49 protein-coding genes (1 of these 49 running past the window's edge) are annotated in these 57,671 nt (G+C 39.2%); 25 read left to right on the top strand and 24 right to left on the bottom strand.

Annotated features, from left to right (window positions below; translation table 11 throughout):
* Positions 1-1,051, top strand: partial view of a hypothetical protein gene (locus tag AC2JBO_RS08270; protein ID WP_496953152.1) — the 3' portion only. It extends 650 nt beyond the left edge of the window; the window shows 1,051 of its 1,701 coding nt (coding positions 651-1,701); its start codon lies off the left edge, out of view; it ends in the stop codon at positions 1,049-1,051.
* Between the two features lie 299 nt (positions 1,052-1,350).
* On the opposite strand, the gene AC2JBO_RS08265 is transcribed toward AC2JBO_RS08270, so the two are convergent.
* On the bottom strand, positions 1,351-1,935 hold the full coding sequence (locus AC2JBO_RS08265; protein ID WP_496953151.1) for a DUF1517 domain-containing protein: 585 nt from the start codon (positions 1,933-1,935) through the stop codon (positions 1,351-1,353).
* A gap of 16 nt (positions 1,936-1,951) precedes the next feature.
* On the bottom strand, positions 1,952-3,517 hold the full coding sequence (locus tag AC2JBO_RS08260) for a pentapeptide repeat-containing protein (protein ID WP_496953150.1): 1,566 nt from the start codon (positions 3,515-3,517) through the stop codon (positions 1,952-1,954).
* Between the two features lie 133 nt (positions 3,518-3,650).
* On the opposite strand from AC2JBO_RS08260, the gene AC2JBO_RS08255 reads away from it, so the two are divergent.
* Entirely contained in the window at positions 3,651-4,487 is an 837-nt protein-coding gene (locus AC2JBO_RS08255; RefSeq protein ID WP_496953161.1) for a prephenate/arogenate dehydrogenase, read from the top strand.
* Between the two features lie 60 nt (positions 4,488-4,547).
* Positions 4,548-5,135 carry a Uma2 family endonuclease gene (locus AC2JBO_RS08250; RefSeq protein ID WP_496953149.1) on the top strand — a complete coding sequence of 196 codons (588 nt, stop codon included), beginning with the start codon at positions 4,548-4,550 and terminating at the stop codon, positions 5,133-5,135.
* Positions 5,136-5,177: 42 nt separating this feature from the next.
* Here the strand turns inward: AC2JBO_RS08250 and AC2JBO_RS08245 are convergent, their stop codons facing one another.
* Positions 5,178-7,361 carry a PAS domain S-box protein gene (locus AC2JBO_RS08245; protein ID WP_496953148.1) on the bottom strand — a complete coding sequence of 728 codons (2,184 nt, stop codon included), beginning with the start codon at positions 7,359-7,361 and terminating at the stop codon, positions 5,178-5,180.
* Positions 7,362-7,665: 304 nt separating this feature from the next.
* On the opposite strand from AC2JBO_RS08245, the gene AC2JBO_RS08240 reads away from it, so the two are divergent.
* Positions 7,666-8,916, top strand: coding sequence for an HhoA/HhoB/HtrA family serine endopeptidase (locus tag AC2JBO_RS08240; RefSeq protein ID WP_496953147.1), 1,251 nt, complete (start codon positions 7,666-7,668; stop codon positions 8,914-8,916).
* A 251-nt stretch (positions 8,917-9,167) separates the two neighbouring features.
* On the opposite strand, the gene AC2JBO_RS08235 is transcribed toward AC2JBO_RS08240, so the two are convergent.
* The 3 genes from AC2JBO_RS08235 to AC2JBO_RS08225 all read right to left on the bottom strand — a co-directional run bounded on the left by AC2JBO_RS08235 (position 9,168) and on the right by AC2JBO_RS08225 (position 12,364).
* Entirely contained in the window at positions 9,168-9,443 is a 276-nt protein-coding gene (locus tag AC2JBO_RS08235) for a hypothetical protein (protein ID WP_496953146.1), read from the bottom strand.
* A 1,087-nt stretch (positions 9,444-10,530) separates the two neighbouring features.
* A complete protein-coding gene (locus AC2JBO_RS08230) occupies positions 10,531-11,634 on the bottom strand; it encodes a sensor histidine kinase (RefSeq protein ID WP_496953145.1) in 1,104 nt (367 codons plus the stop codon).
* A 22-nt stretch (positions 11,635-11,656) separates the two neighbouring features.
* Entirely contained in the window at positions 11,657-12,364 is a 708-nt protein-coding gene (locus AC2JBO_RS08225) for a response regulator transcription factor (RefSeq protein ID WP_496953144.1), read from the bottom strand.
* A gap of 240 nt (positions 12,365-12,604) precedes the next feature.
* Between AC2JBO_RS08225 and AC2JBO_RS08220 the strand changes: the two genes are divergently transcribed.
* Positions 12,605-12,763: a hypothetical protein gene (locus tag AC2JBO_RS08220; RefSeq protein WP_496953143.1), complete on the top strand. Its 159-nt coding sequence runs from the start codon at positions 12,605-12,607 to the stop codon at positions 12,761-12,763.
* 29 nt (positions 12,764-12,792) lie between these two features.
* Here the strand turns inward: AC2JBO_RS08220 and AC2JBO_RS08215 are convergent, their stop codons facing one another.
* The 5 genes from AC2JBO_RS08215 to AC2JBO_RS08195 all read right to left on the bottom strand — a co-directional run bounded on the left by AC2JBO_RS08215 (position 12,793) and on the right by AC2JBO_RS08195 (position 15,473).
* Positions 12,793-13,662: a polyphosphate kinase 2 family protein gene (locus tag AC2JBO_RS08215; protein ID WP_496953142.1), complete on the bottom strand. Its 870-nt coding sequence runs from the start codon at positions 13,660-13,662 to the stop codon at positions 12,793-12,795.
* The gene (locus AC2JBO_RS08210; RefSeq protein ID WP_496953141.1) at positions 13,659-13,811 is read right to left on the bottom strand and encodes a hypothetical protein; all 153 of its coding nucleotides are present in this window, start codon (positions 13,809-13,811) and stop codon (positions 13,659-13,661) included. Before AC2JBO_RS08210 ends, AC2JBO_RS08215 begins: the two co-directional genes overlap by 4 nt.
* Positions 13,812-14,106: 295 nt before the next feature.
* A complete protein-coding gene (locus AC2JBO_RS08205) occupies positions 14,107-14,538 on the bottom strand; it encodes a DUF2262 domain-containing protein (protein WP_496953140.1) in 432 nt (143 codons plus the stop codon).
* Positions 14,539-14,779: 241 nt separating this feature from the next.
* On the bottom strand, positions 14,780-14,905 hold the full coding sequence (locus AC2JBO_RS08200) for a DUF6887 family protein (protein WP_496953139.1): 126 nt from the start codon (positions 14,903-14,905) through the stop codon (positions 14,780-14,782).
* 40 nt (positions 14,906-14,945) lie between these two features.
* Positions 14,946-15,473, bottom strand: a complete 528-nt coding sequence (locus tag AC2JBO_RS08195) for a phosphoribosyltransferase (RefSeq protein WP_496953138.1) — start codon at positions 15,471-15,473, stop codon at positions 14,946-14,948.
* Between the two features lie 70 nt (positions 15,474-15,543).
* Here AC2JBO_RS08195 and AC2JBO_RS08190 point away from each other — a divergent pair, with 70 nt between their 5' ends.
* The 5 genes from AC2JBO_RS08190 to AC2JBO_RS08170 all read left to right on the top strand — a co-directional run bounded on the left by AC2JBO_RS08190 (position 15,544) and on the right by AC2JBO_RS08170 (position 19,018).
* A complete protein-coding gene (locus AC2JBO_RS08190) occupies positions 15,544-16,989 on the top strand; it encodes an MFS transporter (protein WP_496953137.1) in 1,446 nt (481 codons plus the stop codon).
* Between the two features lie 3 nt (positions 16,990-16,992).
* Positions 16,993-17,478, top strand: a complete 486-nt coding sequence (locus AC2JBO_RS08185) for a methyltransferase domain-containing protein (protein WP_496953136.1) — start codon at positions 16,993-16,995, stop codon at positions 17,476-17,478.
* Complete coding sequence (locus AC2JBO_RS08180; RefSeq protein ID WP_496953135.1) at positions 17,453-17,590, top strand: hypothetical protein; 138 nt, start codon at positions 17,453-17,455, stop codon at positions 17,588-17,590. The genes AC2JBO_RS08185 and AC2JBO_RS08180 overlap by 26 nt, the downstream gene beginning before the upstream one ends.
* 141 nt (positions 17,591-17,731) lie before the next feature.
* Complete coding sequence (locus tag AC2JBO_RS08175) at positions 17,732-18,412, top strand: HEAT repeat domain-containing protein (protein WP_496953134.1); 681 nt, start codon at positions 17,732-17,734, stop codon at positions 18,410-18,412.
* A 54-nt stretch (positions 18,413-18,466) separates the two neighbouring features.
* A complete protein-coding gene (locus AC2JBO_RS08170; RefSeq protein ID WP_496953133.1) occupies positions 18,467-19,018 on the top strand; it encodes a phycobiliprotein lyase in 552 nt (183 codons plus the stop codon).
* A 230-nt stretch (positions 19,019-19,248) separates the two neighbouring features.
* Here AC2JBO_RS08170 and AC2JBO_RS08165 read toward each other — a convergent pair whose 3' ends face one another.
* A complete protein-coding gene (locus AC2JBO_RS08165) occupies positions 19,249-20,037 on the bottom strand; it encodes a DUF4058 family protein (RefSeq protein ID WP_496953132.1) in 789 nt (262 codons plus the stop codon).
* A gap of 95 nt (positions 20,038-20,132) precedes the next feature.
* Complete coding sequence (locus AC2JBO_RS08160) at positions 20,133-21,611, bottom strand: site-2 protease family protein (RefSeq protein ID WP_496953131.1); 1,479 nt, start codon at positions 21,609-21,611, stop codon at positions 20,133-20,135.
* Positions 21,612-21,798: 187 nt separating this feature from the next.
* Here AC2JBO_RS08160 and AC2JBO_RS08155 point away from each other — a divergent pair, with 187 nt between their 5' ends.
* Positions 21,799-22,506 (top strand): MBL fold metallo-hydrolase, encoded by a 708-nt coding sequence (locus AC2JBO_RS08155; protein ID WP_496953160.1) that lies wholly within the window; start codon positions 21,799-21,801, stop codon positions 22,504-22,506.
* Between the two features lie 146 nt (positions 22,507-22,652).
* On the opposite strand, the gene ctpA is transcribed toward AC2JBO_RS08155, so the two are convergent.
* The gene (ctpA, locus tag AC2JBO_RS08150; RefSeq protein WP_496953130.1) at positions 22,653-23,888 is read right to left on the bottom strand and encodes a carboxyl-terminal processing protease CtpA; all 1,236 of its coding nucleotides are present in this window, start codon (positions 23,886-23,888) and stop codon (positions 22,653-22,655) included.
* A 376-nt stretch (positions 23,889-24,264) separates the two neighbouring features.
* Between ctpA and petB the strand changes: the two genes are divergently transcribed.
* The 5 genes from petB to AC2JBO_RS08125 all read left to right on the top strand — a co-directional run bounded on the left by petB (position 24,265) and on the right by AC2JBO_RS08125 (position 27,969).
* Positions 24,265-24,912, top strand: a complete 648-nt coding sequence (petB, locus tag AC2JBO_RS08145) for a cytochrome b6 (RefSeq protein WP_496953129.1) — start codon at positions 24,265-24,267, stop codon at positions 24,910-24,912.
* Positions 24,913-24,954: 42 nt separating this feature from the next.
* Positions 24,955-25,437, top strand: a complete 483-nt coding sequence (petD, locus tag AC2JBO_RS08140; RefSeq protein ID WP_496953128.1) for a cytochrome b6-f complex subunit IV — start codon at positions 24,955-24,957, stop codon at positions 25,435-25,437.
* A gap of 244 nt (positions 25,438-25,681) precedes the next feature.
* Positions 25,682-26,122: an ATP-binding protein gene (locus AC2JBO_RS08135; protein WP_496953127.1), complete on the top strand. Its 441-nt coding sequence runs from the start codon at positions 25,682-25,684 to the stop codon at positions 26,120-26,122.
* 238 nt (positions 26,123-26,360) lie between these two features.
* Positions 26,361-27,518, top strand: a complete 1,158-nt coding sequence (locus AC2JBO_RS08130; RefSeq protein ID WP_496953126.1) for a glycosyltransferase — start codon at positions 26,361-26,363, stop codon at positions 27,516-27,518.
* 76 nt (positions 27,519-27,594) lie between these two features.
* Positions 27,595-27,969, top strand: a complete 375-nt coding sequence (locus AC2JBO_RS08125) for a hypothetical protein (RefSeq protein ID WP_496953125.1) — start codon at positions 27,595-27,597, stop codon at positions 27,967-27,969.
* Between the two features lie 79 nt (positions 27,970-28,048).
* Here AC2JBO_RS08125 and AC2JBO_RS08120 read toward each other — a convergent pair whose 3' ends face one another.
* A complete protein-coding gene (locus AC2JBO_RS08120) occupies positions 28,049-28,480 on the bottom strand; it encodes a hypothetical protein (RefSeq protein ID WP_496953124.1) in 432 nt (143 codons plus the stop codon).
* Between the two features lie 222 nt (positions 28,481-28,702).
* Here AC2JBO_RS08120 and AC2JBO_RS08115 point away from each other — a divergent pair, with 222 nt between their 5' ends.
* The 4 genes from AC2JBO_RS08115 (at position 28,703) to AC2JBO_RS08100 (ending at position 37,101) form a co-directional block, all read left to right on the top strand.
* Positions 28,703-30,847: a pentapeptide repeat-containing protein gene (locus AC2JBO_RS08115; RefSeq protein ID WP_496953123.1), complete on the top strand. Its 2,145-nt coding sequence runs from the start codon at positions 28,703-28,705 to the stop codon at positions 30,845-30,847.
* Between the two features lie 90 nt (positions 30,848-30,937).
* Entirely contained in the window at positions 30,938-31,432 is a 495-nt protein-coding gene (locus AC2JBO_RS08110) for a porin family protein (RefSeq protein WP_496953122.1), read from the top strand.
* Positions 31,433-31,782: 350 nt separating this feature from the next.
* Positions 31,783-36,102 carry an ATP-binding protein gene (locus AC2JBO_RS08105; protein ID WP_496953121.1) on the top strand — a complete coding sequence of 1,440 codons (4,320 nt, stop codon included), beginning with the start codon at positions 31,783-31,785 and terminating at the stop codon, positions 36,100-36,102.
* 534 nt (positions 36,103-36,636) lie between these two features.
* Positions 36,637-37,101: a hypothetical protein gene (locus tag AC2JBO_RS08100; RefSeq protein ID WP_496953120.1), complete on the top strand. Its 465-nt coding sequence runs from the start codon at positions 36,637-36,639 to the stop codon at positions 37,099-37,101.
* Between the two features lie 76 nt (positions 37,102-37,177).
* Here the strand turns inward: AC2JBO_RS08100 and AC2JBO_RS08095 are convergent, their stop codons facing one another.
* The 4 genes from AC2JBO_RS08095 to AC2JBO_RS08080 all read right to left on the bottom strand — a co-directional run bounded on the left by AC2JBO_RS08095 (position 37,178) and on the right by AC2JBO_RS08080 (position 43,420).
* Complete coding sequence (locus AC2JBO_RS08095) at positions 37,178-37,390, bottom strand: CAB/ELIP/HLIP family chlorophyll-binding protein (protein ID WP_496953119.1); 213 nt, start codon at positions 37,388-37,390, stop codon at positions 37,178-37,180.
* 242 nt (positions 37,391-37,632) lie between these two features.
* Positions 37,633-39,222: an FAD-dependent oxidoreductase gene (locus AC2JBO_RS08090; RefSeq protein ID WP_496953118.1), complete on the bottom strand. Its 1,590-nt coding sequence runs from the start codon at positions 39,220-39,222 to the stop codon at positions 37,633-37,635.
* Positions 39,223-39,782: 560 nt separating this feature from the next.
* Complete coding sequence (locus AC2JBO_RS08085) at positions 39,783-41,141, bottom strand: DUF2252 domain-containing protein (protein ID WP_496953117.1); 1,359 nt, start codon at positions 41,139-41,141, stop codon at positions 39,783-39,785.
* A 695-nt stretch (positions 41,142-41,836) separates the two neighbouring features.
* Entirely contained in the window at positions 41,837-43,420 is a 1,584-nt protein-coding gene (locus tag AC2JBO_RS08080; protein ID WP_496953116.1) for an FAD-dependent oxidoreductase, read from the bottom strand.
* A gap of 513 nt (positions 43,421-43,933) precedes the next feature.
* Between AC2JBO_RS08080 and AC2JBO_RS08075 the strand changes: the two genes are divergently transcribed.
* The 3 genes from AC2JBO_RS08075 (at position 43,934) to AC2JBO_RS08065 (ending at position 45,776) form a co-directional block, all read left to right on the top strand.
* Positions 43,934-44,560, top strand: a complete 627-nt coding sequence (locus AC2JBO_RS08075) for a glycosyltransferase (RefSeq protein ID WP_496953115.1) — start codon at positions 43,934-43,936, stop codon at positions 44,558-44,560.
* Between the two features lie 21 nt (positions 44,561-44,581).
* Complete coding sequence (locus AC2JBO_RS08070; protein WP_496953159.1) at positions 44,582-44,950, top strand: glycosyltransferase; 369 nt, start codon at positions 44,582-44,584, stop codon at positions 44,948-44,950.
* A gap of 61 nt (positions 44,951-45,011) precedes the next feature.
* A complete protein-coding gene (locus AC2JBO_RS08065) occupies positions 45,012-45,776 on the top strand; it encodes an Rpn family recombination-promoting nuclease/putative transposase (protein WP_496953114.1) in 765 nt (254 codons plus the stop codon).
* Between the two features lie 205 nt (positions 45,777-45,981).
* On the opposite strand, the gene AC2JBO_RS08060 is transcribed toward AC2JBO_RS08065, so the two are convergent.
* Positions 45,982-46,671 (bottom strand): methyltransferase, encoded by a 690-nt coding sequence (locus AC2JBO_RS08060; RefSeq protein ID WP_496953113.1) that lies wholly within the window; start codon positions 46,669-46,671, stop codon positions 45,982-45,984.
* Between the two features lie 399 nt (positions 46,672-47,070).
* Between AC2JBO_RS08060 and AC2JBO_RS08055 the strand changes: the two genes are divergently transcribed.
* The gene (locus AC2JBO_RS08055; protein WP_496953112.1) at positions 47,071-52,551 is read left to right on the top strand and encodes an ATP-binding sensor histidine kinase; all 5,481 of its coding nucleotides are present in this window, start codon (positions 47,071-47,073) and stop codon (positions 52,549-52,551) included.
* A 403-nt stretch (positions 52,552-52,954) separates the two neighbouring features.
* Positions 52,955-54,247: an aminotransferase class I/II-fold pyridoxal phosphate-dependent enzyme gene (locus AC2JBO_RS08050; RefSeq protein WP_496953111.1), complete on the top strand. Its 1,293-nt coding sequence runs from the start codon at positions 52,955-52,957 to the stop codon at positions 54,245-54,247.
* A gap of 34 nt (positions 54,248-54,281) precedes the next feature.
* Here the strand turns inward: AC2JBO_RS08050 and AC2JBO_RS08045 are convergent, their stop codons facing one another.
* From AC2JBO_RS08045 to AC2JBO_RS08030, 4 genes are all read right to left on the bottom strand, one after another.
* The gene (locus tag AC2JBO_RS08045; RefSeq protein ID WP_496953110.1) at positions 54,282-54,959 is read right to left on the bottom strand and encodes an ATP synthase subunit B family protein; all 678 of its coding nucleotides are present in this window, start codon (positions 54,957-54,959) and stop codon (positions 54,282-54,284) included.
* Entirely contained in the window at positions 54,842-55,420 is a 579-nt protein-coding gene (gene coaD, locus AC2JBO_RS08040) for a pantetheine-phosphate adenylyltransferase (RefSeq protein WP_496953109.1), read from the bottom strand. The genes AC2JBO_RS08045 and coaD overlap by 118 nt, the downstream gene beginning before the upstream one ends.
* A gap of 265 nt (positions 55,421-55,685) precedes the next feature.
* Complete coding sequence (locus AC2JBO_RS08035) at positions 55,686-57,275, bottom strand: GH3 auxin-responsive promoter family protein (RefSeq protein ID WP_496953108.1); 1,590 nt, start codon at positions 57,273-57,275, stop codon at positions 55,686-55,688.
* A 101-nt stretch (positions 57,276-57,376) separates the two neighbouring features.
* Positions 57,377-57,671: enolase C-terminal domain-like protein (locus tag AC2JBO_RS08030; protein ID WP_496953107.1), on the bottom strand; the 295-nt coding region annotated here is incomplete at its 5' end.

Genomic DNA, 57,671 nt, shown 5'->3' with positions numbered 1-57,671 from the left:
ATTTGCAGTAGCAGTTTTGTTAGCTTTGGTTACAGTTACACCTTATGCTCTACAGTCTTCACAGTTTGGTCCAACTATTACCGCAGCAATAGCGAAAACGATGCCAGACTACTTTCGAGGTGGTAGGGTTAGTTATTACAACTCCAGCCTTATAAGTTTTTGGCTTGACGGTAGAGATAGCGGTCTTTTTGCTTTGCTCAACCCAGTTCAACTATTTATTGGGCTTTTATTACCAATAATTTTGGTATACAAATCAAAATTTGGCGCCAGTTTAAAAATAACGAAACATGTAAAAGTGCTGTTACAGGTTGTGATAGCATCTACGGGGATGTTTTTCATTGCCCACGCTTTATCATTCAAACTACACTTTCCCAGTCGGTACACTCACCATACCTTTAAAATGGTACTCGCACTTGCAGCAGGGATAGTACTAGTTGTGGTACTAAATACAGCTTTGACTAGACTTACCCAAACTAATTACAAGCGAATTTTGGTGATTGTGACAAGTGTAATAGTAGGCGCCGCACTAATTTTATATCCAATCACTTTGAAAAGCTTTCCCAAAACATCATATGTAGTAGGTAGTGTACCAACGCTGTATGAATTTTTGTCGAACCTACCACCAGATAGTTTGGTTGCATCGTTAGCTGAGGAAGCAGACAATATTCCAGCGTTTGCCAAACAACCAGTTTTAGTAGGTAAAGAATATGCTTTACCTTTCCATACAAAGTATTACGCTGAGTTTAGTTTGCGGATGAGTGACCTGATAAATGCTCAGTATAGTCAGGATATTAATCAGGTAGTCAACTTTATAGATAAATATGGTGTTAAATACTGGCTTTTAGAGCGTGATGCTTTTCAGCCGGATTATATAACTAAAAAGACTTGGATTCAACAGTATCAACCAGCGGCAAAAGTAGCTATAGCAAAGCTTTTACAAGGAAGTGATATTGTTTTGCCGAAGTTGATCAAATCTTGTACTGTACTGGAAAGTGAGAATTTGTTTTTACTGAAAGCTGAATGTCTCTTGCAACGGATACAACGGATGTAACGGATAATTTATTGGTTACAAACAATTTAGAAGCGCGATTCATGTCAATAGTGGTTCGTATCAATAGTTTTGGGTTGTTCTCTCTTCTTAATTCTTTCTTTGCGCTCTTTGCGTTCTTTGCGGTTCGTTTTTTATACTCCTCAAAACTTTTAAGGCAAACCACTAATTATTTAAAATCAACTATCCGTTACATCCGTTACATCCGTTGCAAGTATTCTCTGTGTCTGTGTGGTAAAAAGAATCACTTCACTGTACAGGCTTTCCGGCCTGTGCCACGGGTATAAAATATCAGGTGTAAATTACAAAGGAATTAATTCGGGGTAATGCTGTAAAATTTGGTCACTAGTAAGTTCATCACCGAACTGCGCGGGAGAGAAGTGAACTTGCGCCGCTTTTAACTTACCTTTGTGATATACACTAATCAAAGCTTTCAAACCTTCTTTTAAAGCTTGGATATTGGATAAGTCGGTTTCCAGTTCCGGAACTTCTCCTTCAAAAGCCGCTGTTAGCATGACTATTACATTAGATGTAGCAGGCGCCGACAAAGGTTGATTTGGATTATTTGGCATCGTAAAATCTGATTCACTAAGGTAACGCTGGGCAGAGTCGGTAAATAACTCGTTGACATAATCGGAAGCTTCACCCTCACTCCAAAAAACATCACCTTCGTTAGCTGCGGATGTCCAATAATCATCGTATTGCAGCAAACTTTCACAAATTCTGGCTAACCCTTCCCCTGTCGTCTCCATGTCACCATCATCATCCAATACATCACGCGCGACACTGTTGAGTACACCTAAAAAGGTGGCAACGTCTGACCCAGATAAATGTATAAACAAGCGACAAACTACATAACGAGTTTTGCCCAACATTCTGTTAAACATAATTACTCCTCATTGCTTACTGTTCTATATAATGAAATCCTTTAATAAAATCAATTACTGTACTTACGGAGAAAGGTATAACTTTTACAGCTTCATCATATTTATCTTCGTAAACAGCATCACTAACGTCTGAACGATTAATTAAACGCTTACCGAAATTAGGATGCTCGTGGACTATCAGATTTTGCGAACTCGAATTTGTCAAAATTATCTGTGTCGGCGCCTGAAAGAAGGAGAGCCGCTCTGTGAGTGCGAGAATATTTTTGACCCTTTTAATTGTATCAGCTTGGGAAACAGCTTCTTCTAACTGTTGATAAAAACTCTGAATACGATGGAATGGAATTGAGGCATCGTTGGATGTATCATCGCTTTTCATCATCTCGACGACTGTAACAAGATTTCGCTGGGTGCTTTTGGCATCCTGAAACGGCAAAATTACAAAGCAAGCTGTAGATAATAATGCCTCATCGCTGTCTAATTGGAAAGTGAAAACTGTCCGGCGCCTACTAATCTCCGTACTGGGTGGTTGTTTGAGCTTGATAAATTCCTGGGCTATTTGGAAGTAAGCACCAGATATAGCGAAGTTCGCTTCGTGGTCGAGTGGTTTATCTACAATAATACGAATAGTTGGCGAAGTCGCGTTGAAAAAATCGCGCGACCCTTCAGGCGTAAAATATTGAATAATCGAAGAGTCCCCTGTGGAACTTAAATCAATCCATTCGCACGTTATTCCGTCTGTTTTTAATCCAAATCTTGCTGTAGCATAAAGTTTTGCGCCTGTCAATGTTGCACCCGTTAAGTCGGCACCTACCCATTCAGCTTTAATCAATTTTGCTTGGGTTAAGTTGGCATGAACCAAGCTAGCTCCCGTCAAATTCGCGTTACTAAGATTAGTACCACTAAGGTTTGCCCCACTCAATTTGGCACCGCTCAAATCTGCCCAACTTAGGTCTGCACCCGTTAAATCTACCCAACGAAGGTTGGCGCCACTGAGATTTGCACCACAAAGATTCGCTTTACTGAGGTTAGCTTGCTTTAATTCGGCATCACGAAGATTGGCGCCACTTAAGTCAGTGCGGGATAAGTCTGTATTAATCAAATTGGCTTGTTCTAAATTAGCCCCGGTTAAAAAACCACCTTTGAGGGTAACATGACTTAAATTTGCTCGATTTAAATTTGCTTGTCGTAATGTCGCTTCGCGTAGGTCAGCATGTTTGAGGTTAGCTTGCACTAGGTCTGTATGGCTAAGATTTGCACGAATTAATTCAGCACGAATTAGCGAAGCTTTACGAAGTATCGCATGGCTGAGGTCAGCGCGAATCATATTTGCCACATTTAAACTAGCACCTTTTAAGTCGGTTCCCATTAAATGGGCGCCGCTGAGTCTTGCAACATTTAACTTGGCATACCTCAAATTAGCAGTATTCAAATTGGCGCCTGATAAATTAACGACACTCAAGTTTGCTTGGCTAAGGTTGACACCATTAAGCTTTGCTCCACTTAAGTTTGCTTCACCAAGATCAATGCCACTAAAATCTCGTACCCCCTTAGCATATTTTTGTAGGAACTCCTCTGCCTTCATTCGCGCTACCCCTGTGCCAGTTTAGTAAATTGAAAAAATGAAGTTCGTGTATATTGGGCGCCAACATAAAGCATATGATTACCGAAGCGGCCTTACTACGAAACAACGCTCGAACAAACGTTTTAATATAATTATGAATATTGGTATTTTGGGACTTGGGCTAATTGGTGGCTCCTTGGGTTTAGATTTACGAGCTTGCGGACATCATGTAATTGGTGTTAGCCAACGCGCTTCAACCATCAAAAAAGCAGTTGCCATCGGCAGTGTTGACGAAGCTTCCGTTGACATCAATGTACTTGGTGCCGCAGAGGTGGTATTTATATGTACGCCTCTTGGACTTATTGTGCCCAGTATTGAGCAGTTGATAACGATATTGCCGCAAACTACTGTTATAACTGATGTCGGTTCAGTAAAAACACCGATAGTTAAAGCAGTATCACCGTTATGGCAAAACTTTGTTGGTGGACATCCAATGGCTGGAACCGCCGAGAGCGGTATTGAGGCAGCTTTGAGAAATTTGTTCGTACACAGACCGTATGTAATAACGCCAACACCCACAACACCTGTATCCGGGGTTGAGTTAGTATCCGAATTAGTAAAACAATTAGATTCTAATATTTACTACTGTGCGCCAGAACAGCATGACCGAGCGGTCAGTTGGATTTCTCATTTACCTGTAATGGTAAGTGCTTCGCTGATAGCGTCTTGTATGAAAGAAACTGATTTACAGGTTTTAGAATTAGCACAAAATCTAGCTTCTTCAGGTTTTAAAGATACAAGTCGTGTTGGTGGTGGTAATCCGGAATTAGGTCTAATGATGGCTAAATATAATCGCGAAGCTTTGTTAAAATCAATGAAGCAGTATCGTCATAACCTTGACGAAATAATTCATTTAATCGAACAAGAAAATTGGGATAATTTAGAGAATATATTAAAATCTACTCAAAAAGGGCGCCCAAATTTTCTATAAAACCAAATATCCGTAGGTTAGGCATCCGCCTGACCGTAAGCAATTAGTAGAGGTTAAAAAATGGTGTTACAAACAGAGAAACGCTATTACACTCCAGAAGAATATTTAGAACTGGAAGAACAAGCCGAGTTTAGGAGTGAATATATTAATGGAGAAATAATACCAATGACCGGAGGTACAACTAATCATAACAAGATAGCTGGTAATTTTTATAAAAAGTTTCCAACAGAAATCAATGGGCAAGATTATGATACATATATTAATGATGTGAGGTTATGGATACCTAGTTATGGTTTATATACCTACCCTGATGTTATTGTTATTAAAGGTAGACCAATATATTACGGAACCGGAACAACAACTATTACCAACCCTTCAATTCTCGTGGAAGTTTTATCAAATTCCACAAAAAGCTATGACCGAACAGATAAATTTAAATACTATCGCTCCATTCCTGAATTCCAAGAGTATATTCTGATTGAGCAGTATAGCTTCTCAATTGAACAGTATACTAAAAAATCTTCACGAGAATGGTTGTTTAAAGAATACGAAGGAGAAGATAGCATTTTAACACTTAATTCTGTATCATTTGAAATAAGCCTCAAAGATATTTACGAGCGAGTTGATTTTGATTTAATCGAAGAGTAATTACGTAGAGACGTGATAAATCACGTCTCAAAACTTGATATATTATTCTTGCGATAATGGAATTTTAATTACAAATGTAGTTCCCTCTCCCGGCGCCGAGAGACATTGTATAGAGCCATTATGCTTCTCGGTGATAATTTGATAGCAAATAGATAAACCCATACCTGTACCTTTACCTACTGGTTTAGTAGTGAAAAAAGGGTCAAATATCTTAGCTTGTATTTCTTTGGGAATACCAACACCATTATCGCTTATACAAATTGTGATATTATTATCGTTTGTAAGTTCAGTTGTAATATAAATTCTTGGCTTATTACTAATTATATTGTCTGGAAACGGATTACTAATTAAAGATTTATCAAAAGCATCTATTGCGTTAGTCAAAATATTCATAAACACCTGATTCAATTGTCCCGCATAACACTCAATCAAAGGTAAATTAGCATATTCCTTAACAACTTCAATCGGAGAACGATTTTTTTGCTTGAGACGATGCTCTAATATCATTAAAGAACTATCAATACCTTCGTGAATATTAACTTTTTTATACTCCGCTTCGTCCATCCGGGAAAAGTTACGTAGAGAAAGAACTATTTTTTTGATGCGGTTTGCCCCAATTTTCATTGAATCAAGTAGTTTGGGCAAATCCTCCATAATAAACTCTAATTCAATAGCTTGTATTTTAGCCAACATTTCATCGTTTGGATTTAAATTCTTTGTTAGATATTCTTGATAAAGCGCGATTAAATTAAATAAATCTTTGATATATACATGCGCTGGTTCAATGTTACTATAAATAAAACTAATCGGATTATTGATCTCGTGTGCAATACCTGCTACTAGCTGACCCAAAGATGACATTTTTTCAGTATGAATGAATTGGCTTTGTGTCCGCTGTATCTCGTTCAGAGCTTGTTCTAAATCTTTTGCTTGCTGTTTAATTTTAAATTGCGTCAGTTTTTGATCTGTAATATCAATAAATATCCCATTATACAGCGAGCGTCTAGGTTTTGATTCGCTTTTACTTACCTGTATCGCTGGTTCAGATTGACCGCAAATCCATTTTACAACACCGGAACGAGTAATAATTCGGAATTCACAAAACCAAGGTGCATTTTGATGTACAGCGGTATTAATAGAAAATATTAATGAAGTAAAATCTTCTGGATGAATCAAAGGTATAATAGGATTGGCGCCTTCTACAAGGTCTGAATCATCTAAATCAAATAGTATTTTAGCTTTGGAACTTAAATAATTAAAGTGCGATTTTCCAGTCATCAAGTCAATCTCATACTGATAAATCGCTCCCGGCACCAAACTGTTAATATTAATCAGACGTTGTGAGCTTTCCCTCAATGCTATTTCAGCTTGTTTACGCTCGCTAATATCCCGCACAACCGTCAATAAATGAGGTTTGCCGTTATAAATACATCGACCCGCTTTTACTTCTACATCAAATGTAGTACCGTCAAAGCGTACATCTACAGCTTGGCAAGTATAATCATTACCATTTTTTACAGACTCTACAAGTTCCTCAAACTTTTGCTGCGAGTCAGTATGAATGTACGCTGTCGATGGCAATTTAATAAACTCCTCGTAAGCATAACCGTGCATCTTACAAGTTGCAGGATTTACTTCTACCAGACTTTTTGTCTCCATATCATAGATAAGTATCCCATCTGTGACAGCTTCAAAAATATTACGGTACTCTAAAGCTTTATGTTGTAATGCCTTTTTCGTTGCCATCTCAACCGTGACATCGCGCGATACTCCCACAGTCATGGCAACTTCTCCATCTGAATTGAAGATAGCTGATTTCGTTGTACTTAGCACACGTACTTTTTGGTCATGTCTTAACGCTCGTTCTTTGGGAATAACTAGAGTTTGTCCGGTCTCAAACACATAAGCATCATCTTGAATATATTTTTGCGTATGCTCTGGCTCACTAAACGGTACATCAGTACAACCTTGTAGTTCTTCAGGTGTGATGCCGTAGAATTCACAAAATGCTTTATTCGCCCATATTATTTGAGAATTGGCGCCTTTGACCAAAACCAAATCACTGATTGCGTCTAATAGTTGGCGATAATAAAAATCATTTTCGCGTAATTTTTCCGTGTTGTCCTGCTTTTCTAGGATTAGTTGCGCTTGCTGTGCCGTGAGTGTTTCTAAGTCGGAAACGCGCGCACTCAAAGTCAGAAGTTCTTGAAGCAGTTCGGAAGACATAATAACACACCCAAAGATTTTTTGCCGTAGAAGCTTATTCCTAGAGTGCCCAAGTTTTAATAAAAATACACATCTGAGGAGTTTTTACACAAATCTTTATAGTGTACGTGTAGGAGGAAGAGAAAAAGTTGTTTCAAATAGTGAAACGAGACGAGGAGCAAGGGTAAATATGACGTATGGTAGAAACGCCAATTTCTATGCTCATTCATACACTCTTAATACCCGTGCAACAAAAACTCCACAACGGGTATCTAGATTGGAAGTACGCTCTCTGAATTATCTTTTACACAATCTCTTACACCAAATGTTAAACAAAGAACCGCGCGACGAATATAATAAAGAGTCTCAGTCTGATATTGTAAATTCTAAAGCTCGTAATTCTAGACCTTGGGGGAGAGCTGCGTTTAATTTATCGCTGGTTTTACTAGGGTCGGGAATGACTTTAGCGGGTGGTTACATAGCTGGCAACCAACAAAAGGACACATCAAGTCTAGTAGCTAGTCCGGCAACAGCTGCATCTGCGGCAATTGGCGAAACAAATTTTGTTACCGGTGTTGTCAATAAAGTTGGACCAGCAGTTGTCAGGATTGATTCTTCACGCACCGTTAAAGCTTCGCTACCTGATGAATTCAACGACCCGTTTTTCCGTCGCTTTTTTGGCGCCCAAGGTAATATACCACAACAGAAGCGAGTTGAGCGCGGTACTGGTTCAGGATTTATTTTAAGTGCAGATGGTCGGATTTTGACGAATGCTCACGTAATTGATGGTGCCGACACAGTAAAGGTAACGCTCAAAGACGGACGTAGTTTCCAAGGTAGGGTTCTTGGTAAAGACGAATTAACTGATGTTGCTGTTGTTAAGATTCAGGCAAGTAATTTACCAACGGTAGCGATTGGAAATTCTGAACAATTACAACCGGGTGAATCAGCTATTGCAATCGGTAATCCCCTCGGTTTAGATAATACTGTAACTACAGGGGTAATTAGCGCTACTGGTCGTAGCAGTAACTTAATTGGCGCCCAAGACAAGCGCGTCAGCTATATTCAAACCGATGCTGCAATTAACCCAGGAAATTCGGGGGGGCCTTTACTCAACTCGAAGGGTGAAGTTATTGGTATGAATACTGCAATTATTCAAGGAGCGCAAGGCTTAGGGTTTGCAATTCCAATCAACACAGCGCAGCGCATCTCAAATCAATTAATTACAACAGGCAAAGTGCAGCATCCTTACTTGGGTATCCAAATGCAGGCCTTAAATCCTGATGTGAAGGAAAATATTAACTCTGACCCCAATAGTGGCTTAAACGTTGACACTGATAAAGGCGTTTTGATTCGTCGCGTAGTTCCCAACTCTCCCGCAGCACAAGCAGGAGTTCGTGCGGGTGATGTTATTCAGCAACTCAACGGTAAACCCGTTGCTGATGCTGATAGTATTCAAAAAGCCGTTGAAGATACTCAAATAGGCGCCGACTTACGTGTGCAAATACGTCGTAACGGTCAGAATATAACTATTTCCGTCCGTCCGGGAGCTTTTCCAACTCAACCACAGCAATAACACACTGTGTAATTACCTACGTATTATTAGGGCTGTTGCCGTGGCATTGATTGCTATCGACAACAGCCCTTATTATTTGAAGAAGTAAGCAAATTAATAGGGTAAATTAACCTGGTAGCATTTTTTGAAGCGTGCTTAACTGAACTCAATTTACCTTTAGGATTTACCAAAATATCCACAACTACAAAGTTGTTTAACGCAATTTTGTGCAAGAATATTACGGGTTAGTCATAATATAATAGTACTAATATTTAATTTAGATACAGTGACAAGCTGATAGCAAGAACGGCGCCTGCGACAGGAACAGCGGTGCCAAACTCTAGTTTGCGCTTTTTGAAAATTTCTATCAAAGCCATCGGAATAATTAGTGGCCAGAGAATAGTGGTAATAAAGCACATGACTAAAGACAAGAAAGTATCTTCGGGAGAAGAACTCGGATGACGTAACGAAAATATTATCCAATTAAATAAAAAGCAGAAAGTTACTAGCAGGTAACTAGCAACAAATATGAATTCAGTTTTGTTCACTGTGGAATCTCCTTAAATCGCCTTGCTTTACACAATTCGGTCAAGTGGTTAGATGCTCAAACTAATCAGTTACAAAGAGATGAGGTTAGCGTTTGAAGCATTTGCGCCGTATAGCACAATATATGCTTACTTATAAAACAAATGGTAATAGGATTCTTTAGACTAAGAAATCAGTACATACACTTATTTTAAAAATACTATAGCTTAACTACTAATTATACTTCTGGTATTTTGGTAACTTTATCAAATTTTTAGCCAAAATTTATAACTAACAACTGTAAATCTTACCTTATGTCTATTTTATGACAGAATAATACTAAATTTACGTTCTGTAAGGCTTTAGAACCTCAAACAGTTTATATTCGCTTCATATTTAGCCTTCCAAATTCAGTATAATTTGTTTAATCTAGACAGAATTTATGAGTAATATTATTTAGTTAATCAATATCCTATTCGTCACAATTTTAACCAAACCGGACGAAAATAAAGGTAAAACTTGTGCTTTGACAGAGTATTATGAATGGTTTTTACTGCATTAAAATAAATTAGTAATTCTTATATGTGTATGTCTTGGTTTTTCTTATCAATTATACAATTTAATGATTATGATAATCATTGTTTTAACAGGCACCTGCTTGCATATATATTTTTATCCGTGTAAAAAAATAATACTACCAAGCAATTAGCTTGATAGTACTATCAAAATTTAGCATAAATTTTTATGTTAAAGAATTATAAAAGCAAGTGAAAAAACCTTATAAAATTCAATAGTAAGTACTGTATAAACTTATTCCTGGGGGTTGTGAGGGAATAAGTAGGCAATAGCAGCCCAACCGGATATAGTTAGTAAACTGACCAGAAATGCAGCTAGAAACATAGTAAACATATCAAGGGTCGCATGGTTAGGGTATGGAAAGTAAGTGCAAGAACTCACTCATTGTGTATTCTTGAGAGAAATGAGCTAACAGAAAAACGAGTGTGTTTACACTATATTTCCAAGCTACCAATCGAATATGACATGGCTATGACTAGTCTGTGTCAATAACTTGTTAATAGGGAAAATGGGGATCGCCGTATAAAAACATTACTATGCTAGAAGCAAAGAAAAGCGAAATGTGCTGCCAATACCTAATTCACTCTCAACTTCAATTTTACCCCCTTGTAATTCAACTAAACGACGGGTGATAGCTAGCCCAATTCCTGTTCCACCTGAGTTACGATTACGTGATTTATCCGCGCGCCAAAAGCGTTCAAACACATGAGATATATCTTGGTCAGAAATTCCTACTCCTGTATCTACGACTGCAATCCAGAGTTCTTTGTCATACCAAACACGTATAGATATTGAGCCAAACTGGGTATAACGAATTGCATTGCCTATTAAGTTTATTAATATTTGTTCGGTGCGGTCAATATCAGCTAGTACAAGTGGTATCTGGGGGGAGCACTCTAATAGTAAAACTGGACCATCATCAAGCAGTTGGTCAGCAAATTTTTGGACTAATGACTCAAGTAATGGATATAAATCGACAGGTTTTATATTTGTAGGCAAATAACCAGCTTCAGCCTTTGAGAGTTCCTGCAAATCGTTAACTAATCTTTCTAGGCGCCTAGTTTCTCTAATCAACTGGTTGTAAACTTGTTGCGAGGATTCGAGATGTCCGTCTGCCAGTTCTTCTAAATATCCACGTACTACAGTCAGCGGAGTTCTAAGTTCATGCGTCATGTCGCCAACCAAGTCACGGCGCCGAACCTCAACATCTTGGATACTTGCTGCCATACGATTAAAACTACTTCCCAAACGGCTAAATTCAGGAATATCCGATAAAGGTAGTCTTGCATCAAACTGTCCAGCAGCAAATTTCTGGGTAATTGACTCCATCTCTTTGAGTTGCTGCATAATTCGTAGTGAAACCCAATAACTTAATCCTCCAGCAGCAGAAGCGCCAACTAGCACCGACCAAAAAGTGCTGCTTCGCCAAGCAGACTCAAAAGAGTGAACTAAATCACTGCGAATATCGTTTAACTCAAATCCTTCGTTCTCTAACCTTTCAAGATGCTCCCCAAAAAAGTGCGGTGATGAAATTCTGCTAATTACAACAGAACTTAGTACACCGACTATCATTACTACAAGGTGCGATAGAAATAGACGTGATGCCAAAGGCAAAGATTTTCGTTTACGCACTATCATTGTTTAATTAAAATTTAATGTTTTAAACGAGTGTGTCTTCAAATTTATACCCAACACCAACAACAGTCTTAATGAAAGTTGGAGTTGCTGGGTCTGGTTCGATTTTCTTTCGCAAGCGTGCGACATGGGTATCTACAACTCGCTCATCCCCAAAGAAGTTATCGCCCCAAAGTTTATCAATCAACTGGCTACGATTCCAAACGCGACCGGGATTACTCAGGAAAGTACTTAAAAGATTAAATTCTAAAGTCGTTAAATCTAACTCTTCGGTTGTTTGCGAATCAAGCAAGCGGCTAGCGGTGCGCTGTTCTGTATCAACAATAAAATGGTTTGTACGGTATCCTTGTAATTGCTTAGTTTGACGCATACTGCGACGCAAAAGTGCCCTCACACGCGCGACAAGTTCTCTGGGACTAAAAGGTTTCGCCATATAATCATCGGCGCCAGTAGATAGACCAATTACACGGTCGATCTCTTCACCTTTTGCGGTCAACATCATTATGTATGGGTCTTTGGCGCCGGGTTTCTGTCGAATACGCGCGCAAACTTCAAGACCATCAAGTCCGGGAAGCATTAAGTCCAGAATAATTAAATCAGGTGGTTGTTCTGTGAACATTCGTAACGCGGTTATGCCATCACGACTGACACGACAAGAAAACCCTTCTTTTTCGAGAGTCAATTGGATTAACTGAGCAATTTCAGCTTCGTCCTCAACGATTAAAATATCCATTCTTTGTTTAAGGCAAGGAAAACAACGCAGCGTCCAGAATTGCTAGCCATTGTAATCCAAAAACACAAAATAGTCGCGTACAAACAGTAGTTTGTGTTTTTACTTTGAAGATTATGTAGTTTTGTTGCAAGAATTTAAAGAATTTAAGTTTTTTCGTGTGGTTTATAGAAAGTAGCGGTTAGCTTTGTATAAAGAAAATTTTCCTTGACTTTGTTTCCACTTTAATAAAGCAATAAAACCATGAACTACTGTCCTTGCTGTTCCGACCGTCTTCTGCGACACATCCGAAAAACTGAAGTTTACTGGTTTTGTAGCAACTGCCGTCAAGTGATGCCTGTACTAATTTGGAAAAAACATGCGGCATCACTCGAAACTGCCAAAAGCATAAGTACTAACTAACGCGACGCAAAGCAGCACAAGAATGTAATTTAATCAACTTCACTTTCTAAAACAGCTTTAGCATTCAGAAGTTGTTGACGGTGTTCATTGCTAGGAGTTGGATACTGTAAGTCAAGTTGTTTAAGTTTGTTAGAAATAATCTCGGCGACAGCGAGACGTGCAAACCACTTATGATTACTTGGGATAATGTACCAAGGCGCCCACTCTGTACTAGTATGGTTGAATGCGTCTTCATAAGCTTCCATATAATCATCCCAATGTACACGTTCCTCGACATCGCTCATTGAGAACTTCCAATTTTTTTCAGGCAGTTCAATTCGTCGCAAAAACCGCTTTTTTTGTTCAGACTTTGAGATATTGAGGAAAAATTTCAGAATAACAGTACCATTGTTTGTCAAGTACTTTTCATAATTATTAATATCCTCAAACCGCTGCTTCCATATTTTTTTGCCATGTGGTGAATGAGGCAAACGCTCGTTTTGCAACATAGAAGAATGAACACGAACGATTAACACTTCTTCATAATACGAACGATTAAAAATACCAATTCGACCACGTTCGGGTAGAGCTTTAGTACTACGCCATAAAAAATCATGGTCTAATTCTTCTGTACTTGGAGACTTAAAGCTGTAAACTTGACATCCTTGAGGATTAATTCCTGACATCACATGTTTTATCGTGCTATCCTTCCCTGCTGCGTCCATCGCTTGGAATATAATCAATAAAGCATATTTATCATGAGCATAGAGAACATCTTGGTATTTTCCCATCCGCTCAATACCTGCTCGTAGTTTTTCCGCAGCATCAGCTTTATCAACGTAACTACCAGTGTATTTAGGGTCATAGTCTTTAAAATAAAATTTGGCACCTGGTTTAACAATAAAATTATCGTGTTTCATGTTATACCTTCCATTGGGTCTGGTCTACATATGCCTAGTTCTTGTAACTTGATTCTTACATCATCCCACTCGGCGCCGCAGTAATAGTACCTTTTATCGAGAATGTCGGCGATATAATAACCTTGCTTACCACCATTGATACGAAACAACTCAATAGCAATCTTTTTAGCCGAAGTGCCAAAAGCTGCAAGCAGCGCTTCGTGAGATAACCAAGGTGCATTAAATATAGCGGTTATTAGTCACATGAGGTACAAATTTAAATAGTAAATTTCTTGTGGAGCGGGCATCCTTGCCCGCCCTTATGTACTTCATTAGAATAGGAAGCGCTATAAGTTTAAAAATGGTTTACCCTTAGTAAATGTAGAGACGCGATATATCGCGTCTCTACAACGTGGGATTTTTTATTCATTTTGCATTTACCAATTATATAAATTTATATAGCTATTAAATGCTAGCGTAGACAAAATTATTATCTTTATCTATAGTTATAGCGATTTGATGGCCTGCGAATAAATCGCTGTCATTGTAGTAAAATGTAATTTCACCGTTTAGATAAAATACCAAACAGTCTAAGACTATTAGTTCTTTGAAAACTTCAGATGAAACTGGTTCTTCATCTTCTTCTAACCAAGAATTATTTTTAAGTTTTAAAAGCTGCTCAACAGCGTATTGTTTTGTAATTTTAATATAGTGTGTTAAATAAGAAATAACATCTCCTGCTTTCTTTAAGGACTCTTCAGTTGAACTTTCATCGTCTAACTCAAGAATAAGCTGAATAGATACTTCCCCTAAAATAATTTCTCCTTCATAGCAATCAAATTCAGTATCATAAGACAAATTACCAAGAACTGGGTTGTTAATTTGAAAATTACTCATTGATTTAAAAAATAATTTTATTGGCTATTTTTTTGCTGTTTTACTTTTTCCTAAATTATTTTTTAACTTCTTCAATTTCAGCCTGAGATGTTGGAAATGGGAATAGTTCTTGCGATGCCTCATATCATGTCCGGGAACATAACCAACCATAATAAAATCAATTGTAGAGACGCGATTGTAGAGACGTGATTGTAGAGACGCGATTAATCGCGTCTCTACGTAACGTGGTAATTATGGGTAATCAACCGGACATGATATCACTTGTAAAATGGTCAACAAAGGCATAAAATGCGGCTTGGTCATCTTGATGACTGATTAAGTAAGCTCTAAGTTCTTTTTTGGTCATGCTGTCAAAGTCAGGTTTCATTATAAAATCTCCAGTGACCCACAAGAATGGTTGGTTATGTTTAGATTGCATTAGCTACTTTTGTATATTTAGTAGCTAAATCTGCTGGCGCCATCAATTCGTAGGGTTCAAATGGTTGGTGAATCCACGGATTGTCTGCTAAATAGTCAACGTAATAATCTGGTTGAATTACTGAGCAGGCTTTATACCAAAGTACGGCGGTACGAATATCTTCGATTTGAGTTTTGCTATATTGTTGAAGCCAAGGAACAGTTTCTTTGAGGGTAACGCCGGAATCAACTAAATCATCAACTAGTAGAATCCGCGAACCAAGGGTATCAGTTGTCATTGCTATATGCTGCGAAAAGACTAAGTTACCCCTTTCTTGCTTGCCCACGCCGCTGTAAGATGATGTAGCGAAAATTGCTAGTGGCTTGTCGTAGATACGTGAGAGGATATCTCCAACTCGCAGTCCTCCGCGCGCTAGACAAATAATTTGGTTGAATTCCCACCCAGACTGATATATCGAAACTGCGAGTTGTTCGATTTTTTGGTGATAATCTGACCAAGAAACGTAAAGGTCTGGCATAAACAACCTGTTAAGAGCTAATAATACTTAATTGCGAGCTTTGACTATCTTATTATGAGTGCGAAGATTTATGAAGGATTCTGATTTGGATAATACAAGGAGCAACGCTAGCGAAAAACTGAATTTTAGTACTAAGCTGGCTTATGGTGCCGGAGATTTGGGTCCCGCGATTACTGCGAATATCTCGGTTTTTTTCTTACTGGTTTTTTTTACTAACGTCGCGGGTATCCCAGCAGGGATGGCTGGTAGTATTTTAATGATAGGGAAAATCTGGGATGCTATAAATGACCCGTTTGTTGGATACTTAACGGATAAGACCAAATCAAGACGTTGGGGGCGCCGTTTACCTTGGTTGCTTTATGGCGCCATTCCGTTTGGAATATTTTTCTTTCTACAATGGATAGTACCACAATTTGGTAGCGGTCAAAATAATACTTGGGGTTTGTTTTGGTATTACGTGGCAATAGGAATCCTTTCGCAGGTGTTTTACACAGTCGTGAATTTGCCGTACACCGCGATGACACCCGAACTAACCCAAGACTACGACGAACGTACAGGGTTAAATAGTTTTCGATTTACATTTTCGATTGGCGGTAGTATTTTCTCACTAATATTGGCAAAAATCATTTTTGGCGCCATTCCAGACCGTCAGCAGCAGTATATTATCTTGGCTGCGATATGTGGAGTAATTTCTGTCGCGTCTTTATATTGGTGTGTGTTTGGAACGCGCAAACGAGTTTTGGCTTTTGAAGCAAAGCGCATTCAAACCGAAGAACACTCAACAATTCCAATTAAAGAACAACTTAAAATCGTTTTTAGCAATATTCCTTTTTTATATGTAATTGGTATATATCTTTTTTCTTGGCTTGCAGTACAAATTACCGCTAGCGTTATTCCCTATTTTGTTGTTAACTGTATGGGTTTGAAAGACTCTGATGTACCAACGGTAATGATAGGGGTACAGGGTACAGCTTTATTGATGTTGTTCGTTTGGGGTGCTTTGAGTAAGCGTGTAGGTAAAAAAATCGTTTACTTTGCGGGAATGTCTTTGTGGATATTAGCAGCAGCAGGATTATATTTTTTAAAGCCTGGTCAAATTGGGTTAATGTACGTTCTAGCTGTAATGGCAGGGTTTGGTGTTTCCACAGCATATCTAATTCCCTGGTCAATGATACCTGATGTGATTGAACTCGATGAACTGCAAACAGGACAGCGACGCGAGGGAATTTTCTACGGTTTTATGGTGCTACTGCAAAAATTTGGTTTAGCATTAGGTTTATTTATTGTTGGTTTGTCGCTTGAAGCGTCTGGTTTTCAACAAGTAACTGCTGGAAGCGGCGCCTTACCTATTCAACCAGAGTCAGCATTACAAGCTATACGCATTGCGGTTGGTCCCATACCATTGATTGCATTGATTTTAGGTTTAGTTTTAACTTACTTCTACCCCATCACGCGCGAAATGCACGCCGAAATGTTATTGAAGTTAAAACAACGGCAAGAAACAAAAGAGAATTAAAATATGCCAAACCCCGAATATTGGGAGCATAAGTACCAAGAACAAAATACCCGTTGGGATATTGGACAAGCGGCGCCGCCATTTGTTAGTTTGCTATCGGAAGCAGAGGCACCTACACCAGGACGTATTGCAGTACTAGGATGCGGTCGTGGGTATGACGCAGTGCTATTTGCTAAACATGGTTTTGAAGTTATTGGTTTTGACTTTGCGACTTCTGCAATTACAGAAGCTACCGAACTCGCGCGCGTCACAAATTGTGACATTAAGTTTTTACAGCGCGATATTTTTGATTTACCTGCCGAATTTGCAAATTACTTTGACTATATCCTTGAACATACCTGTTTTTGTGCCATTGATATAGAAATGCGCCAAAACTATGTACAAGTTGCCAGTTCCATACTTAAATTACATGGTCGGTTAATAGGGTTATTTTTTACACATACTCGTTCAGGTAGCCCTCCATATGGCGCCACGAAGAGAGGAAATTAACTCATACTTCCAAGCTAATTTTAAGATAAATTCTCTAACTCCAGTCGCAAACTCAGTACCATCGCGTCAAGGAGAGGAGCATTTAGGACTGTTTAAGCTATTCAAGCAATAGCGCACGCACTTAGTGAGGTTATCTCTCTATAGGAGGCGCAAAAACACACCTTTTCTAAAATGAAACAAATTGCAATAATACTTAATATTCTAGAATATTAGAATATTAAGTAACAAGTAGCAAAAGCGCTGTAAACAATAGATGGCTACTCCCAGTTTAGATGAATTATCCGCCCAGCTAGAAAGTTCTAGTCTGCGCGACCGCATGGTTGCCCTTGCAAATTTGCGCGATGTTGAGCCAGAGGAAGCAGTACCCCTAATTAAGAAGGTGTTGAACGATGAATCGCTGCAAATCCGAGCGATGGCAGTTTTTGCCCTTGGTATCAAGCAAACTGCTGAATCGTATCCGATTTTGGTCAATATAATTGAAAATGACCCTGATTATAGTATTCGTGCTGATGCAGCTGGCGCCTTGGGGTACTTAGAAGACAAACGCGCGTTTGAAGTTTTAGTGCGGGTTTTTTATGAGGAAACGAATTGGTTAGTAAGATTTAGTGCAGCCGTATCACTGGGAAATTTGAAAGACCCGCGCGCGCGAGAAGCATTAATAAGTGCGCTTGATGGTCCAGAAGTAGTGCTACAACAAGCGGCAATAGCTGCTCTTGGTGAAATAAAAGATGTGACATCAGTAGACCATATTCTTCGCTTTGCCCAAGCAGAAGATTGGTTAGTACGTCAGCGACTTGCAGAAGCTTTAGGAAATTTGCCAAGTCCAAAAAGTGTTTCAGCGTTGAAATATCTTGAGAAAGATAGTCATTACCATGTTTCTGAATCTGCGAGAATTTCGCTCAAAAGGTTAGAAGAATCAGGTTATCAAGTTTAGTAAAATATCGTTGTAATGTTCGCAGGGTTTCACTTAAATAGAGTGTGATAAACAATGAATATTCAAGACTTTTTTGAGTTAAGCGTTGGAAAATGGTTTGCCCATCGTACCGTTCAAGATTTAGCAGCTAACAAAGCAAACGAAGCTAAATCAGAGATTGTTGTAGAAAAATTACCAGCTACTCATCCAGATGTCGTCAAACTTTGCGAAGATTTTCAAGTTAAATCAAATTCCTCTGTTGTTGCAGCAAAGGTTAATTGGAACGACACAACTAAATTAAATCAAAAAAATGTCGGTTCAACAGTACTAGTTCTAGTTCCTAGTAACAATCCTGATGAGGGTCAGCTTTTACGTCAGATAAGCAATGAGAACAAACCATTACAAGGTCACTATAAACTAGGTGAAGACGAAGCGCTATTATTAACCGTCGAATCTGAGACAGCTTCCTACGAAGAACGTCTATGGTTTGCCAGCGATAATTTAAGGATGCGCGTAAACGTAGTTAAACAAGCTGGTAGTGTAAATACTACTTCTTTGACTACCGAGATACGTATGGGTGTCCCCCCTGTAAAAGCTCCTGAAACAGCCACTTCCGCATCAAGTTAACAAAGTATATTGTAATCCCCCCAACCCCCCGCCTGGAAGGGGGGCTAAAAATAGTTTTATTTCCCTTTAAAAATAGTCTTATTCCCCCCTTCCACGCGGCTACGGTGTACACACATCTCAAAAAAATCCCGAATTTATAATCCTCTCACCCTATAAGGGTAAAGGAGATTTATGTGTACACGGTAGCTTATTAAGGGGGGGGATTCATAAGGAACTCAATATTTTTACTTTTACCTTAAACCTTGCTGTCGCAATAAATCATCTGCCCAAATTTCATCAACATCTGATAGTTCAGGTACTGGCTTTTGTGTATAATCTATCGCCATATCTAAACCGGCTCGGTCATAAACTTCTTGTATTATTGTTTGTAAATCTAATAATGGTTCGGTATCACCTTGACGCAGTGGTAAGTAAAAAGCTGGTATTGGTTCAGTTATTCCAAAAGGGTATAATTCAGCTTTCGGACGGTAATCACTACGACTTACCAAAATGCGGTAGCTACTGTTAATAAATTGACCTAATATAGGCATAGGTTTTCCACCTCGTAGCAAGTCAATTTCAACAAGGTGAGTCTCACTGCTTAGTACTTTTTGGCGTTTGCTTTCATAAGCTTTTCTTCCATCACCCGCGCGTTTATTCTTAGGAGAGAGAATTTCTATAGTTGTAACAACCTCACCTGTTCCAACTTCTCGTACTTCTAAGTATCCTTCTCTTTCTTCCTCTGGTATTGGAATTGTTACAGTTACAGGTTTTGCTGGAGGTGAGACAACTGCAACAGTCGAGGCACCTTGATTGTTAGAATCAGTTGTAGAACGTCCCACCGACACATCCGGTACTCCAACTAAAACTGTTTCTTCTCCAACCGTTTGATAAACCCGCTTTTCTATAGCTACGCGATATTTAGGACGTAGCTGGGGTACTAAGCTATAAGCAATGAGTGTAATTAACCCGTGATGGACTTCTGCCCAGAGGTCGGGGTTTTCGAGGTATGGATTCATTCCAGGGAATGGAGAAAGCATAGTTATAGTACTCTCATGAAAATTAAGCGTTCAACTGGCGCCACTTAAAACAATCTTAGCAATTCCCTTAATTCCTAAAGAATATTACATAGAACTTAAAGCCCTAAAAGACGTGCGAAGACATTGGGTAACGGTAAAACGATTAAAACTAATAGCGCAATTGAGGCAATACCTAAAATATCGCGTTGATTGTTAAGTTCAGTGACATCATTTAACGCTGGTTCATCAATCAAGGGCATAAATAGTAATATTACTGCCCATAGGAAAAATCCTGGCTGCACCAACGAAAGTAATAGAAGTAAAAAGCGTGCGATTTGACCGATAATAATAGCATTGCGCTGTCCAAATACTGCGTGGACAATATGACCACCATCAAGCTGACCTACTGGCATTAAATTTAACGCTGTCACTACTAAACCCAATAACCCAGCAAATGCAACTGGATGTAAGTCTATAGCTGTCTTAGCTGTTAATTGACTACCCAAAACTAATTTTGATATCAGCGCTAAAAGTATCGAATACTTAGGATTGAGAGCATCTGAATTTAGTAATCCAGCTCCAGCTTTTTCTGTTATCGGAATAACTTGTGAATGTGCTAATCCCCAAGCTAATACAGGCAAAGTCGCAATAAACCCAGCAATCGGACCAGCGATACTGATATCAAATAATGCTTTGCGGTTGGGAACTGGACTTCGCATCTGAATAAAGGCGCCGAAAGTTCCCAAGAAAAGCGGCATTGGAATAAAATATGGAAGCGTTGCGCGAATTTTATAACGTTTTGCCGTAATGTAATGACCGAGTTCGTGGATACCTAAAATCGTTAATAATGCTAAAGCGTAAGGCAAACCTTGTTGTAATACACCTAAATTTTCTCGCAATTGTTGCGCTTCGACTCCAGCAATTCTTGTTCCAACTAAAGTTGTTGTCATTAGCGTTGCAAAAAGTAATCCCAACGCTAACCCAGGTCGCGTTAATTTCTCGGAACTACTCTGATATTTAGCTAACTGAGTATTAGGGACTAGTACAAATATTGGTTTACCGTTAAAACCTTCTTGAAGCATTACTAAAAAACGGTCGCCAAATTGAGCTTCGACGTTTTCTTTGATTTGTTGATAAGCTGCTGTTGCGTCTGCGCGTAACTGACCTTTACAAATCACTGCTTGCGGTCGATACTCGATATCTTGAAGGTAATATAGCGACCAAGGAAAACAGTTTCTTAATTGAGTTTCTTCGTCTGGTTGAATTGGACGCACTGGTGCTGGTTCTACGGTACGATTAATAACCAATTGCTCATGACGGTCAGTTGGTTCGGTTTGAGGTGCTTGATTTGGACGGCGCCCCAACTGAAATAATACCCAGTATAAAATAGGGCTTATTACCAAAGGACCAATCATTAATGCCCTAGGTGGTTGGACTTTTATACCATATATAGCCGACCATGCCGTCCAGATTAATGCTGGCGCCATCAATACAAGCCATAATAGCCAAACGGGTGTTTTAGTAATATTAGCCACACTCCGCTGCACCATCAGATAAGTAATTATTCCTAATAAAAGGAGAAACCAAAATGTCATTTTATTTTATGTATGTTGAATCTGTATAACCTGTAGTTTGAACGACTGACGCATTGCAAATGGCACAAATCACAAGTTATGCAACATTTGTGTATATTTCCCATCACATATGGCTGGACTCGATAATTTAAGGAAAATTACCGCGCTCATGCGTGCCATCCAACACTCCTCAACACCAGCTTTTCCTATGTCCCTAATAAATCAAGACAAAAGCCAAACAGTTAAGCAACCACGGGTTGTAATCGATACCATTTATGCCTTCGCACCGAATCGGGACACTTTGGGAGGAACCGCTTATCTCATTGTAAGAAATGAAGGCAACATCTTAATCGATTGTCCAGCGTGGGATGATACAAACCAGAATTTTATCAAAGCACACGGTGGGGTACGTTGGCTATTTATCACTCACCGCACAGCTATTGGTAAAACTGCCGCACTCAAACTTGCTTTAGATTGCGAGGTCATAATTCAAGAACAAGAAGCTTATCTATTACCTGAATTAAAATTAACTACTTTTAGTCAAGAATTAAATATTGAGTTAAATCTTGAGTCAAACCTCGATTCAACAACAGTTCAGTTGATTTGGACACCTGGACATTCCCCTGGTTCCTCTTGTCTCTACTATAGCGATTTTGGAGGAATATTATTCTCTGGGCGCCATATACTCCCAGATGCGGATGGTAAACCGATGCCATTACGAACCGCTAAAACCTTTCATTGGAATCGACAACTCAAAAGCTTAAAATTGCTATTAGACCGTTTTTCCCCTGATACTCTACAATACATCTGCCCTGGTGCAAATACTGGCTTTCTTCGAGGCAAGCGAATTATCGATAATGCCTTTCAGTATAGTGCTGAGTGGAAAGTGCTGAGTGCTGAGTTAATTAGAACTTAGGAGTTAGGAGTTAGGAATTAGGAGTTCTGAATCCTGAGTGACAGACTCAGCACTCAGCACTCAGCACTCAGCACTCAGCACTCAGCACTCAGCACTCAGCACTTAGCACTCAGCACTCAGCACTCAGCACTCAGCACTTAGCACTCTCAAACTGCTCCCACAACAACTTTCTCTTTCGTAATCAGTTCGAGTGCTGCTTGATACTGAGCATCTGATGTTGTTGCTACTTGCGCGCGTGTTAATGGTTCAGAAGCAACTTCCTTGTCAGGTTTTATACCAAGTTTATTGATGTCGTGATGTAATGGTGTTTCATATTTAGCAATTGTGACAGCTAACCCAGAACCATCGGAAAGTTCAAATAGTGACTGAATTAAACCTTTACCAAAGGTTCTTTCACCTACTAGTATTGCTCGACCGTTGTCTTGCAAGGCGCCTGCAAGAATTTCACTGGCGCTAGCTGTACCCTGATTGACTAAAATTACTAATGGGTCATTGGTCAAAGCCGAGCCAAGTGCTTCAAAACTGCCTTGGATGCCTTGACGATTGACTGTGTAAACAATAGTACCATTATCTAGCCAAAGACGAGCTATCTCAACTCCTGCTTGCAGCAAACCACCAGGATTATTTCGCAAATCGAGAATGTAGGAAGAGGCGCCTTTTTTCTCTAAATTAGAAATGGCGTGTGCTACTTCCATTGGAGCATTGGCATTGAATTGAGTTAAGCGCAAATAGCCTACAGATTTTCCTTGCTCTGTAGGACGTAATTCGGCAATGACTGGATTTAGTTCAATACGTGAGCGTGTTAATTGTATTTCGCGCGGTGTACTGCCGTCACGCTCGATAACTAGTGTTACAATAGTTCCATTCGGCCCTCGCATCCGTGCTGCTGCCTCATCAAGAGTAAGTTTTTCGGTAGAAATACCCTCGATAGTCACTATTCGGTCACGCGGTTGGATACCAGCTTTTTCAGCCGGTGAACCAGCTATTGGCGCCACGACTTCTAATTTACCCGTTTCAACTGAGAGTGCAATTTGTAAACCCACTCCTGTTAACTCACCAGAAGTATTGACCTGCAAGCTGCGATACTGCTCAGGGTCTAAAAAACGAGTGAAAGGGTCTTCCAGACTATTGAGCATTGTTTGAATTGCTCCGTATGTCGCTTGCTGGTCTTGAAGCGGTTTTTGTAGAATTTTTTGCCGTACTGATGCCCAATTTTGGTGATTAAACGTGTCATCAATATAGGTACGATTGACTATTCGCCAAACTTCAGATACAAGCTTCTGTTCTGAGGTCAATGCTACTGCACTCTCACTCAAACTAAAACAACCAACTACCAACGCCAGGAGCAGCGATAATCCAACCCGAAAGATTCTATGAAGCATTTTGAGCATTGTCAATTAAAATTTAACCAAAATTGCGAAATTAAGTGAGTGGGCGCCGATTTGATGAAATATATCTCTCGACTATGTTACTTTTTTTATAGAAGCGGTGCATTTTTTTCATCAAGTGGGCGACCAATTGATGGGTGTCATCGCTCTTCATAAAGGCTAAAATTTACTTTGTGTCTATCATCCCTTAAGATTAGGTGCAAGGTACGTCATATATACGAACAATCTGTGAAGAGTGTTAAGTTTATTAAAGAGTCTTATCACTCAATAAGGCAAGCAAAACAAGCAAACCTCTATAAGCTAACATCCCATACAGTTCTGTTTGGGGTACTTATCAACCGCGTATCGATTCTTAGGAACTAGAGATTGTATGGCTAACGTTTACGACTGGTTTGAGGAGCGCTTGGAGATTCAAGCAATTGCTGAAGACGTAACCAGCAAGTATGTACCTCCTCACGTCAATATTTTTTACTGTCTGGGTGGTATCACCTTGACATGTTTCCTCATTCAGTTTGCGACTGGGTTCGCGATGACTTTCTACTATAGACCAACCGTTACCGAAGCTTATGCTTCCGTACAACACATCATGAATGATGTAAGCTTCGGTTGGTTAATTCGCTCCATTCACCGCTGGTCTGCCAGCATGATGGTGCTGATGATGATTCTCCATACGTTCCGAGTTTACCTAACTGGTGGCTTTAAAAAGCCTCGCGAATTAACTTGGGTAAGTGGTGTTATTTTAGCGGTAATCACTGTTTCTTTTGGTGTAACTGGTTACTCGCTGCCTTGGGACCAAGTAGGTTACTGGGCTGTAAAAATCGTTAGCGGTGTACCTGAAGCTATCCCTGTAGTTGGTGTTTTAATCGCTGACTTACTTCGTGGTGGCGCCAGCGTCGGACAAGCAACATTGACTCGTTACTACAGCGCGCATACCTTCGTATTACCCTGGTTAATTGCCGTATTCATGCTGTTTCACTTCTTGATGATTCGCAAGCAAGGCATTTCTGGTCCGCTGTAATTGTTAGTATTTTCTAAATTTAAGCAGGAGAAGAGCTAAAAAATGGGAACCCAAAAGAAACCTGACTTGAGCGACCCTCAACTAAGAGCCAAACTGGCGAAAGGCATGGGTCATAACTACTACGGTGAACCCGCATGGCCTAATGACCTACTATATATTTTCCCAGTAGTAATCATGGGTTCGTTCGCTTGTATCGTAGCACTCTCAGTTCTTGACCCAGCAATGACTGGCGAACCAGCAAATCCTTTTGCCACACCTTTGGAAATTTTACCAGAGTGGTACTTGTACCCTGTATTCCAAATTTTACGCACAGTTCCTAATAAACTTATCGGCGTATTTTTGATGGCTTCTGTACCTCTGGGACTTATCCTCGTTCCTTTCATCGAAAACGTCAACAAATTCCAAAACCCATTCCGTCGTCCAGTTGCTACCGCAGTATTCTTGTTTGGTACTTTGGTAACAATATGGCTCGGTATTGGCGCCACCTTCCCAATTGACAAGTCTTTGACCTTGGGATTGTTCTAAGCCAGTAACCATGTAATGGTTCTAATGGTTTGAGTAATCCTCTGACGCCTGTAAGTTTCAACGAAGGAAGTGGTATTATTGTGCCACGCTTGTTGAAACTTTAACGGGCGTCAAATTTTCACTATTAGAATTTATGCTTGGAAAGTTTGACGTTAGTTTTAATGATTTAGTATAAAATTTTGACATCGTAACAGTAAGCTAATTATAAAATAACTTATCCCCCTAAGTGTTTAAGTCAAGGTCAATGCTAGGCATGGTGCAGCAAGACCATCTGACGGTGCAGAGCGAACTAAAGCTTCTAAACCAAGTGCAACAATGGTTTGAACAATTCTGTCTAAAGTACCTGTTGCCAGGAGGCTGGTCTGAAAGCCAACTTTACCGTCTTAATCTTGCGTTGGCAGAAGGTTTTACCAACGCCGTTCGTCATGCTCACCACGCTTTACCACCAGAGACAACTATTGATATTGACGTTTCATTATTTTTTGACAGACTCGAAATTAGAATATGGGACCGTGGCAAACCTTTTAACCCCGATGCGATTAGAGAACCAGAACCTGGTACTCTCCAAGTTGGAGGATACGGTTGGTTTTTACTCAGACGCTTGGCTGACCGCGTTGTTTATGAGCGCACACTAGACAGCCGAAATTGCCTGCTCATCGTTAAGTACGCTTTTCAAAGTCAGTAACGTTTTTGTCCACATCTTTAGAAGCTGGGTTATTATGTTGTGTATAAAATTTAATCTTTAATTACGTAAACGCCGCATGTCTAATTGCGGTTTTTTTTTGTTATGATTTGAAAAATTATATGTAATTTAATTAAAAAGTATACGTAATTTAAATGTTTATCAGGGGAAATACTTAAATAAAAGATGTGTGCTATCTATCAGAAAAACAAATCCCTTATATACAAACGCTTAGAACCAAATGCTAAGAACAGGTTATAGAAAAGTAAACGATTTAGCTACTGAAACCGAAGCAGTCAGTCACGTATTCGTGTTTTTGGAAATTTTTGCCCGTGAAGGTGGTATTCAGTCTTACGTTAAAGACGTATTTCGATCTTACCTAACACTTGGAAAAGTTCACAGTGCGTCCGTATTTTTGTTGCGGGATGCTCCTAATAGTAACAATGAGTTTGAATCTCCAAATTTACAGTTTCATTACTTCAAAACTAATTTTCCTCAACTTGGAAGAATAAAAATAGCTTTCTCATTGTTTATATATTTACTATTACATCGACCAAAGCACGTTTTTTGTGGACATGTTAATCTTGCGACTTTAGTCGGGACATTATGTCAATTTTTTGACATTCCATACACTGTCATGACACATGGTAAAGAGGTTTGGGAACCTTTACCAAAACTTATAGTCAGAAACTTACAAAAAGCTAGCTCGATTTGGACGGTTAGCCATTATACTCGTGACCAAATTGTTAACGGCGCCAATCAACTAGACGCTTCAAAAATTAAAATACTACCTTGTGCAGTAAACGTTGATTATTTTACGCCGGGAGCAAAATCAGCGGCATTGTTAGAACGTTATGGTTTGTATGAAGCTAAGGTTTTGATGACTGTGGCAAGATTATGGTCGGGTGATGCGTATAAAGGAGTAGATATAACAATTCAAGCTTTACCTCAAATTGCGCGCTCATTTCCTTCTGTAAAATATTTGGTGATTGGTCGAGGTGACGACCAACCAAGATTAGCTCAGTTAGCAGCAGATTGTGGTGTTAGCGACCGTGTTGTTTTTGCCGGTTTTGTCCCAAATGAAGAACTAGTAGAGCATTATCGCTTGGCTGATGCCTATGTAATGCCATCACAAGAAGGATTTGGGATTGTTTACTTAGAAGCTCTTGCTTGTGGAGTACCAGTTTTAGCAGGTGATGCCGATGGTTCTGCTGACCCGTTAATGAATGGTAAACTTGGGTGGCGAGTTCCACATCGTAACATTGAGGCAGTTGCTAGTTCGTGTATTGAAATACTGACAGGCGATGATCGACGATGTGATGGTCAGTGGTTGCGCTCGACTGTTGTATCGCACTTTGGTTTTGATGCTTTTAGCGCGCGATTGAAAAAACAGTTTTGATGCTCAGTTTCAAAATCGCTATCCTAGGAAGGAGAGCAAAAGAAAATTTGGAAAAAATTTGGAAGAAATTTTAAAAATGAGCTTTAAGTCTTCCCAGTATCAATTATCCAGTCTTCGTCCAGTACTTACCCTTGTGGCAATCGCTTGGTTACTAGGGTCACTAGGTTTGGGGTGGTTAGTAAATTCAGTCTTAATTATCGTCGGACTGTTACTCGTGGCGCCAATAATTGCTTTCTTTGGGTTCCAGTGGTGGCTAAAACGAAGCCTAATAGCAGATAAATGCCCAGTATGTCAATTTGAATTTACGGGATTAAATAATACGCAGTTACAATGTCCAAACTGCGGAGAAGCTTTATCTGTAGAAAGCGGACATTTTCACCGGATTACACCATCTGGCACTATCGACGTAACCGCCGTTGAAGTACCAACAACGAAATTACTCGAAGAATAGCTGATATTTGCCTGATATCTAGTATATAAGTATTTTTAATGATTAAGAATTGCCAGAATATAGCCAATTGTCAAGAACGTTATTTCTTCTGTTGCGAAATCGAAAGCGTATAGTTATACTGTGCCTGAGATAATTCGCCTACATACAGCGAGTAACTTCCAGCTTGCCAAAAGCCTGTAATTTCTGGCTTCTTACCAGAGTAATTATCGGCTAATACGCAAAATCGACCACCTGGTCCATCAATTAGCAACGTTGGTTGTCCAGAACCTTCAACTGTTAACCGTAAGTACGGTAATGGTTCTGTTACCTGTATAACCTGGTTTGGCGTGGGTGCAATATTACCGCAGTTGTCTTTATTTGGACCTCCCGATTTACCTGTTAAGGTTAGTGGGTCGGGTTTAAAATTAGGGCTTATTTTTACTTGCTGCGCCATTGCTTCTGTTGCACTGGCTATAGATAAACTTATAGCCAAAGCTGACAGAACAAGTCTAAATAGTAAATTAATTTTCATTTTAATAATTTCGCCGACGGTGCGAAGGCGATATTTTTAGTTATAAAGCTAATATCATCGACGAAGTGCAACTATTTTTAGTTCCAATCGTCCCTCGTAAACATTAGTTATATGTTGAGAAATATTAAGTTCTAACTTGAGAGAGTGTTAACTATTAAGCAGCGTTTCATTTTTAGAGGCGCCCGAAACCGAAGTTAAAATTTCAGAACAAAGGAAATCCGCATGACAACCCCAATTGTGAGGAGAGGGACGAAACAACCAAAGCCAACAAATTCCAGCCCAAAGCCCAATTCAATGTCATTGACTCATCGGCGCGCTTTCGCTTGGATAGCAGAAGTTGGTTTGATAGTGGTAAGTGGAATAGTGCCATATGCAATAGGAGCTTTTGCGAATGGGAGGAGTGAATTTAGTAGAGTACCACTCAACCCTGTAGTTTCCACTTTGGAGCGCGAAATATCACGTCCTTTAGCATTGCCAGTAAATTACGCTAATCGCAATGTTTCATTACCAACAAATATATTGTGGACAATTGCTGCTATTGCACCTCTAACACTATCGTGTTGGCAGTTATATTTGCTGGGAAAAACAGGTAGTACAATTCCCAAACGTAGGTTCGGAGTACGTGTTGTTTCAGAACTTGGAACATCACCGGGTATACCAGCAGTTTTAGTCCGCTCGGTAGTTGGACGGTGGGGTGTGCCAATGTCAGTTGCTTATATATTATGGCGTTATAGCCCTGCGTTTCCAAATTTAGTAATTCTTACAGGTTTAGCAGCACTTGCCCTAATTGGCGAAGCAACAAAATTTACACCCCTTCGTAATCGTCGCGCGTTCCACGACCAAATTGCAGGTACTTATACAATCGACGCGAATAAATCCTTTGTTTCACCTAGAGCGAATCAACCTTCAAGGGAACAGTGGAATGAATCTGATGAAGAGGCAGCAATTGCTTCAGTAGTAATGTCTCCTGATATCCGACAGTCTGGATTATGGCGCCGGATGCAGCAAAACCCCAGCATAACCCTTTTTTGCATCGCGCTTTTGAGTATGACTGCTGTACTCGGAACATTAGTAGGTACTCAAATATATATTCAGGGACAGGAAAATAACAGAACTACAGAGGAAAATAATCGCAAACAGTTTACAGAATTAGAGAAGCGTTTAAAAGCCAGTTCTAATGCATCAGTCGAAGAGCGACAAAGTACTATTCGGGCGATAGGTACTTTAAATTACTCGCAATCAACGCAGTTTCTCGTAGATTTGTTGGGAGAAGAAACGAATCCAGTTCTGCTCAATTCGATTCAGCAAGCTTTAGTTAATGTTGGTTCTGACGCAATTCCTGACCTGAAGCGCAAAAACCAATTGCTTGCAAGTGAACTTGATTTAGCAGGTAGTTCTGCTAGCGAGCAAACTGTACGGCAGCAAAAGTTGCAAGTCAACCAGCAAGCAATTAACAAAATTTTAGGCGCCTATGGGGGTCAATTACTCAATGTTGATTTGAGTCGTTCTCGGTTATCGCAAACAGTTTCTAGTCCAACTGCTTTCTTCAATTTGGTACTTGACAAAGTTGATTTGTGGGGCATCAACTTTAAAGGCGCCAATCTCAACCAAGCTAGTTTTAAAGGTAGTCGTTTTCGGGGTCCAGGTGCGGATGGTCGCTGGGATACTTATGATGATTGGGTTGCTGATTTGCGACAAACATCAATGAAGCAAGCAAACTTTAGTGAAGCTAACCTAAGTCGAGTGTTACTAAACAAAAGTGACTTAAGTGGCGCCACTCTCAACAAAGCTAATTTATCAGGAGCGCGGTTGTTGAGTGCAAACCTTAGTAGCGCTCAACTAGTAGGTGCTGATTTACGTGGTGCAATCCTTGAAAATGCCAGTCTTACAGGTGCTGATATTGGTGAAGCAAAATTAAACGAAGCTGAAATGCTTGGCGCCCAATTAGGCAGGTCAATTGCAATTGGCGCCCAGTTATCTTATGCAAACCTCACTAAAACCAACTGGCAAGCAGCAGATTTATCAGGTGCTTATTTAGACCATGCTAACCTCAGCAATGCGAATTTAAGCGCAACTCGGTTAACAAATGTGATATTACGCTCCGCGAACTTAGAAAATGCCAGCTTACGGAATGCCGATTTGAGTTTAGCAGATTTACAAGGTGCTAACGTTGCAGGCGCCGATTTCCAAGGAGCTATTTTATCAGGTAGTGGTACTGACCCATCCGAACAATTTGTGCAAAAGCCCCAAATTGGAGTTCAGTCAGCACTAATAAAAGGTGTTGATTTTACCTCTGCAAAAAACTTAGATCCCAAGCAATTAGCTTACATTTGCACTCAAGGCGGCATTCATCCACGATGCCCGTAGTGTATAAATAAGGAAAGGGGAAAGGAAAAAGGTAATAAAAATAACCCTTAACCCTTTTCCCTAATTCAAAATTATGTGGGGAGAAGGGCAATGAGGCATTTTGAGTACTTGAAAGGGCTTTTATTCGCTGGTTCTATACTAGGATTGACACAGTTGGCACAGCCAGCAGAAGCACAAGTAGCGTATGGAAGTTATGTTGGTGTCGGGCCTGCTGTTGGTCTTTCTGATGGGGTGCAAGTTGGAGGTGTTCTTGCTGCACGCTACAAGCTTTTGGAAACACCTATTTCGTTCCGCGCGCAAGCTTTGATAGGTCAAAGTACTGCTGTTGTTCCCACAGTATCTTATGATATTCCTTTAAACTGGCAAACTGACGCTTATATTGGCGCTGGTTTAGTACTTGCTGGTGGCAATGATCCTTCTCCTGTTGGTAATAAAATTAGCTTTGCTTTACAACCTGGAGTTGATTATATGGTTCCTAACAGTAACACCGTAATTTTCGGTAATGCGATTATTGCATTTGATGCTTATCGTGATGGTGGTGGTACTGCTCTCTCATTACAAGGTGGTGTTGGTTTACGATTTTAATTAATAATTTAATACGGGTTATAATATTACACCTGTTGTTGTAGAGACGTTACATGTAACGTCTCTACATTAATGTTTCTACACATACACGATTGTGTTTTGAATTATGGTTGTACTAATTAATCATTATTTTTTGATAGCTGGGAGTGTGGAAGAATGGGCGACAGTTTTTACATATTTGGGTTTAACTATATTTGTGATCAGCGCCATATTTGTAGCTGGCAAGAAATAAGATTATAGCCGTTTATGAATAAGATAAATTATCTTGTTAAAGTAGTACTACTACAGATAGAGCCGAATTAGGCTGAAATCCCTTAAAATACCGTAATTATAGGCGGTAAGCATTACTTATGACAGAGGTCAAGCCAGTTAGTCCCAATAACCTCTCCTCTTTTGAAGGTGAAATGGTGACACTAGTGCAAAATATGGATTGGTCTACAACAGCGCTAGGTTCTAAGGAAAACTGGTCACAGAGTTTGCAAACTGCTGTAAATATTTGTTTGTATTCGCGGTTCCCAATGGTGATTTGGTGGGGACGAGAACTTGTTTTAATTTACAATGACGCTTGGCGCCCAATTCTTGGTCCCATCAAACACCCAAAAGCATTGGGACGACCAGGATATGAAATGTGGCAAGAAAATTGGGATATTATTGGAGCGCAGCTTAATAGTGTATTAAATACAGGACAAGCTACGTGGTCGGATGACTTGTACTTGCCAATCAATAGATATGGTTATATAGAAGAAGCTTATTTTACCTACTCTTATAGTCCAATTATGATTGAGACGGGAGAAGTAGGAGGTGTATTTACTGCTGTAACAGAGACTACAGAGCGTGTAATTGGTGAGCGGCATTTACGGACATTGCGTGAACTTTCAGCAAACACATCCAAAGCAAAGAGTGTTGAAGAAGCTTGCAACTTGACTATTAGTACGTTGTCTAATAATCCTCACGATGTGAGTTTTGCTTTATTATATTTAGTAAAAGCAAATAAAGCGCGTTTGGTAGGTAAAGTTGGCATTGACACAGCAACAAACTCGTGTCCACAAGAAGTAAACTTAACACAAGAGAACGATGTTTGGAATTTAGCCCAGGTTTTTCACACAGGACAAACAATAGTTATCTCGGAACTGGCGCCACTCTTTGATACGCTGCCAAATAGTATTTGGGGTATACCGTCAGAGTCTTGTGCTGTAATGCCAATAGTTCAATCAGGGCAACAGCAGCTAGCTGGATTTTTAGTAATGGGGATTAGTCCTCAACGTGGTTATGATGATGTTTACCAAAGATTTTTTGAATTAGTTGCTGGTAATGTTGCAACTGCAATTGCCAATGCAGACGCATACGAAGCAGAACGTCGTCGCGCAGAAGCTTTAGCAGAACTTGACAAAGCCAAAACAACTTTCTTTAGTAACGTTAGCCATGAATTACGAACTCCGTTAACGTTAATACTATCTCCATTAGAAGATACTTTACTAGAAGATACCTTACTTACACCGCAACAGCGTCAAACACTAGAGTTAGTTCACCGTAACGGTCTACGCTTGCTCAAACTCGTTAATACCCTGCTTGATTTTTCGCGCATCGAAGCTGGACGTATACAAGCTGTTTATGAACCGACAGATTTAGCAGCGCTAACAGCGGAACTAGCAAGTGTATTTCGTTCTGCTATCGAAAAAGCAGGATTACGATTAATAGTAAGTTGTCCACAAAGCCAAACGGCGTATGTAGACCGTCAAATGTGGGAAAAAATTGTCCTTAACTTGATTTCTAATGCTTTCAAATTTACTTTTACAGGAGAAATAGAAGTCGCGTTGCATTTGGTGGATGATTATTTTGAGCTAAAAGTGCGTGATACTGGTATTGGTATACAATCGACAGAGTTAGCCCATTTATTTGAACGATTTTATCGGGTAGAAGGAGCTAAAGGACGTTCACTAGAAGGTTCTGGAATTGGACTATCACTGGTGCAAGAGTTAGTAAAACTGCACGGTGGACATATACATGTAGAAAGTGTTGTAGATGTAGGTACTAGTTTTACCGTTTTAATCAAGAGAGGATGTGACCATCTTCCTAGCGACCGTATTACCGCAACTCGCAGTCAAACCTCAACAGCTATAGGCGCCGCATCGTATGTTGAAGAAGCATTACGTTGGTTACCTCAACAAGTAGAAAGTGCTGAGTTAAAAGTGCTGAGTAATCAATCAGAATTTGGTAGAGACGTAATTAATGAAATTTGTACAGACGTGATTAATCACATCTCTACACTCAGAACTCAGCACTCAGCACTCAGCACTGATTATCCTCGTATTCTTCTGGCAGACGATAATTCAGATATGCGTGATTATGTCAAGCGTCTGCTGAGTGAAAATTTTGAAGTTGAGGCAGTAGGAGATGGAATTACGGCTTTAGCTGCTGTTAAAAATCAACTTCCAGACTTGGTATTAACAGATGTAATGATGCCGGGACTTGATGGTTTTGGATTATTGCAAGAACTGCGTGCAAATCCTGATACTAAAGATATTCCCATAATTATGTTGAGTGCGCGTGCGGGTGAGGAGTCGCGCGTTGAAGGGATTGTAGCAGGAGCGGATGATTATTTAATTAAACCTTTTTCGGCTCGTGAACTTTTGGCACGGGTAACAGCAACATTAAATTTAGCAAGGTTACGCAAACAATCATTAGAACGTGAGCAAGTGTTACGTCAGGAAGTTGAGACAATTAATAAACGTTTAATTCAACTTCTAGAAAGTATGACTGATGCATACGTTGCATTGGATAAAGATTGGCGAATTATTTATCAAAATGCAGCAGCAGAGAGAATTAATGGTAAACCTAGAAGGGAAGTTCTTGGTAAAACTCATTGGGAGGAATGGCCTGCTTCGATTGGTAGTAATGTAGAGTATCAATATCGTCGGGCAATGGAACAACAAGTTCCAGTTCATTTTGAACATCGTTATTATCAAAAGCCTGTTTATGATTTGTGGTTTGAAATTCATGCTTATCCAATGTCTGATGGACTTAACATTTTCTACCGAGATATTACAGAGCGTAAGAACGCGGAAAAAGCATTACTTGAAGGAAAAGAACGTTTAGAATTTGCGCTTGATGTTGCTTGTTTAGGAGAATGGAATTTAGACCTTGTTAACAACACAGCAGAGCGTTCGTTGCGTCACGACCAAATATTTGGTTATGAGTCGTTGCTGCCAGAATGGACTTATAAAATATTTCTAGAACATGTACTGCCCGAAGACCGTGCGTCTGTTGATATCAAATACAAAACCGCGCTTTCATCGGGTGATTTTTGGGACTTTGAGTGTCGAATTCGTCGTTTAGATGGAGCTATTCGTTGGATTTGGGCAAGGGGAAAGATTTGGCGCGATGCTACTACAAAAAAACCTTTACGAGTGATAGGTACAGTAGGGGATATAACCGAACGTAAAGAAGCAGAAGCTGAACTTGAACGCTTATTACAACAAGAGCAAGCCGCGCGCGAATCAGCAGAAACAGCGAACCGAATCAAAGATGAATTTCTAGCAGTATTATCGCACGAATTACGCTCTCCCCTCAATCCTATACTTGGTTGGGCAAAATTATTACAAACTCGTACATTTGACGAAACAGCTTTAAAAAATGCGCTTTCAACAATTGAGCGCAACGCTAAGTTACAAGCACAACTTATCGAAGACTTACTTGATGTTTCACGGATTTTACGAGGTAAAATTAGCCTGAATATGGTTAGTGTTAGCTTAATACCTACTATTGAGGCAGCACTTGAAACCGTGCATTTAGCAGCAGAAGCGAAAAATATCCAAATTCAAACTCAGTTTAACTCAATTGGACAGGTGCTAGGTGATGCTGGGCGTTTACAACAAATTATTTGGAACCTTTTATCAAATGCCGTTAAATTCACACCCCCTACTGGACATATTAAAATTTGTTTGGAATGTGTAAATAAACAAGCTCAAATTTCAGTGAGCGATAATGGTAAAGGTATTAGCGCGGACTTTTTACCTTATGTATTTGAACACTTCCGTCAAGAAGATAGTGCTACAACCCGAAAATTTGGTGGTTTAGGTTTGGGTTTAGCAATTGTTCGATATTTAGTTGAATTGCATGGTGGAACAGTTAAAGCTGAAAGTCCAGGTTATGGACTTGGCGCCACTTTTACAGTTAGACTACCCTTGATACAAGAGTTGGCGCAAACCCAAGAAGCAAATACAAACTCACTAGATGCGTCTTTAGATACTCTACCTCTTAATAATATAAATATACTAATTGTGGATGACGATGTAGACAATCTCGAATTTTTCAGGTTTATCTTAGAAGAGTCTGGAGCTAGAGTTACAACAGTGGCATCAGGTGGCGAAGCTTTACAAGTATTATTAAAATTTCAGCCTAGTCTTATACTAAGCGATATTGGCATGGCAGAAATGGATGGGTACATGTTTATACAACAAGTACGGACTTGGGAAAAACAGGAAAATATACAGCAAGTACCAGCAATTGCATTAACAGCTTATGCGGGTGAAACAAATAAGCAGCAAGCGTTAGCAGCAGGTTTTCAACATCACATTGCCAAACCTGTAGACCCAGAGGAATTACTCGAAGCTGTTTGTAAATTACTGGCAACGGATGATAAACATAGTAGGGTGCGTGAAGGCTATTAAAATTTGAAAATGAAGCGCAGTACTGGTAGCCTTCACGCACCTTACTTTTATTTGTAACCAATAATTTATCGATTAGATTTGTGTTCTATTGATTAAGCAAACAGGTAGTACGATTTTTGGTGATTATTCAACCTGGCGCCACTGGTACTACTGGTTAAGCAAACAGTTCCATCATTCAAACTAATAGTTGCAATACATTTCACCTCTTAGAAAACGACGACTACTTGGTTGCGGGTGGTCAGATTCCCGACAACTTTTACGAAGTCGGGAATCTTAAACACCTATGATGTCCGACTGCTAGGTATATCCTAGTTGCTTGCGTAATTCTAGGGAAACAAGCTTTAATGGTACGTCGTCACATTGGTGAGTAATTACCCAGACATTTATCAGGTATTACATCATACCCTTTATTTAGTGGCAATCTCGCATCTCCCTAGATGCTGTTGTTTAAACTACGGGGGTTTCAATGAAAACGTGCTGTAGCTTGTATCAATAATTATGAATAATTTGTATAAGATACTTTTATTAAACTCTATGTTTGTATTAATTTATACATGTATTTTTGGATGCTCGACAAATTCCAACTCCACTGATTCTAACTTTACTAAGAATCCACAATTGCTCAAACCTGTGAGAGTTGAACCACATGGTGGCTTTTTTGCTTGTAAGGTATATTCCAAAGATTCCAAAGATAAAGATACTGCTTCAAATTCTTATTATTACTTCCCAGCTAATACAGAATCCAAGCTCGTAGACCAAGACTACGCTCAGATTATCAAGTCAAATAACGATAAAAAAGCAATTGACTACTTTTCTTTAGATCAAAATAAAAACTACGAAAAAATCGCAGTCAAAGCATGTGAAGGTTTGCCTACGTCTTTAGAGCAACACCGTACCGAGCTTATTTATCTGAAAGATAATCAAGAGTATCAAGTTACGGGTTGGATGATTAAGAAATCTGATGGTGCGTGGAGTTTTATCAATCCCCTTCAGCAATAAGAAACCGGGTTTCCTAAAAAACCCGATTTCTTTTAAACAAGATTCGCAAAACAGGCGCCCCAATTTGTATCTAAACTTATGTATTGCTTAACCAAGCAATCATTCCGTGTCCCGTTAATACTTCTACTGCTACCAACAAGATAAAACCAATCATCGCCATACGACCGTTCATTTTTTCCGCATACTTGGTAAAGTCAAACTCTGGAGTTTCATCGACATCGACTTTTGGCTCAATTGCACGACTATTAAGCCGCGCGCGCTCGTTCATACTGAAACCTTTTCCTGTCATTTGACCCTCCTTTCACGTTTGTAAATATTTGTTAAGCTTTGTAAACAATTATTGCAATAGTTTGACAAAACTAGGAAGTGTTGTAACCCGTATAAAAATGTAGAAGAAACCCATAAACAGAGAAATATAGTAGAGACGTGTAAACCTGAGGTTTTCCCGTAGGGATTAATCACAATCTCTACTCAGCACTCAGCACTCAGCACTCAGCACTCAGCACTCAGCACTCAGCACTCAGCACTAAATTACGCGGTCATAGAATGTTCAAACTCATTAAGTTGTGCGGCAGCAGTTTCATCGGTGATACCGTATATTTGGGAAAGCTGACCTGTGGAAAGAAGTACATCATGCACTTCTTTGTTTGAGATTTCATGAAGTTCGCGTTCTTGAACTAACGCAATAGCTGCGGCAATACCGACACCTTGCCCAACTCCACAGTTAAACTCAACTACTCGACCTGCGGAGCAAGCGTAACCTTCAAATCCTGAACAGGAACTGACTACAGCTAAGTTAGGAATGTATTTTAGTAATGCGTGTTGAATGCCGATGTTGAATAATGGAGGTGATAGGAAAGCGAGATTCCCAAAACCTCTATTTATCGCGCGTTCACCAAAACCATCGATACCACCACGTACATCAAAGTGATAGCCAAAAGTGCCTACAGCTTCGTTCGTTGGAACACCACCCGCTAGCATTTCGGCGCCTGTAAGTGGTTGAATAACATCAGTGATATTACCTACGTGACTAATATATAATTCTTTGGCAGGTTTGACTTCACTGGCGCCAAGCAACTGAAACCATCTAGTAATAAACAAAATTTCATCGAGCATTTTTCGTGTTGGTTGTGCTTTTGCGCGCGCTCTGATTTCAGCTTCGTCAGCAGTGACAGCAAATAACAAAGCATTCCATGACATTCTTACTCGTGACAGCAAGGCAACATTACCGTTGTCAAAAATTCCGGGACTAGCGTTGATGTCAAGCTTCGTACCGCGAAACGCATGATAGGCAATTGATAAAGCTTTACTGCGAATATCTATATAATCTTTACCTACAGCCATCGTTTTGAGATAGCCTTTTTTATCAACAAGGTCTGCTCTCAACTGGGAAGCGTAGTTGACATCTCCTCCCGCAGCAAGATTTATCAAATCCTGTGCTTCTTTGTCTTGAGGATTTGTAAAACGTTGCAGGTATTGATATTCAATGTTTTGCAGTCGCTCAACGCTCAAACCTTGGGTTTCAAACACCAGGGACACAGCAAGTTCAGAATCTGGTAAACCAATAGTTTCAAATCCTTTGAATTTTCTTACATCCGCAGCTTGAGCTAATTCTGCATTTACAGTGCTGTCGATAAAATGCTTGGCAAAGTAAGTTTCATCCCTCGTCAATTTAATTCCAAGTATCTTTTGTCCCTGTTTAACAACCGATTTAATTTCAACACTGCTTAAAATATCAGTATGTATCTCGCGCAGCATCTCGCGCAATACCCAGTCTGTTTTACTTGGGTCGAGTGCTACTTGCTCTACCCCCGCGCGACCTAAAAGTTCTTTATAAATAGCAGCAGGGTCACCAAATATATCTAGCTTCCGCTCTTGTCGAATTGTATTGGGAACCGAAGAACGTTCTAGATATGCTAAACCAGAGCGAACTAGATGTCCACCAATCCCTAATTTTGAATTACCTTTAGACAGCAAAAGCGAGCGTGGATAGCTATTAGTCCGACGATAATATTCTCGTGCAGCACAGACAAGCGTTAATATCCCTGGAACTTCATCACCAAAACAAATAATGTCGTAATTCCGATTCCCTGACGGCGCAGATGCCTCTACTCCATACATACGTCATTCCCCTATTATACTTATACCCTCTGTACATAATTAACAACGTGTTATGTATCTTTCAGGCAAAAATGGGTATCCTTATAGGGTGATTTTTTACGGCTAATTTTAATTTGTACTTAGAAAATATTTCCTTGACGTATTAACCATTACTTTAGGTATAAATGCTGTGTCCTCTGCACTGTATTGCTCGGCGCCTAAATATCTCTATAGCATTGTAAAAAACTAGTGTAAATTATTACTGAGAATAGTAAAATTATTAATTTATATTTTCACAAATCTTAACTAAATATTTAGATTGTGGAACTAAGTATGTACATTGTGGAACGGGCATCCTTGCCCGTTTGATAGATTTATACCACAATAACATGAGATGCAGATAGCCCCGAAGTTAAACAGGCTTTAAAAGCTTATCAAGAACGGGCGCCGATTTATTGTACAGGTGATTTAATTAAGGAAAACGGCACCTTCATTTTAAAAAATCCTCGAAATTTTACCTTGGATAAGCTGTGAAATATTATATTAACTTTACAACTGTTGACTTCGATAGCGAAGCCAACCTACTCTTCAATTGCTTTGATTCTTCCAGATTTTACTGCTGCTACTAGTGCTTGATGGTCAGATTCGGTTTGGTCGGCATAAGCAACAGCAAAGTTTGCAAGAGCTATATCAAAAACGTCACTTTTACCGAGATAGCCTGTTATGATTTTACTATTGCCTGAGCGCGCGTGAGCAAGTGCTAGTGCCCACCCGCATAAATTAGCGTAACCAATTAATTCCAAAGCAGATAAATCTTCAATATCAACACCAATTTTCATATCCCGTAGCTGTCGAACGTAAAAATCATGACCAGATTCGCTACGTGTCCAACCAAGAAACATATCGCTTGCTGCTTGCATTATACGTTGACCTGTAACGACACGTTCACCCTGATTTTTATAAATGCTTTGCTGTGCATATGGTTCTAATACAGAAGGACGAGCTTCTTTCATTTGTAAAAATAATGGTTCGTTATCTTCGGTCATTAAAAGAGCGATAACGCAGCGTGTACCAACACTTCCAACTCCTACAACTTTTATGGCAATATCAATTAATTGGTAGCGGTCAAATAGAACATGTAAATCGTCGCGCAAGGAGGAACGGTATTGCTGAAAAACCGATTGAATTTCCTGTTCTAATAAATCATGTGGCGCCAAGTGGTACATTAGTGGTGGGTTATCAACGATGCGCCATTGATGATTAACCATTTCGGTAAACTTGGGCAATGCTCCCGTGGAAGTGCGCGTAAATGCTTTTTGTACATATTTCTCAACTCGTTGTTTATGCTTCGGATGTTGAGCAAATTCCTTTAGTATATCGGCATCAATACGTGAATACCACACCTCTAAGGCGCCCATAGTCGCATATTTATCCGTATGTTCTCGGTATGAACGACCTACAGTGCGTGCTGCTTCCAAACAGTGGATTGCAGAAACATTAATATGACGACCAGCGACTACAAAGCTTGTTGCTAAACGTTTAATATCCCACTCCCAGGTGCCTGGTAAAGTTTCGTCAAAGTCATTTAAATCAAAAACCAAATTGCGTTCGGGTGTTGCGTATCCACCAAAGTTAAGCAGGTGACAATCTCCGCATGTTTGTACATTTATACCAGTAGTCGGAGTTGTTGCCAAATCTGTCGCCATGACAACTGCGGCGCCTCTAAGGAAAGTAAACGGAGACTTAAGCATCCGTCCATACCGAATGGGTATTAAATTTTCTAATCGCCCTTCGTTAGATTTTTCTAACAAAGTTATTGGGTCGGGACGATTTTTTGCTGGCGCCGTGAAAGCTGGGGTTGCATGAGATGAGCGAGGAACAGATGCACGTAATGCTTTACCTACCGCGCGTTGATCTGTGGATGATTGGTTTGAGGACATTTGTACGCTCGTAGAATGAGAATAGTTACTTTTTTATTTTTACGGGCTTTTACAATCTTTATAAAAGATTCGGGGGAAGTACGAGTAGCTATGGCTTGTTTCCATAGCTAGCATTATAAGTAACAAAGTTTAAAATAAGGTATAAAAGATGGTATTTACCAAGTTGTTAAGAATAGCTTTAGCTTTGCTCATTATTAATATTTGCTCGTCTTTTTCATACTCAGCACCTGCAGAAGCAAAACAACCTGAAGATAAGTTTGATCTGTGGCACCGATAATTTTCCAAGAATCTGTATTTATCTTATTTATAGAGTGAGTGAAATACTACAAGGGATAGAATTCGATCCCCCCAACCCCCCTTGATAAGGGGCTATAAACTACCTTTTTCTCCCCTTAATAAGCTACGGTGTACACACAAGTCTCTAAAAGTTACTTTTCTTCTCTTTCTTTGCGCCTTTGCGTGCTTTGCGGTTCGTAAAAAAATAACCGCAAAGTACGCGAAGTACGCGAAGGGAAGGAATATAAGAATGATAAAAAGATGTGTACATGGTAGCCTTAATAAGGGGGGCTATAAACTTAATTTTTCCATACCAATATTCTACATCATTAAAATTGGTGGTACAAAGAATTACATGTAGGTTAGCGTCACGCTGACTATAGCACAGGCGAGACGCCTATGCTACAACTGTAATCGAATTATGCGGCTAAAACGTTCTCGAAATTGTCCAAGCTGGCAATATCTTGTTGTGCATCGGGTTGACCGTAGATTTTTGATAGTTTCCCTGTGTTAGCTAAGACATCACGCACTTCTTTGTTTGAAATTTGGTTAAGGTTACGGTTGCTAACTAACGCTAGTGCTGCTGCAATACCGATACCTTGTCCAACTGCACAATTAAATTCTACAATTCTTCCTGCGGAGGATGCGTAACCTTCAAATCCTGATGCTGGACTAATAACTGCTATGTTTGGTACAGTTTTTAGTATTGCGTGTTGAATGCCGACGTTGAATAGTGGTGGGTCTAATTTTACTTCACCTAAGCCTTTTGCTGATGCACGGGCGCCTAATCCTTCAATGCCTCCACGGATATCAAAGTGGTAGCCAAATGTTCCTAGTGCTTCGGATGCTGGTACACCACCTTTGAGCATTTCGGCGCCTGTTAGTGGGTCAACAGCACCTTCAACGTTACCTGCATGACGGATGTATAATTCTGGTGCTGGTGTAACGGCAGTGGCGCCGATACTCTTAAACCATTGAATTAGTAACTGCATCTCTTTGAGCATTTCTGGTGTGGCTTTGGCATCACCGCGCGCTAAAGCTTCAGCTTGGTCGGCGTTGACATCAAATAATAAAGCGTTCCAAGACATTCTACCGTCAGGGAAAACGGCAATGTTTGCTTTGTCTAACACAGCGCTGCTTTGCTCTAATGATAAGGCAGTACCTCGGAATGCATGGTAGGCAATTGAAAGTGCAAAGCTACGAACATCTATATAATCGCTACCTGCATACATCGCAATTTTACTGAGGTCGTCTTTATTGTTTATAAATGGCTCTTGCAATTGGGAGAAGCGTCTGCGGTCTCTACCTGCTGCCGTATGTATCCATCTTTGTGCTTCAATATCATTAACATCAGCAAGACGCTCCATAAACTGCATTTCTACATTTTTCAGTGCTTGCACACTCAAACTTTGAGTTTCAAAAGTCAGTGTCACCGAAAGTTCCGAGTTCGGTAAACCAAATGTTTCAAACCCTTTGAGCTTACTTACACCAGCTGCAACAGCTAGTTCAGCGTTAACTGTAGAGTCAATAAAATTTTTTGCTGCATAGGTTTCACCATTAGTAAGACGAATACTTGTGATACTTTGTCCTTGTTTAGTAACCGACGCAATATCAGCATTGCTAAGAATATCCGCTTTAACTTCGCTTAACATTTGCCGTAGAACAGCGTCAGCTTTTTTGGGGTCAAGCGCGACCTGAACTACACCAGTACGTCTTAAAAATTCTTTATATATATCTGACTCATCACCATATACAGCCAAACCATACTGACTGCGAATATTAGCAGGTACAACCGAGCGGTCTAAGTAGGACAAACCACCACGAACCAAATGACCACCGATACCGAGTTGGGAATTACCTTTGAACAACAATAGCGAGCGTGGATATTTATTAGTGCGACGAAAATGTTCGCGCGCTGCACAAACCAAAGCCAGAATACCTGGGACTTCATCACCGAAAGCAATTATGTCATATATGCGAGTTGGAGTATTAGTATTTGGCATAGGTATTTCTCAATTGTATTGTTATTTAATATTCTAAAAAAATAAACAACAGAAATCAGTGCAATTCCGGATGACGATTTTATTAAGTGCTGAGTGCTGAGTGTTGAGTGTAAATTCCTAACTCCTAACTTTACTCAGCACTCAGCACTTTCTACTCAGTACTCTTTTGATATGGCGCCTGAAAAACTGTCATCATGCATCCGTAGTCATAGCTGTTTTTTTGGTATTAATTTTAATAGCCAGAGTACTAAAAGCAACTGCTATGACTCACTTCGGTATCATCTGTTTAGAAGCAACCGGACATTTGAACACTGTATTCCCCATTGGACGTGAAATAAAGCGACGCGGCCATACTGTGACTATTTTTAGCACTCTTGGAGCAAAAGCAAGGGCTGTTGAATTAGGATTTAATTTTCGAGGTATTGGTGAAAAAGAGTACTTAGGAAAAGCGTTTAAATCTGACACTCCTACAAAACAGCGGGAATTGCTGCGTTGTGCGATACTTTTGCTCAGATGGCGCAAAAGACACAAATCGGATTGCGTGATACTCCCCAGGCTATCAAAGAAGCTGGCGCCGAAGTGCTTTTAGTAGACTTGTCTGTTTTTGAAGGTGGGACTGTTGCTGATATTCTCAACCTGCCATTTGCGACAATATGTTGTTTATTACCATTTTATCAACACGAAACCGTTCCCCCCATCGCTACAACTTGGCAATATAACCCTGCATGGTGGGCGCCTGTCCGTAACAATACAGCGTATAGTCTATTTAATCGTATTTCTAAGCCTGTTTGGGAAGTGATATCTAAATATAGAAAAAAATATAACTTACCAGCTATATCAAACACAAACGATTTATTCTCAAACAAAGCTATTATTACTCGACATTTTCCCGAATTTGAGTTTCCTCACTCTTACCTACCACCGCATTTCTACTTTACAGGGCCATTTCACGAACCAGAAGGACGGCAAAAAGTTGATTTTCCATTTGAGAAGCTAAACGGAAAACCTTTGGTTTATGCTTCAATGGGGACGTTGCAAAATCGTTCTAAATATACTTTTCACTGTATCGCTGAAGCTTGTGCCACATTAGATGTACAGCTTGTAATTTCTTTGGGTGGAGGTTTAAACCCAGAAGCATGACCGAACTTACCTGGTCAACCAATAGTAGTAAAATATGCACCTCAATTAGAATTACTGCAAAAAGCAGCTTTGAATATAACTCACGCAGGACTTAATACAACCTTAGAATCACTTAGCTATGGTGTGCCAATGATTGCTATTCCTATTACTGACGACCAGCCTGGAGTTGCCGCACGAATTGCATGGACAGGCGCCGGAGAGTTAATCAATTTCTCACAACTTACGGCGCCTAAATTGCGAGAAACAATCAAGCAAGTACTAATACAACCGCAGTATAAAAAACGTGCATTAGAATTACAGCAAGCAATTAACCGTACAGGAGGAATTAGTTATGCAGTTGATATTATCGAACAACTACAAACAAAGACATTAGTAAAATCTTTAAAGTAATTTGTTAACCATTAGTTATCAAAATTTCTCATAAACATCTTCTTCCCAATACACAATCGCTGTGAATGCGCGAGTCATAAGTGGCGCCATTTGTTTTATTGACCCTTATCAGGCACCGCGCATCAAGGGTATGAAAGATTCATACTTAGACGTAAAAGCGATTATCACAGGAAATAAAACCGTTATGATTGAGATGCAGGTTTTAAATGTGTTGGGTTTCGAGAAGCGGGTGCTATATAATGCAGCCAAAGCCTTTTCAATTCAGCTTAGACTTGGCGAGGACTATACACTATTGAATCCAGTGATAGCCTTGACTATTACTGATTTTGACATGTTTGAAGGAAATAATAAAGTTACATCTCGCTACCGATTAAAAGAAAAAGAAGATTTAACCGACTATAGTGATGATATTGAACTAGTATTTGTCGAGTTACCCAAATTCAACAAACAACTTTCCGAATTAGAAACGTTATCAGATAAATGGCTGTACTTCCTGAAAGCAGCAAACACACTCACCTCTGTTCCACCTACTATGGAAGAAGTTCCAGAAATAAATCATGCGTTTGAAGTTGCAAGGGAAAGTAAATTAACCAGAAAGGAGCTAGATGTGCTAGAAAAACGAGAAATGTTTCTCCACGACAGCAAAAATGCAATTTTAAAAGCACAACAGGACGGTGAAGCTAAGGGTCGAAAACAAGGTAGAGAAGAAGGAGCACTCATAAAAGCACTTGCTATTGCGCGTTCGCTGCTTGGTGTTTTAGATGTACAAACAATCAGCCAGACTACGGGGTTAAGTGTAGCAGAAGTTGAAAAATTACAAAAATAAACATTATAAATAACAACTACGAAACGTTTCTTAGCTAACTTTGCAGTCGCTTACCATAACCGATTTTTTGGACTTTACAAAAAATATATTGCGCTTTTGTAGTCTGCTATACTATTATATAATTAATCATTCTCAAAAAATTTAAAACTGGTAGAAAATTATTGTGGGATGGGCATCCTTGCCCGTCTCTTTTTGACTGCCCCTACTATTTATATGTCAATTGTATAAACATTAAGTCTAAATTCATTTCTTGCCATATCACAGGAATTTCTTCAAAAATTATTCTCTGAAAGCCAGTTTGATCAATTAGGTCATAAATGATATTTAATCTACAAAATTTTTTTTCTACAGCTAGTAAGATACTTCCTCCAGTAGCTAATCTTGAATCTACCTCTGACAAGAATTTTTGCAATGATTGATAATCAGGGTCAAAGCCAGCTTTAAAACGTATGTCTTCTATCTCTCCAGGATTTTCTGATAACCAAGGAATATTCCAAACTATAATATCAAATTTATTAGATGGAACATTATCAAATAAGTCACTATGATAAATATCGCATTTTGTTCCCCACCATAATGCATTGGCTTGAGCATTTAAAACTGCCATAGGAGAAATGTCGGCACCACTTGCAATTACTCCAGGCAATTGTGCTATACTTAAAATAGCTCCACCTGTACCAACGCCCATTTCAAATACTCGGCACTGATGATTTGTTTCTAAAAATTGCCTAACTAACTTACTGGTAACTTTTGCAAGTTCTAACGTATTTATATCTGGAGGAAAAACAGTAGGTAATGTAATAATCTTTTTGTCGCCAAACTCCATTATTCCACAGGGAGTTTCTTTTAAATATTCTCTGGCTATTATTGGTAATGGTAAATTTAAGCTAATCATTGTTGTCGATTATTTAAAAGCGAGTATATAACCAGATTAATTGTAAATATTGTAACATGCCTCAGTATTTTCGACTAATATCAAAATATCTTCTCTAAAAATAGTTAATTACTTGAACTACCTTGCCTTGTGAGGCAGAAAATACGTAATTAAATTTGAAGCTATATTAAAACCAAGCAGCAAATAACCGCATATTTGTGAATTTTGAGATAATGCTATCCTGTAGGGAAGCAATTAAACCATTTCGCTTTGGGTATAATATAATATGTACTTAAGTTTCAATTAGTTATTTTTATTACCAAGAAAAGAAGAAAGCCGCAAGTGATACAAACTCGATTTTTCTGGGAATAATAACTACATAAGTTAAACAAGTCAAAAATATTAGCAAATTTGAGTTTTATGGCGGGTGCGAACATTAATCTTCCTGGCTATCACATCGGCGAACGAATCTATACTGGTTCGAGGACGCTCGTTTGCCGTGCGATTCGAGAATCGGATGGAAAAAGCGCGATCGTCAAGCTAATGCGGAATGAATATCCCAGCTTTAGCGAACTCGTTCAGTTTCGCAACCAATTTATAATTTCCCAGAATTTAACTATTGATGGAGTAGTTCAACCCTTATCGTTGGAGACGTATAACAACTCATACGTGCTGGTAATGGAGGATTTTGGTGGAATTCCCCTTGGAGAATATTTTCACCAATTTGACGATTTAGGGCTGAGTGAGTTTTTTGATGTGGGTATACAAATTGCTCAAGCGCTTGATGCGCTGCACAAAATGCGTATTATTCATAAAGATATTAAGCCTGCGAATATCTTAATTAACCCCGACACCAAACAAGTCAAATTAATCGACTTCAGTATTGCTTCGCTACTACCGCGAGAAACCCAGCAACTCAAAAATCCGAATGTTTTGGAAGGAACCCTTACGTATATTTCCCCAGAACAAACCGGAAGAATGAATCGCGGTATTGATTACCGTACAGATTTTTACTCGTTGGGTGCAACATTTTATCAGTTGCTGACACAACAACTTCCCTTCACAACGACAGATCTGATGGAGTTGATACATTGTCATATTGCCAAACTTCCTCCTACTGTCACCAGTATTAACCCAAAAATTCCTCAACAACTTTCAGATATTGTTGCCAAACTCATGGCAAAAAATGCTGAAGAACGCTATCAAAGTTCGTTGGGGTTAAAATATGACCTCGAATTGTGTCAGCAGTTTTGGAATTCACAAAGAAGTATACCAAGTTTTGAATTGGGACAGCGCGATTTGTGCGATCGCTTCATCATACCTGAAAAACTTTATGGTCGTGAAGTTGAAATAAGTCAGCTACTATCAGCTTTTGAGCGGATTAGCAACGGTAGCAGTGAGGTAATGTTACTGGCTGGATTTTCAGGAATTGGCAAAACCGCAGTTGTTAATGAAGTTCATAAACCAATTGTCAAAGAGCGCGGCTATTTTATTCGGGGCAAGTACGATCAATTTCAGCGTCACATTCCATTTTCCGCCTTTGTACAAGCATTCCGAGACTTGATGGGACAGTTGTTAAGCGAGAACAATACTTTACTTAAATATTGGAAAAAAAATATTTTACAGGTATTGGGGGAAAACGCCCAAGTTATCGTTGATGTTATACCTGAACTTGAAGCAATAATTGGCAAACAACCACAAGCTCTGCAACTTGAGGGAAATGCTGCTCAAAACCGCTTTAATTTACTTTTTCAAAACTTTATCAAAGTTTTTGCAACATCGGAACACCCGCTAGTTATCTTTTTAGATGATTTACAATGGGCTGACTCAGCATCGCTCAAGCTAATGCAGCTACTTGCTGCCGAGACAAATACTGAGTATATGTTGATAATCGGTGCCTATCGTGATAACGAAGTTTCGGCGGCGCACCCACTAACGTTGACACTAGCACAAATTCGCTCGTTGGGTGCAACAGTTAACGAAATCGCAATTGCACCGTTAGAACTTACAAATATTAACGATTTAGTTGCTGACACGCTCAACTGTTCGCGTGATCTTGCATTGCCGTTAGCTGAATTAGTATATCAGAAAACCAAAGGAAATCCATTTTTCTGCACACAGTTTCTGAAAGTATTGTACGAAGAAAGATTAATTACGTTTAATTTTGAGTCTCACTATTGGGAGTGTAATATTTCTACGGTTAGAGAACGGTCACTAACTGACGATGTTGTTGAACTCATCGCACAAGTATTAAAAAAACTTCCTACATCAACACAAAATGTACTGCAATTTGCGGCATGTATTGGTAACGAATTCGACTTAAATAGTTTAGCTATAGTTTCAGAAAAATCACATTTAAAAACTGCAACAGATTTATGGAAGGCACTGCAAGAAGAACTGATTATACCTAAAAATGAGACTTATAAGTTTTTCCAATCAAATACATCTGTTTCCGAATCAGGTAAAGCTGTAATTAATCCTACTCAAGTCAATATTAAATATAAATTTCTACACGACCGTGTTCAACAAGCTGCATACGCTTTAATTCCAGAAAATGAGAAGCAGGTAATCCACTTTAAAATTGGTAAGTTATTACTAGAAAATGTGTCAGATAGCGAACGTGAAGAGAAAATTTTTGATATTGTGAATCATCTCAATACAGGTATCTCTTTAATACAGTCAGCATCAGAACGTCAAGAAATTATAGAATTAAATTTATTCGCGGCGAAAAAAGCTAAGGCTGCAACTGCGTATTTAGCAGCACAAGAATATATAAATATGAGTTTGGGCTTACTTTCAGATGATTGTTGGGAATTACAATACGATTTAGCATTTTTATTATATAGAGAAAAAATTGAGATTGAATATTTAAATGGTAATTTCGATGTTAGCGAGAATCTTATATTTCAAGTCTTACCGCGACTAAAGCTAAATTTAGAGAAAGGCGATATCTTAAATATATTAATAGTTCAGCATACTTTAAATTACAAGTATATAGAAGGTATTAAAGTTGGTATAAATGCATTAAAACTTTTGGGTATTGATTTACCTGAAAGTAATTTTAATGAAGAATTGCACGCAGAATACGCTGAGGTAAATAGCTTATTGGCACAACGGAATATTACTAGTCTCATTAATCTACCGTCAATGGAATCGCAGGAGAAAATTGTTGCGGCAAGATTATTGATGAATTTAGACGCTGTTGCTTATATTGGGTTGCCACAACTTTTCCCAATTGTTGCTTTAAAGCTAGTCAAACTATCGCTACAACATGGCAATACACCAGAGTCCGCTCGTGGTTTTTCAGATTATGGAGTTTTACTTGGTGCAATATTCCAAGACTACAAATCTGGATACGAATTTGGAATGCTGGCAATAAATTTAAGTGATTTATTTAATACTCCAGCGTTGAAATGTCGTACTTATTTTATGTTCGCGAGCTTTATCAATCATTGGTACAAGCATATACGTTTTTCTAATTTGATCAATGAAGATGCTTACCGTTTTGGGTTGGAATCTGGAGAGTTTCAAAATTCTGGCTACTCGTTATGGGGAAAAACATTAAATCTCTTTTGTCAAGGTGCAAATTTAATTGATATTTTAGCAAATTTCTCTGGTTTTATAGATTTTTCTGAAAAAACGCATAATGTATCAACAACAGATGCACTAGTTAGTATTGAGTTAGTAGCTCGCAATTTATCTGGGTTAACAGCTAATTTAGATGATTTCTCGGCTGAACATAGCAGTGAGATAGAATATACAAATCGATGCGAATCACGTAAAAGTTTCCTTGGGCTTTGTAGTTATAAAATTATGAAGTCACAGGTATTATATATGTACGGTGACTGGGATGGTTCTTATCAGTATGCGATTGAAGCAAAAGAAATTCTTCTGTACGTAATGGGATTTTTCTGCATCGCAGTCCATAATTTTTATTACTCGCTAGCTTTAGTTAAGAAGTATGAAATAGAGAGCGATAAAGACGTAAAAACCGAATATTATCAACAAATCCAACAAAATCAAACCCAAATGAAAACTTGGGCGGATAACTGCCCAGAGAACTTTTTACACAAGTATCTATTAATCGAAGCTGAAATGTTAAGGGTTGCGGGTGATAATTTGAAAGCTATGGAAATGTACGACAAGGTAATTAACCTAGCTAAAGAAAATGAATACCTTCAAGAAGAAGCACTAGCTTGCGAACTTGCTGCTATGTTTTACTTAAGTTGGGATAAACCAAAGATTGCTCGAGTTTATCTAACTGACGCTTATTATGCTTACGCGCGGTGGGGTGCAAAAGCTAAAATCAGTCACCTAGAACAGCATTACCCACACCTGCTAAAATCAGTACTGGAACATCAAACAATCGAAGTCAAAACAACCGAAACAATAGTATTGAATGCAACACAAACGAAGTCTGACAGTAGCAGTTCAGTTGCTTCTGTATTTGACTTAGCAAGTATAATTAAAGCATCTCAAGTAATTTCGAGCGAAATTGAGATTGAACGCTTACTAGCTGTACTAATGAAATTAGTGTTAGAAAATGCTGGAGCAACCAAGAGCGTACTAGTTTTACTGAAGAATCAACAGATGTTTGTCGAAGCATCTGCAACAATTACCAAAATCGAAAAAATTGCCACTACTACGAGTATTGATTCGCTCCCCGTTGAAGAAAGTAATCTAGTACCTTTATCTATACTCAATTATGTCAAAAATTCGGCAAAATTCTTATTGGTTAATGATATTAGCAAACAAGCAAATTGGCTTTACGATAGTTATATTCAAAGCGAACAGCCTAAAAGTGTATTGTGTTTGCCTATAAATCGTCAGGGTAAGTTGATTGGGTTACTATATCTGGAAAATAAAAGCGTTGTAGGTGCATTTACAAGTGATCGCATCGAATTATTGCAATTGATTTGCTCGCAAGCTGCAATTTCAATCGAAAATGCCCAACTTTACAAACGCTCTCAAGTCTATGCTAAACAGATAGAATCTTCGCTATTTGACTTGCAAGCAACCAAGCAACAACTCGAAACCTCGTTTTCAGACCTCAAACAAATGCAACTTCAACTTGTACAAAGCGAGAAAATGTCCGCATTGGGTGGTTTAGTTGCAGGAATTGCTCACGAAATCAATAACCCAATAGGTTGTATAACGGGAAATATCGAACCGGCAGAGCAATATGTTGAAGATTTATTTGAAATTATTGACTTATACCAACACGAGCATACCCAACCAAGCGCAAAAATATGCAAGAAAATTAAAGCAGCAGACTTAGAATACATCCGCGAAGATTTGCCCAAATTATTAATTTCAATGAAGCAAAGTATTGACCGCATCTACGATATTAGCATCAGTTTGCGAACTTTCTCGCGTTCGGATAACCTTAAGCCGATTGTTTGCAACATTCATGAATGTCTCGACAGCACTTTATTGATTCTTAGACACAGACTCAAGGCATCAGAATCTCGACCGCAAATCGAAGTCATTAAAAATTACAGTAATGTACCAGAATTTGCGTGTTATCCTGGACAGTTGAATCAGGTATTTATGAACCTACTTGCTAATGCTATCGATGCTCTAGATGAATCTAATATAGGACTGAGTTACGAGCAAATTCAAGCTAGTCCTAATTGTATTACAGTTACAACTAGTATTAGTAAAGATCAGGAATCAGTTTTGATTAGTATTCGAGATAATGGTTTGGGAATGACGGAAGAAATTAAAGACAAGATATTTGAACATTTATTTACAACAAAACCCGTTGGTAAGGGTACGGGGTTAGGACTTGCGATTGCGCGGCAAATTATTGTCGATAAACATGGTGGTTCGATTCAAGTTTACTCTTCACCCCAACAAGGCGCCGAGTTTCTCATTCAATTACCATTTCGTACTAAGTAATGAAGTTAAACGTTGAGATGACAACCTTTTTCCGTAGTATTACGGTAACAAGTTACGTACCCACTTGCCGCTTGTAGCTAGGTAATCTTGATAAATTTACAATTATGCAGCAACTAACTGCACTCTCTTCAAGGTTAATTTAAATCAAATTACGTAGTTTCTAGCTTATCAATTTAATTGTCTGAGTGGTTTAGTGTATTTAAGTAGCACTATAAATCAGATTTAAAGTGTGATCAGAATTTCCGTGCGCTAGCGAGAAGTTTATATTTTAGATTTTATTGCTGGCACTTTGAACTCCTACGGGCATATACCTGCTCACAAGTTAAACCAAGTTAATCTTCTTTTTTTAAGATTTTTAAAAAAGTATATGTATACTAACGTTTCAACGCCTATTCTAAGCTACATGAAACAGCTAGAAAGCCAAGGACTAACAAACATAGAAGAGTTGTGCGATTACTTGTATGAACATTATCTTCAACAAGTAGACCAAGGGTTATACTCCAACGGTAGGTATACACAAGCAGGTAGCAATGTTATCGCTAAAGTTCAATCTGCTAAAAGCAACTCTAGTCCCGCAAATTTTTGGGATGGAGATGAAAACCAAGAGTCGAAAGAGTGTATATTATGGTGCGTTAATCATTACCTGGGTTTGAATCGTAATCAAAACGTTATTGATAAAGTTTGTGCATCTGTACAGAAATATGGAACTGGTTCTGGAACATCGGCTTTATCTGGTGGAATGTCTACTTTACATAAACAAGTAGAACTGAAATTGCAACAACTTATAGGGAAAGAAAGTGTTTTATTATTCCCAACTGGTTTTACTGCTAATCTAGGTTGTCTCTCAGCTTTACCTGGAAAAAAAGACTTAATTATATTTGACCGCGAATGTCACGCATCAATTATTGATGGAGTTAAGTTATCCGGTAAAAAGTGGGTGACATTTAAACACAATAATTTGCAAGATTTAGAAAAAAAATTAAGAAAGTATCAACTTGAATACGAAAATATTTTTGTCGTCGTTGAATCTGCTTATTCCATGAGTGGTGACCTGGCGCCGTTACAAGGGATAGTCAACTTAAAGCAAAAATATAAATTTTTAATTTATGTTGATGAAGCCCACACTTTTGGTATATACGGTAAAAATGGCGCTGGCTACTGTTCACATCTAGGAATTGTTGAACAAATTGATTTTCTTGCTTCGACCTTATCCAAAGCAACAGCATCAATTGGTGGATTCGTCGCACTGAAATCAAAGTATATTCCATTACTTCATTGGCGTGCTACTACATACACGTTTCAAGCATGTTTAACTCCAGGTGATGCAGCAGCAATTCTAGCGTCTCTAGAAGAAATTGAAAATAATCCTGGGATTATTGAGTCACTGCATGATAAAAATCAGTACATGCGCCTTCGTTTAAAAAGTGCAGGATTTGATTTAGGCACTAGCCAAAGTCCAATTATACCTATATTTATTTCTGAAGTAGAGAAGCTGCAAGCATTCAATAAAGAATTATACCAGAACGGTATTTTCTCTGTTTCTATTTTCTACCCAGTTGTAAAACCCCATGAAGGAAGAATCCGTTTTGTAGTCAGTGCAGCGCATACCATCGAACAAATCGATAAAACTGTCAATATACTCCATGAACTTGGTTTAAAATACGGCGTACTTGAACGGGTAATGGTTGCTGCGTAATAATCGTAGGGTGGGCACTGCCCACCTTACTCTCCTACTTTTTGTTTGGTGGTAATCTATTGGCATTGAGTGAGGAGCGCCCATTACGAATAATACGTGTCATTTCATTCAAATCTTGCTCAATGTGTTCGAGAACACTATCAGCGTAATCATCGGCGCCTTGTTCAATTTCAGTAGCTTCAGCAATAGCAGTTTCGCGCATTTGTTCTAACTCAACTTGACATTGACGACGCTTCAAGTCAATTTCTTCGAGAGTTTGCTGCATTAATAAATCACACTCTTGCTGAACTTTGCGTTTTAACTCCAAAGCTTCGTGTTCTGCGGAGCGAATAATATCACTTTCTTCTAAAATTTGCGCGCGTTTGGTTTGAGCAGCATCGACAATACGCTGTCCATACTCTTCAGCTTCAAGCAAAATTTCCTCTCTGTGCTGATTTATCATTATTGCTTCGTTAAACGCCGTCGGTAAGGTCAAACGAATATAATCAAGTAAATCCAGCAGCTTTTCCTCATTCACCAAGGTACGTTTAGTAAATGGAATGCGGAAACTAGCAAGAATCATCTCCTCCAAACGGTCAAGTGACTGCTGAATATTTAAGCATCCCTCGGGTTCTGGTTGTGAATTTCCAACAGTGTTTGGGTTGGAGGATTCGTTAGGGAGGGCGTGTTTTCCGTTATGCTCTGGTTCGATTGGGATTTTTGGGCGTAGCATTGGTATATTTCTAGGGCAACGTGCGGAGGAACAAGGTGATTGACAGAGCCACCAAACTTTGCAATCTCTTTTACCACACTACTACTTAAAAAACTATATTCATTTGATGTTGCCAAAAAAACAGTCTCAATTTGCGTTGAGAGCGTTTTGTTGGTATGTGCCATCTGAAGTTCAACTTCAAAATCGGAAATCGCGCGCAATCCCCGCAGTAGTACTTGCGCTCCTCTCATTTGGGCATATTTTACAGTCAGCCCATCAAAGCTGTCTGCTTCAACGTTTGGTAGATGCGGGGTGGACTTGCGAATTAGTTCAATTCGCTCCTGCACAGTAAAAAGAGGTGTTTTGTTCGGGTTACGCAGCACAGCTACAATAACTCGTTCAAACAAAGAAGCACCACGCTGGATGATATCGAGGTGCCCCAGTGTTACGGGGTCAAAACTTCCGGGATAAATCGCAATCACAGTTGGAGGTGCCTCTCATTACTGGAGTGATAATTATACCTAAAGTTTTTCCATTTTGACTCAGAAACTCATGTAAATTTAATAACTCGTGGTATTAGGAATTATTAGCAGTACAAGATATGAAGGCGCCTTTCGGTCATGGTAGATAACTTGTTTTGCTTCCACTGGGTTTATTTCGGTGGCAATTGGGCGCCCAGTGTTAGGATTGCGGTCAAATCGTGGATAATTAATGTTGGGTTACGCACGAGCGTACACCAACCAACGATTAAAGTTGGTGGCAAAGGATTTTCCATTTGTATTGTACGTTGCGCTTACCGTTTGCTGCTTCTTTTCTTATTTCTGCTTCTGACCAGCCAGGGGGCATTATATATAGATATGGTAAATGTAATCGTTTTGATTTTCGCTTTTGCTCGTACTCACAGTTGACATTACACAATTGCGAGTCAATTGCTGTAATTATTTGTTGTAAGAGATTTTCTGGGATGGTTTGTGTTAGTCCTAAATCTAGTTCTAAATAAATATTGTAACGCTGATTTTCAATATCTGGTGTAAATCTATATGTTACTATCGGTAAATTATATTTCTGTCTGATTGCTTCCATTGCCATCAAGACATGGTTGACGTGCATTTTCTCGCCTGTGATATTAGTCATATCCTGACTTTTACGAACGAATGCTAGTAATGGCGCCTGTTTATAAAACCCTGTAACTTCTACAATGTCATGAATTTGATAGCGGTAAAGTCCAGCAGTTGTAGTTAACAAAATACCGTAGCGTTTGCCTAATTCTATTTCATGGCTTAATAATATTGGTGGATTGTCTGAGTTTAATTCTTCTTCTGGAATAAATTCATAATAGTTAGTAGTTAGCGCTAAGATACCGCTAGGGGTATTATCTTGTAATGGTAGTGTTATTCTGGCTTCACTTGCTAAATATCCAAGGTCGCGGATAGGAACGGCGCCATAATAATTTACTAGCTTTTGTGCTTGAATACCAACAGTTCCACCCGTCCAACAACCAATAAGCTGGAGATGGCGCCAACAATCTTTGGGTAGTAAAGCATTTGTTCTATTAACTATTTTTTCTAGTTCTTTCGCTCTTTGAGGTTGAGGTTTGGTAGATTTAATCCCTAAAGTACCGTCATGAATAGCGCGAATAATATCTTCTTTATAAGTATTCGCAACTTCTGCTAAACGTAGTAAAGTACTTGGGTTAGGTGTGGAAAGATAAGAAACTTGGCGCCCAAAAGCAAAACGCGCAATGGCAAAATATCTTTGGTCATAGTCTTTTAGTTCAAAAACTTCATAAGGGATAGCATAAGAAAGTTTGATAATATAAGGAATTCGCTGATAAATTCTCCCAGAAATACTTCCATAGCTCATTCCTGAATCTGTATAACCTTCAACTGCTGGACTAACTATCCCTACTATTGCCTGTGAGAGAAACTGAGGATGGTTTACCAAGCTTCGGTAAAGCCATTGTTTTATCAACTCAGAACCCAGTTTTTCAGATGTTTCTGTAACGGGTATATACTTGGGTTTACCAGTTGTACCACTCGTTAAAGTTAACATTGTACATAATTCATTTGTTAGAATACCCGGTTGCCCTGCAACAATACGGTCAACATAGGGACGAAATCCTTCATAATCTCTAACTGGAACAAATTTATAGTAATCACGAGCAGTTTTTATTTGGGAAAACTTATGTTCTCTACCAAAAACAGTGTCAGCATTAGGCGCCAAAATTGAATGCAGAAGTGATAATTGTGCTGCTTCTGGATTCAATGCTGCAACATCAAGCTGTTTCGCTGGGCACCGACCTTGCAGCCTAACAAATGTACTTAAAATATAGGGCATAATTATTTTATTGAACTAGTCTCTGTGGTAAAAAATGTGTCCCTGTACAGGCGAGACGCCTATGCTACGGTTCATGATGTTTGTAACAAATAACTCATCCGTTACATCCGTTGTATCCGTTGCTCATCATACTTTTCTAATAGTTCATCTTTAACTTCAATTCCTAGTCCAGGTTTACGCAATAAACCGCCTTTACCACCATTCCCAAAACGAATGCTTTCACGGCTAATATCTTCGCTGAGTAACAAGTCACCGTAAGAACCCTCAACGAAAGTTACATCGTTTAGCCATGCAGCTAAATGTCTACCTGCTGCTGAAAGTATCGCAGTTTCTCCTACTTGACATCCGAGTTGGATTTTTATTCCTGCGGTTTGGGCTAATTGTGCAATTCTTATT

Source organism: Calothrix sp. CBUCES-K 9914, from assembly GCF_059640475.1.
This window is presented reverse-complemented; position numbering and strand designations above follow the sequence as displayed.

Coding starts and splice junctions, on each gene's coding strand:
- AC2JBO_RS08200 (WP_496953139.1), bottom strand. CDS start 14,905: ATGAAACCTGACTTTGACAGCATGACCAAAAAAGAACTTAGAGCTTAC.
- AC2JBO_RS08115 (WP_496953123.1), top strand. CDS start 28,703: ATGACAACCCCAATTGTGAGGAGAGGGACGAAACAACCAAAGCCAACA.
- AC2JBO_RS08225 (WP_496953144.1), bottom strand. CDS start 12,364: ATGGATATTTTAATCGTTGAGGACGAAGCTGAAATTGCTCAGTTAATC.
- AC2JBO_RS08055 (WP_496953112.1), top strand. CDS start 47,071: ATGGCGGGTGCGAACATTAATCTTCCTGGCTATCACATCGGCGAACGA.
- AC2JBO_RS08215 (WP_496953142.1), bottom strand. CDS start 13,662: ATGAAACACGATAATTTTATTGTTAAACCAGGTGCCAAATTTTATTTT.
- AC2JBO_RS08120 (WP_496953124.1), bottom strand. CDS start 28,480: ATGAAAATTAATTTACTATTTAGACTTGTTCTGTCAGCTTTGGCTATA.
- AC2JBO_RS08190 (WP_496953137.1), top strand. CDS start 15,544: ATGAAGGATTCTGATTTGGATAATACAAGGAGCAACGCTAGCGAAAAA.
- AC2JBO_RS08110 (WP_496953122.1), top strand. CDS start 30,938: ATGAGGCATTTTGAGTACTTGAAAGGGCTTTTATTCGCTGGTTCTATA.
- AC2JBO_RS08155 (WP_496953160.1), top strand. CDS start 21,799: ATGTCCCTAATAAATCAAGACAAAAGCCAAACAGTTAAGCAACCACGG.
- AC2JBO_RS08170 (WP_496953133.1), top strand. CDS start 18,467: ATGAATATTCAAGACTTTTTTGAGTTAAGCGTTGGAAAATGGTTTGCC.
- AC2JBO_RS08185 (WP_496953136.1), top strand. CDS start 16,993: ATGCCAAACCCCGAATATTGGGAGCATAAGTACCAAGAACAAAATACC.
- AC2JBO_RS08195 (WP_496953138.1), bottom strand. CDS start 15,473: ATGCCAGACCTTTACGTTTCTTGGTCAGATTATCACCAAAAAATCGAA.
- AC2JBO_RS08050 (WP_496953111.1), top strand. CDS start 52,955: ATGAAACAGCTAGAAAGCCAAGGACTAACAAACATAGAAGAGTTGTGC.
- petB (WP_496953129.1), top strand. CDS start 24,265: ATGGCTAACGTTTACGACTGGTTTGAGGAGCGCTTGGAGATTCAAGCA.
- AC2JBO_RS08230 (WP_496953145.1), bottom strand. CDS start 11,634: ATGATAGTGCGTAAACGAAAATCTTTGCCTTTGGCATCACGTCTATTT.
- AC2JBO_RS08130 (WP_496953126.1), top strand. CDS start 26,361: ATGCTAAGAACAGGTTATAGAAAAGTAAACGATTTAGCTACTGAAACC.
- AC2JBO_RS08240 (WP_496953147.1), top strand. CDS start 7,666: ATGTTAAACAAAGAACCGCGCGACGAATATAATAAAGAGTCTCAGTCT.
- AC2JBO_RS08085 (WP_496953117.1), bottom strand. CDS start 41,141: ATGTCCTCAAACCAATCATCCACAGATCAACGCGCGGTAGGTAAAGCA.
- AC2JBO_RS08255 (WP_496953161.1), top strand. CDS start 3,651: ATGAATATTGGTATTTTGGGACTTGGGCTAATTGGTGGCTCCTTGGGT.
- AC2JBO_RS08180 (WP_496953135.1), top strand. CDS start 17,453: ATGGCGCCACGAAGAGAGGAAATTAACTCATACTTCCAAGCTAATTTT.
- AC2JBO_RS08125 (WP_496953125.1), top strand. CDS start 27,595: ATGAGCTTTAAGTCTTCCCAGTATCAATTATCCAGTCTTCGTCCAGTA.
- AC2JBO_RS08035 (WP_496953108.1), bottom strand. CDS start 57,275: ATGCCCTATATTTTAAGTACATTTGTTAGGCTGCAAGGTCGGTGCCCA.
- AC2JBO_RS08175 (WP_496953134.1), top strand. CDS start 17,732: ATGGCTACTCCCAGTTTAGATGAATTATCCGCCCAGCTAGAAAGTTCT.
- AC2JBO_RS08105 (WP_496953121.1), top strand. CDS start 31,783: ATGACAGAGGTCAAGCCAGTTAGTCCCAATAACCTCTCCTCTTTTGAA.
- AC2JBO_RS08090 (WP_496953118.1), bottom strand. CDS start 39,222: ATGTATGGAGTAGAGGCATCTGCGCCGTCAGGGAATCGGAATTACGAC.
- AC2JBO_RS08095 (WP_496953119.1), bottom strand. CDS start 37,390: ATGACAGGAAAAGGTTTCAGTATGAACGAGCGCGCGCGGCTTAATAGT.
- AC2JBO_RS08245 (WP_496953148.1), bottom strand. CDS start 7,361: ATGTCTTCCGAACTGCTTCAAGAACTTCTGACTTTGAGTGCGCGCGTT.
- ctpA (WP_496953130.1), bottom strand. CDS start 23,888: ATGCTTCATAGAATCTTTCGGGTTGGATTATCGCTGCTCCTGGCGTTG.
- AC2JBO_RS08220 (WP_496953143.1), top strand. CDS start 12,605: ATGAACTACTGTCCTTGCTGTTCCGACCGTCTTCTGCGACACATCCGA.
- AC2JBO_RS08060 (WP_496953113.1), bottom strand. CDS start 46,671: ATGATTAGCTTAAATTTACCATTACCAATAATAGCCAGAGAATATTTA.
- AC2JBO_RS08165 (WP_496953132.1), bottom strand. CDS start 20,037: ATGCTTTCTCCATTCCCTGGAATGAATCCATACCTCGAAAACCCCGAC.
- AC2JBO_RS08080 (WP_496953116.1), bottom strand. CDS start 43,420: ATGCCAAATACTAATACTCCAACTCGCATATATGACATAATTGCTTTC.
- AC2JBO_RS08135 (WP_496953127.1), top strand. CDS start 25,682: ATGCTAGGCATGGTGCAGCAAGACCATCTGACGGTGCAGAGCGAACTA.
- AC2JBO_RS08260 (WP_496953150.1), bottom strand. CDS start 3,517: ATGAAGGCAGAGGAGTTCCTACAAAAATATGCTAAGGGGGTACGAGAT.
- AC2JBO_RS08250 (WP_496953149.1), top strand. CDS start 4,548: ATGGTGTTACAAACAGAGAAACGCTATTACACTCCAGAAGAATATTTA.
- AC2JBO_RS08205 (WP_496953140.1), bottom strand. CDS start 14,538: ATGAGTAATTTTCAAATTAACAACCCAGTTCTTGGTAATTTGTCTTAT.
- AC2JBO_RS08075 (WP_496953115.1), top strand. CDS start 43,934: ATGGCGCAAAAGACACAAATCGGATTGCGTGATACTCCCCAGGCTATC.
- petD (WP_496953128.1), top strand. CDS start 24,955: ATGGGAACCCAAAAGAAACCTGACTTGAGCGACCCTCAACTAAGAGCC.
- AC2JBO_RS08265 (WP_496953151.1), bottom strand. CDS start 1,935: ATGTTTAACAGAATGTTGGGCAAAACTCGTTATGTAGTTTGTCGCTTG.
- AC2JBO_RS08045 (WP_496953110.1), bottom strand. CDS start 54,959: ATGCTACGCCCAAAAATCCCAATCGAACCAGAGCATAACGGAAAACAC.
- AC2JBO_RS08100 (WP_496953120.1), top strand. CDS start 36,637: ATGTTTGTATTAATTTATACATGTATTTTTGGATGCTCGACAAATTCC.
- AC2JBO_RS08160 (WP_496953131.1), bottom strand. CDS start 21,611: ATGACATTTTGGTTTCTCCTTTTATTAGGAATAATTACTTATCTGATG.